The sequence below is a fragment of the Caproiciproducens sp. genome, assembly GCF_053840905.1.
The window spans coordinates 57,672-110,520 of the sequence record NZ_JBNLXQ010000011.1 but is presented as its reverse complement, the minus strand read 5'-3'; the positions used below and the strand labels follow the sequence as shown (position 1 = coordinate 110,520).

The 52,849-nt window shown below is 50.4% G+C and carries 72 protein-coding genes and 2 pseudogenes (1 of these 74 running past the window's edge); 10 read left to right on the top strand and 64 right to left on the bottom strand.

Annotated elements, in window-relative coordinates:
• The 4 genes from ACQGQ5_RS12225 to ACQGQ5_RS12210 form a co-directional block, all read right to left on the bottom strand.
• Window positions 1–452 carry the 5' portion of an O-acetyl-ADP-ribose deacetylase gene (locus tag ACQGQ5_RS12225; RefSeq protein WP_455736780.1) on the bottom strand. Its footprint begins 61 nt before the window's first position, so the window shows 452 of its 513 coding nt (coding positions 1–452); it begins with the start codon at window positions 450–452; its stop codon lies beyond the left edge, outside the window.
• A 196-nt stretch (window positions 453–648) separates the two neighbouring features.
• Window positions 649–2,508 carry an ABC transporter ATP-binding protein gene (locus ACQGQ5_RS12220; RefSeq protein WP_455736779.1) on the bottom strand — a complete coding sequence of 620 codons (1,860 nt, stop codon included), beginning with the start codon at window positions 2,506–2,508 and terminating at the stop codon, window positions 649–651.
• On the bottom strand, window positions 2,508–4,232 hold the full coding sequence (locus tag ACQGQ5_RS12215) for an ABC transporter ATP-binding protein (RefSeq protein WP_455736778.1): 1,725 nt from the start codon (window positions 4,230–4,232) through the stop codon (window positions 2,508–2,510). Before ACQGQ5_RS12215 ends, ACQGQ5_RS12220 begins: the two co-directional genes overlap by 1 nt.
• A gap of 29 nt (window positions 4,233–4,261) precedes the next feature.
• The gene (locus tag ACQGQ5_RS12210; RefSeq protein ID WP_455736777.1) at window positions 4,262–4,690 is read right to left on the bottom strand and encodes a MarR family winged helix-turn-helix transcriptional regulator; all 429 of its coding nucleotides are present in this window, start codon (window positions 4,688–4,690) and stop codon (window positions 4,262–4,264) included.
• Window positions 4,691–4,851: 161 nt separating this feature from the next.
• Here ACQGQ5_RS12210 and ACQGQ5_RS12205 point away from each other — a divergent pair, with 161 nt between their 5' ends.
• The 3 genes and pseudogenes from ACQGQ5_RS12205 to ACQGQ5_RS12195 form a co-directional block, all read left to right on the top strand.
• The gene (locus ACQGQ5_RS12205; RefSeq protein WP_455736776.1) at window positions 4,852–5,061 is read left to right on the top strand and encodes a spore coat associated protein CotJA; all 210 of its coding nucleotides are present in this window, start codon (window positions 4,852–4,854) and stop codon (window positions 5,059–5,061) included.
• Window positions 5,058–5,246, top strand: a pseudogene (locus ACQGQ5_RS12200) (spore coat protein CotJB); the annotation flags it as partial. The gene ACQGQ5_RS12205 and the pseudogene ACQGQ5_RS12200, both read left to right, overlap by 4 nt.
• Before the next feature lie 64 nt (window positions 5,247–5,310).
• A pseudogene (locus ACQGQ5_RS12195) lies at window positions 5,311–5,505 on the top strand (manganese catalase family protein); the annotation flags it as partial.
• 132 nt (window positions 5,506–5,637) lie between these two features.
• Here ACQGQ5_RS12195 and ACQGQ5_RS12190 read toward each other — a convergent pair.
• The 56 genes from ACQGQ5_RS12190 to ACQGQ5_RS11915 form a co-directional block, all read right to left on the bottom strand.
• Window positions 5,638–6,021, bottom strand: coding sequence for a zinc ribbon domain-containing protein (locus tag ACQGQ5_RS12190; RefSeq protein ID WP_455736775.1), 384 nt, complete (start codon window positions 6,019–6,021; stop codon window positions 5,638–5,640).
• A 160-nt stretch (window positions 6,022–6,181) separates the two neighbouring features.
• Window positions 6,182–6,832, bottom strand: coding sequence for a hypothetical protein (locus ACQGQ5_RS12185; protein WP_455736774.1), 651 nt, complete (start codon window positions 6,830–6,832; stop codon window positions 6,182–6,184).
• Between the two features lie 109 nt (window positions 6,833–6,941).
• Window positions 6,942–7,277 carry a hypothetical protein gene (locus ACQGQ5_RS12180; protein ID WP_455736773.1) on the bottom strand — a complete coding sequence of 112 codons (336 nt, stop codon included), beginning with the start codon at window positions 7,275–7,277 and terminating at the stop codon, window positions 6,942–6,944.
• Window positions 7,278–7,315: 38 nt separating this feature from the next.
• Window positions 7,316–7,594 carry a hypothetical protein gene (locus ACQGQ5_RS12175; protein ID WP_455736772.1) on the bottom strand — a complete coding sequence of 93 codons (279 nt, stop codon included), beginning with the start codon at window positions 7,592–7,594 and terminating at the stop codon, window positions 7,316–7,318.
• Between the two features lie 15 nt (window positions 7,595–7,609).
• Window positions 7,610–8,428 (bottom strand): N-acetylmuramoyl-L-alanine amidase, encoded by an 819-nt coding sequence (locus ACQGQ5_RS12170; RefSeq protein WP_455736771.1) that lies wholly within the window; start codon window positions 8,426–8,428, stop codon window positions 7,610–7,612.
• Complete coding sequence (locus ACQGQ5_RS12165) at window positions 8,425–8,571, bottom strand: XkdX family protein (RefSeq protein WP_455736770.1); 147 nt, start codon at window positions 8,569–8,571, stop codon at window positions 8,425–8,427. The genes ACQGQ5_RS12170 and ACQGQ5_RS12165 overlap by 4 nt, the downstream gene beginning before the upstream one ends.
• Window positions 8,572–8,573: 2 nt before the next feature.
• Window positions 8,574–8,993 (bottom strand): hypothetical protein, encoded by a 420-nt coding sequence (locus ACQGQ5_RS12160; RefSeq protein WP_455736769.1) that lies wholly within the window; start codon window positions 8,991–8,993, stop codon window positions 8,574–8,576.
• 16 nt (window positions 8,994–9,009) lie between these two features.
• On the bottom strand, window positions 9,010–9,612 hold the full coding sequence (locus tag ACQGQ5_RS12155) for a hypothetical protein (RefSeq protein ID WP_455736768.1): 603 nt from the start codon (window positions 9,610–9,612) through the stop codon (window positions 9,010–9,012).
• 12 nt (window positions 9,613–9,624) lie between these two features.
• Complete coding sequence (locus ACQGQ5_RS12150) at window positions 9,625–10,053, bottom strand: hypothetical protein (RefSeq protein ID WP_455736767.1); 429 nt, start codon at window positions 10,051–10,053, stop codon at window positions 9,625–9,627.
• Window position 10,054: 1 nt separating this feature from the next.
• Window positions 10,055–10,417, bottom strand: a complete 363-nt coding sequence (locus tag ACQGQ5_RS12145) for a hypothetical protein (RefSeq protein WP_455736766.1) — start codon at window positions 10,415–10,417, stop codon at window positions 10,055–10,057.
• Window positions 10,414–12,261 (bottom strand): hypothetical protein, encoded by a 1,848-nt coding sequence (locus ACQGQ5_RS12140; RefSeq protein ID WP_455736765.1) that lies wholly within the window; start codon window positions 12,259–12,261, stop codon window positions 10,414–10,416. The genes ACQGQ5_RS12145 and ACQGQ5_RS12140 overlap by 4 nt, the downstream gene beginning before the upstream one ends.
• Window positions 12,262–12,276: 15 nt before the next feature.
• Window positions 12,277–12,666, bottom strand: a complete 390-nt coding sequence (locus tag ACQGQ5_RS12135) for a hypothetical protein (RefSeq protein ID WP_455736764.1) — start codon at window positions 12,664–12,666, stop codon at window positions 12,277–12,279.
• Window positions 12,667–12,678: 12 nt separating this feature from the next.
• Entirely contained in the window at window positions 12,679–15,384 is a 2,706-nt protein-coding gene (locus ACQGQ5_RS12130) for a phage tail protein (RefSeq protein WP_455736763.1), read from the bottom strand.
• A gap of 4 nt (window positions 15,385–15,388) precedes the next feature.
• Complete coding sequence (locus ACQGQ5_RS12125) at window positions 15,389–15,703, bottom strand: hypothetical protein (protein WP_455736790.1); 315 nt, start codon at window positions 15,701–15,703, stop codon at window positions 15,389–15,391.
• Between the two features lie 43 nt (window positions 15,704–15,746).
• Entirely contained in the window at window positions 15,747–16,082 is a 336-nt protein-coding gene (locus ACQGQ5_RS12120) for a hypothetical protein (protein ID WP_455736762.1), read from the bottom strand.
• 64 nt (window positions 16,083–16,146) lie between these two features.
• Window positions 16,147–16,599 carry a phage tail tube protein gene (locus tag ACQGQ5_RS12115; RefSeq protein ID WP_455736761.1) on the bottom strand — a complete coding sequence of 151 codons (453 nt, stop codon included), beginning with the start codon at window positions 16,597–16,599 and terminating at the stop codon, window positions 16,147–16,149.
• Between the two features lie 4 nt (window positions 16,600–16,603).
• Window positions 16,604–17,008, bottom strand: coding sequence for a hypothetical protein (locus ACQGQ5_RS12110; RefSeq protein ID WP_455736760.1), 405 nt, complete (start codon window positions 17,006–17,008; stop codon window positions 16,604–16,606).
• On the bottom strand, window positions 17,009–17,389 hold the full coding sequence (locus ACQGQ5_RS12105; RefSeq protein WP_455736759.1) for a hypothetical protein: 381 nt from the start codon (window positions 17,387–17,389) through the stop codon (window positions 17,009–17,011). It abuts the gene before it with no gap.
• Window positions 17,389–17,727 (bottom strand): hypothetical protein, encoded by a 339-nt coding sequence (locus ACQGQ5_RS12100; RefSeq protein WP_455736758.1) that lies wholly within the window; start codon window positions 17,725–17,727, stop codon window positions 17,389–17,391. Before ACQGQ5_RS12100 ends, ACQGQ5_RS12105 begins: the two co-directional genes overlap by 1 nt.
• The gene (locus ACQGQ5_RS12095) at window positions 17,724–18,104 is read right to left on the bottom strand and encodes a hypothetical protein (RefSeq protein WP_455736757.1); all 381 of its coding nucleotides are present in this window, start codon (window positions 18,102–18,104) and stop codon (window positions 17,724–17,726) included. Before ACQGQ5_RS12095 ends, ACQGQ5_RS12100 begins: the two co-directional genes overlap by 4 nt.
• A gap of 30 nt (window positions 18,105–18,134) precedes the next feature.
• Window positions 18,135–18,425: a hypothetical protein gene (locus tag ACQGQ5_RS12090; RefSeq protein ID WP_455736756.1), complete on the bottom strand. Its 291-nt coding sequence runs from the start codon at window positions 18,423–18,425 to the stop codon at window positions 18,135–18,137.
• A gap of 12 nt (window positions 18,426–18,437) precedes the next feature.
• On the bottom strand, window positions 18,438–19,394 hold the full coding sequence (locus ACQGQ5_RS12085) for a major capsid protein (RefSeq protein WP_455736755.1): 957 nt from the start codon (window positions 19,392–19,394) through the stop codon (window positions 18,438–18,440).
• Between the two features lie 14 nt (window positions 19,395–19,408).
• Window positions 19,409–20,071, bottom strand: coding sequence for a hypothetical protein (locus tag ACQGQ5_RS12080; protein WP_455736754.1), 663 nt, complete (start codon window positions 20,069–20,071; stop codon window positions 19,409–19,411).
• Between the two features lie 120 nt (window positions 20,072–20,191).
• Entirely contained in the window at window positions 20,192–21,427 is a 1,236-nt protein-coding gene (locus ACQGQ5_RS12075) for a phage minor capsid protein (protein ID WP_455736753.1), read from the bottom strand.
• Window positions 21,427–22,956, bottom strand: a complete 1,530-nt coding sequence (locus tag ACQGQ5_RS12070) for a capsid protein (protein ID WP_455736752.1) — start codon at window positions 22,954–22,956, stop codon at window positions 21,427–21,429. The genes ACQGQ5_RS12075 and ACQGQ5_RS12070 overlap by 1 nt, the downstream gene beginning before the upstream one ends.
• The gene (locus ACQGQ5_RS12065) at window positions 22,953–24,320 is read right to left on the bottom strand and encodes a terminase (protein WP_455736751.1); all 1,368 of its coding nucleotides are present in this window, start codon (window positions 24,318–24,320) and stop codon (window positions 22,953–22,955) included. The genes ACQGQ5_RS12070 and ACQGQ5_RS12065 overlap by 4 nt, the downstream gene beginning before the upstream one ends.
• On the bottom strand, window positions 24,317–24,868 hold the full coding sequence (locus tag ACQGQ5_RS12060) for a terminase small subunit (RefSeq protein WP_455736750.1): 552 nt from the start codon (window positions 24,866–24,868) through the stop codon (window positions 24,317–24,319). Before ACQGQ5_RS12060 ends, ACQGQ5_RS12065 begins: the two co-directional genes overlap by 4 nt.
• Window positions 24,869–24,928: 60 nt before the next feature.
• Window positions 24,929–25,735, bottom strand: a complete 807-nt coding sequence (locus ACQGQ5_RS12055) for a DUF2971 domain-containing protein (protein WP_455736749.1) — start codon at window positions 25,733–25,735, stop codon at window positions 24,929–24,931.
• A gap of 70 nt (window positions 25,736–25,805) precedes the next feature.
• Window positions 25,806–26,543 (bottom strand): DNA-methyltransferase, encoded by a 738-nt coding sequence (locus ACQGQ5_RS12050; protein WP_455736748.1) that lies wholly within the window; start codon window positions 26,541–26,543, stop codon window positions 25,806–25,808.
• 167 nt (window positions 26,544–26,710) lie between these two features.
• A complete protein-coding gene (locus ACQGQ5_RS12045) occupies window positions 26,711–27,214 on the bottom strand; it encodes a hypothetical protein (RefSeq protein WP_455736747.1) in 504 nt (167 codons plus the stop codon).
• A gap of 27 nt (window positions 27,215–27,241) precedes the next feature.
• Window positions 27,242–27,571, bottom strand: coding sequence for a hypothetical protein (locus ACQGQ5_RS12040; RefSeq protein ID WP_455736746.1), 330 nt, complete (start codon window positions 27,569–27,571; stop codon window positions 27,242–27,244).
• On the bottom strand, window positions 27,558–28,277 hold the full coding sequence (locus tag ACQGQ5_RS12035) for a DUF551 domain-containing protein (protein WP_455736745.1): 720 nt from the start codon (window positions 28,275–28,277) through the stop codon (window positions 27,558–27,560). Before ACQGQ5_RS12035 ends, ACQGQ5_RS12040 begins: the two co-directional genes overlap by 14 nt.
• Window positions 28,277–28,462 carry a hypothetical protein gene (locus ACQGQ5_RS12030; protein ID WP_455736744.1) on the bottom strand — a complete coding sequence of 62 codons (186 nt, stop codon included), beginning with the start codon at window positions 28,460–28,462 and terminating at the stop codon, window positions 28,277–28,279. The genes ACQGQ5_RS12035 and ACQGQ5_RS12030 overlap by 1 nt, the downstream gene beginning before the upstream one ends.
• Window positions 28,455–28,892, bottom strand: a complete 438-nt coding sequence (locus tag ACQGQ5_RS12025) for a hypothetical protein (protein WP_455736743.1) — start codon at window positions 28,890–28,892, stop codon at window positions 28,455–28,457. Before ACQGQ5_RS12025 ends, ACQGQ5_RS12030 begins: the two co-directional genes overlap by 8 nt.
• 2 nt (window positions 28,893–28,894) lie before the next feature.
• On the bottom strand, window positions 28,895–29,143 hold the full coding sequence (locus ACQGQ5_RS12020; RefSeq protein WP_455736742.1) for a DUF3850 domain-containing protein: 249 nt from the start codon (window positions 29,141–29,143) through the stop codon (window positions 28,895–28,897).
• Window positions 29,144–29,152: 9 nt separating this feature from the next.
• On the bottom strand, window positions 29,153–29,533 hold the full coding sequence (locus ACQGQ5_RS12015) for a DUF1064 domain-containing protein (protein ID WP_455736741.1): 381 nt from the start codon (window positions 29,531–29,533) through the stop codon (window positions 29,153–29,155).
• Window positions 29,533–30,036, bottom strand: coding sequence for a J domain-containing protein (locus ACQGQ5_RS12010; RefSeq protein WP_455736740.1), 504 nt, complete (start codon window positions 30,034–30,036; stop codon window positions 29,533–29,535). The genes ACQGQ5_RS12015 and ACQGQ5_RS12010 overlap by 1 nt, the downstream gene beginning before the upstream one ends.
• Window positions 30,033–30,656 carry an ATP-binding protein gene (locus tag ACQGQ5_RS12005; RefSeq protein WP_455736739.1) on the bottom strand — a complete coding sequence of 208 codons (624 nt, stop codon included), beginning with the start codon at window positions 30,654–30,656 and terminating at the stop codon, window positions 30,033–30,035. Before ACQGQ5_RS12005 ends, ACQGQ5_RS12010 begins: the two co-directional genes overlap by 4 nt.
• Before the next feature lie 142 nt (window positions 30,657–30,798).
• Window positions 30,799–31,638: a DUF4373 domain-containing protein gene (locus tag ACQGQ5_RS12000; RefSeq protein ID WP_455736738.1), complete on the bottom strand. Its 840-nt coding sequence runs from the start codon at window positions 31,636–31,638 to the stop codon at window positions 30,799–30,801.
• 15 nt (window positions 31,639–31,653) lie between these two features.
• A complete protein-coding gene (locus ACQGQ5_RS11995) occupies window positions 31,654–32,364 on the bottom strand; it encodes an MBL fold metallo-hydrolase (protein ID WP_455736737.1) in 711 nt (236 codons plus the stop codon).
• A 3-nt stretch (window positions 32,365–32,367) separates the two neighbouring features.
• On the bottom strand, window positions 32,368–33,570 hold the full coding sequence (locus ACQGQ5_RS11990) for a hypothetical protein (RefSeq protein WP_455736736.1): 1,203 nt from the start codon (window positions 33,568–33,570) through the stop codon (window positions 32,368–32,370).
• A 15-nt stretch (window positions 33,571–33,585) separates the two neighbouring features.
• The gene (locus ACQGQ5_RS11985; protein WP_455736735.1) at window positions 33,586–34,098 is read right to left on the bottom strand and encodes a hypothetical protein; all 513 of its coding nucleotides are present in this window, start codon (window positions 34,096–34,098) and stop codon (window positions 33,586–33,588) included.
• Window positions 34,099–34,112: 14 nt separating this feature from the next.
• Window positions 34,113–34,337: a hypothetical protein gene (locus tag ACQGQ5_RS11980; protein ID WP_455736734.1), complete on the bottom strand. Its 225-nt coding sequence runs from the start codon at window positions 34,335–34,337 to the stop codon at window positions 34,113–34,115.
• Window positions 34,334–36,430, bottom strand: coding sequence for a hypothetical protein (locus tag ACQGQ5_RS11975; protein WP_455736733.1), 2,097 nt, complete (start codon window positions 36,428–36,430; stop codon window positions 34,334–34,336). The genes ACQGQ5_RS11980 and ACQGQ5_RS11975 overlap by 4 nt, the downstream gene beginning before the upstream one ends.
• Complete coding sequence (locus tag ACQGQ5_RS11970) at window positions 36,427–36,708, bottom strand: hypothetical protein (protein ID WP_455736732.1); 282 nt, start codon at window positions 36,706–36,708, stop codon at window positions 36,427–36,429. Before ACQGQ5_RS11970 ends, ACQGQ5_RS11975 begins: the two co-directional genes overlap by 4 nt.
• Window positions 36,709–37,067: 359 nt before the next feature.
• Entirely contained in the window at window positions 37,068–38,999 is a 1,932-nt protein-coding gene (locus tag ACQGQ5_RS11965) for an AAA family ATPase (RefSeq protein ID WP_455736731.1), read from the bottom strand.
• Window positions 38,996–39,667: a hypothetical protein gene (locus ACQGQ5_RS11960; protein ID WP_455736730.1), complete on the bottom strand. Its 672-nt coding sequence runs from the start codon at window positions 39,665–39,667 to the stop codon at window positions 38,996–38,998. Before ACQGQ5_RS11960 ends, ACQGQ5_RS11965 begins: the two co-directional genes overlap by 4 nt.
• Window positions 39,661–40,017: a hypothetical protein gene (locus ACQGQ5_RS11955; protein WP_455736729.1), complete on the bottom strand. Its 357-nt coding sequence runs from the start codon at window positions 40,015–40,017 to the stop codon at window positions 39,661–39,663. The genes ACQGQ5_RS11960 and ACQGQ5_RS11955 overlap by 7 nt, the downstream gene beginning before the upstream one ends.
• Window positions 40,014–40,415, bottom strand: a complete 402-nt coding sequence (locus ACQGQ5_RS11950; protein WP_455736728.1) for a hypothetical protein — start codon at window positions 40,413–40,415, stop codon at window positions 40,014–40,016. The genes ACQGQ5_RS11955 and ACQGQ5_RS11950 overlap by 4 nt, the downstream gene beginning before the upstream one ends.
• Window positions 40,408–40,665, bottom strand: a complete 258-nt coding sequence (locus tag ACQGQ5_RS11945) for a helix-turn-helix domain-containing protein (RefSeq protein WP_455736727.1) — start codon at window positions 40,663–40,665, stop codon at window positions 40,408–40,410. The genes ACQGQ5_RS11950 and ACQGQ5_RS11945 overlap by 8 nt, the downstream gene beginning before the upstream one ends.
• Before the next feature lie 25 nt (window positions 40,666–40,690).
• A complete protein-coding gene (locus ACQGQ5_RS11940) occupies window positions 40,691–41,035 on the bottom strand; it encodes a GcrA family cell cycle regulator (RefSeq protein ID WP_455736726.1) in 345 nt (114 codons plus the stop codon).
• Window positions 41,032–41,205 carry a hypothetical protein gene (locus ACQGQ5_RS11935; RefSeq protein WP_455736725.1) on the bottom strand — a complete coding sequence of 58 codons (174 nt, stop codon included), beginning with the start codon at window positions 41,203–41,205 and terminating at the stop codon, window positions 41,032–41,034. Before ACQGQ5_RS11935 ends, ACQGQ5_RS11940 begins: the two co-directional genes overlap by 4 nt.
• Before the next feature lie 193 nt (window positions 41,206–41,398).
• Window positions 41,399–41,875, bottom strand: a complete 477-nt coding sequence (locus ACQGQ5_RS11930) for an XRE family transcriptional regulator (protein WP_455736724.1) — start codon at window positions 41,873–41,875, stop codon at window positions 41,399–41,401.
• Window positions 41,876–41,907: 32 nt separating this feature from the next.
• Window positions 41,908–42,090: a hypothetical protein gene (locus tag ACQGQ5_RS11925; RefSeq protein ID WP_455736723.1), complete on the bottom strand. Its 183-nt coding sequence runs from the start codon at window positions 42,088–42,090 to the stop codon at window positions 41,908–41,910.
• Between the two features lie 40 nt (window positions 42,091–42,130).
• Window positions 42,131–42,844 (bottom strand): phage antirepressor KilAC domain-containing protein, encoded by a 714-nt coding sequence (locus tag ACQGQ5_RS11920; RefSeq protein ID WP_455736722.1) that lies wholly within the window; start codon window positions 42,842–42,844, stop codon window positions 42,131–42,133.
• Window positions 42,845–42,863: 19 nt separating this feature from the next.
• Window positions 42,864–43,061: a helix-turn-helix domain-containing protein gene (locus tag ACQGQ5_RS11915; RefSeq protein WP_455736721.1), complete on the bottom strand. Its 198-nt coding sequence runs from the start codon at window positions 43,059–43,061 to the stop codon at window positions 42,864–42,866.
• 253 nt (window positions 43,062–43,314) lie between these two features.
• On the opposite strand from ACQGQ5_RS11915, the gene ACQGQ5_RS11910 reads away from it, so the two are divergent.
• The 5 genes from ACQGQ5_RS11910 (at window position 43,315) to ACQGQ5_RS11890 (ending at window position 47,397) form a co-directional block, all read left to right on the top strand.
• Window positions 43,315–43,911: a hypothetical protein gene (locus ACQGQ5_RS11910; protein WP_455736720.1), complete on the top strand. Its 597-nt coding sequence runs from the start codon at window positions 43,315–43,317 to the stop codon at window positions 43,909–43,911.
• Between the two features lie 306 nt (window positions 43,912–44,217).
• A complete protein-coding gene (locus ACQGQ5_RS11905; RefSeq protein ID WP_455736719.1) occupies window positions 44,218–44,490 on the top strand; it encodes a hypothetical protein in 273 nt (90 codons plus the stop codon).
• A gap of 120 nt (window positions 44,491–44,610) precedes the next feature.
• Window positions 44,611–45,315, top strand: coding sequence for a DUF4352 domain-containing protein (locus ACQGQ5_RS11900; RefSeq protein WP_455736718.1), 705 nt, complete (start codon window positions 44,611–44,613; stop codon window positions 45,313–45,315).
• A gap of 57 nt (window positions 45,316–45,372) precedes the next feature.
• Window positions 45,373–46,971 carry a recombinase family protein gene (locus tag ACQGQ5_RS11895; protein WP_455736717.1) on the top strand — a complete coding sequence of 533 codons (1,599 nt, stop codon included), beginning with the start codon at window positions 45,373–45,375 and terminating at the stop codon, window positions 46,969–46,971.
• A 27-nt stretch (window positions 46,972–46,998) separates the two neighbouring features.
• Window positions 46,999–47,397: a manganese catalase family protein gene (locus ACQGQ5_RS11890; protein WP_455736789.1), complete on the top strand. Its 399-nt coding sequence runs from the start codon at window positions 46,999–47,001 to the stop codon at window positions 47,395–47,397.
• 367 nt (window positions 47,398–47,764) lie between these two features.
• On the opposite strand, the gene ACQGQ5_RS11885 is transcribed toward ACQGQ5_RS11890, so the two are convergent.
• Genes ACQGQ5_RS11885 through dapA form a run of 4 tightly spaced genes read right to left on the bottom strand, consistent with a single transcriptional unit; the run spans window position 47,765 to window position 50,795 of the window.
• Window positions 47,765–48,169 (bottom strand): RbsD/FucU domain-containing protein, encoded by a 405-nt coding sequence (locus tag ACQGQ5_RS11885; protein WP_455736716.1) that lies wholly within the window; start codon window positions 48,167–48,169, stop codon window positions 47,765–47,767.
• 12 nt (window positions 48,170–48,181) lie between these two features.
• A complete protein-coding gene (locus tag ACQGQ5_RS11880; protein WP_455736715.1) occupies window positions 48,182–48,796 on the bottom strand; it encodes a KpsF/GutQ family sugar-phosphate isomerase in 615 nt (204 codons plus the stop codon).
• 21 nt (window positions 48,797–48,817) lie between these two features.
• The gene (locus ACQGQ5_RS11875; protein ID WP_455736714.1) at window positions 48,818–49,819 is read right to left on the bottom strand and encodes a ribokinase; all 1,002 of its coding nucleotides are present in this window, start codon (window positions 49,817–49,819) and stop codon (window positions 48,818–48,820) included.
• A gap of 40 nt (window positions 49,820–49,859) precedes the next feature.
• Entirely contained in the window at window positions 49,860–50,795 is a 936-nt protein-coding gene (dapA, locus tag ACQGQ5_RS11870) for a 4-hydroxy-tetrahydrodipicolinate synthase (protein ID WP_455736713.1), read from the bottom strand.
• Between the two features lie 219 nt (window positions 50,796–51,014).
• On the opposite strand from dapA, the gene ACQGQ5_RS11865 reads away from it, so the two are divergent.
• Together ACQGQ5_RS11865 and ACQGQ5_RS11860 are read left to right on the top strand one after the other, a co-directional pair.
• A complete protein-coding gene (locus ACQGQ5_RS11865; RefSeq protein WP_455736712.1) occupies window positions 51,015–51,719 on the top strand; it encodes a FadR/GntR family transcriptional regulator in 705 nt (234 codons plus the stop codon).
• Between the two features lie 202 nt (window positions 51,720–51,921).
• A complete protein-coding gene (locus ACQGQ5_RS11860; RefSeq protein ID WP_455736711.1) occupies window positions 51,922–52,809 on the top strand; it encodes a dihydrodipicolinate synthase family protein in 888 nt (295 codons plus the stop codon).
• Window positions 52,810–52,849: the final 40 nt, after the last annotated feature.

The following is a 52,849-nucleotide window of genomic DNA, read 5'->3' as shown; positions in this document are numbered from 1 at the left end:
ACCATGGTGACCGTTTCCACAGCGGTGCTCCGGCCCAGAAATTCCAGAATCGTCCTTACGGCGATTCGGGCGGCAAGCTCCGGCGGAAAACGATAAACGCCCGTGCTGATGGAAGGAAGCGCAACCGTGCGGCACCGGTATTCCTCCGCCAGCGCAAGGCAGGAACGGTAACAGCTTTCCAGCAGCTCCGGTTCGCCGCTTTTTCCATCCCGCCACACCGGGCCGGGCGTATGGATGACGTACTTTGCGGGAAGGCGGTACCCCTTTGTGATTTTCGCCTTTCCGGTCTCACAGCCGCGCAGGGTCCGGCATTCCCTGAGAAGCTCCGGCCCCGCCGCGCGGTGGATGGCCCCGTCCACTCCCCCGCCGCCCAGCAGGGAAGTGTTTGCCGCGTTTACCATAGCATCTGCCGTTTGCTTTGTAATATCTCCCTGAACAATCAAAAATTTCATGGCGTCTCCTTTCCGCGGCCTCAGCCGTTTCTTTTCTTAAATTCTATTCTTTCCGCAAAAATTTTTCAAGAGCCGGAAACACCTGAAAGAGCCCTGCTTTCGTACACTCACGCAAGCAGGGCTCTTTCGCATTTACGCAACGATTCGGAGGATATGCCGGTCTATGAAAACAGCCGAAAGCCTGGAGTTGGAACCCTCAGGACAATTCGAACTGACCGGTGTACAATCGATAATACCGCCCCTTCTGGGCAATCAGCTCCTCGTGGCTGCCCCGCTCCAGAATTTCGCCGTTTTCCAGCACGATGATGGCCTTGGCGTTTCGCACGGTGGAAAGCCGGTGGGCAATGACGAAGACCGTCCGGTTTTCCATCAGGTGGTCCATGCCGGTTTCAATCAGCTTTTCCGTGTGGGCGTCCACGGAGCTGGTCGCCTCGTCCAGAATCAGCACCGGCGGGTCGGAGACCGCGGCGCGCGCGATGGCGAGCAGCTGGCGCTGGCCCTGGCTCAGGTTTCCGCCGTCGCCGGAAAGCATGGTGTCGTAGCCGTCCGGCAGCCTCTGGATAAAGGAATCCGCGTTCGCCAACCGTGCGGCGCCGATCACCTGTTCCCTGTCCGCGTCCGGATTTCCGTAACGGATATTGTCGGCGATCGTGCCCGTAAACAGATGGGTGTCCTGCAAAACGACGGCGAGCGAATGACGCAGGTCGTCTTTTTTGATCTTCCGGACGTCGATCCCGTCGTAGGTGATGCTTCCGGAGGTGACGTCGTAAAAACGGTTGATCAGGTTGGCAACGGTCGTCTTGCCCGCGCCGGTCGAGCCCACGAAGGCAATTTTCTGGCCTGGCTTCGCGTAAAGGTTGATTCCCTTCAAAACGGGGCGGCCGGGAACGTAGCCGAACACCACGTCGTGAAAACGGACGTCGCCCAGAAGCGGCACCAGCCGGGCGGTCCCGTCCGCGTCCGGCACGCGCCAGGCCCACCGGCCCGTACGCTCCGCGCATTCCCTCAGCTCGCCGTTTTCCCCCGCCGCGGCATGCACAAGGGTCACGTTACCATCGTCCGTTTCCGGCGTTTCCTCCATCACTTCAAAAATCCGCTCCGCACCGGACAGGGCGGCCAGAATAAAGTTGAGCTGCTGGGAGAACTGGTTGACGGGCATCGCCGTCTGGCGGACATAAACAAGGTAGGAGGCAAGGCTTCCCAGATCGATTCTGCCCGCAATGGCAAAGAACGCGCCGATACAGGCGGAAAGCGCATAGTTGAAATAGGAAATGCTGACCACCACCGGAATCAGAAGCCCCGAATAAGTCAGCGCGCCCGTGGCGGCGTCCAGCAGCTTGTCGTTGCGGCCGCAGAATTCTTCAAAGTCCCTGTCCTCGTGATTAAAAACCTTGACGACCTTCTGCCCCTCCACCATCTCCTCCATAAAGCCGTTCAGCCTGCCCATAAACTTCTGCTGGCTGGAAAAATATGCGTGGCTTTTCTTTCCGCTGTACCGCAGAAACAGGAACATGCCGAGGAAGGACAGAAGCACAATCGCCGACAGCTCGGCATTCAGGATAATCAGCACCGTAAATGTGCCGACGATGATAATAAAGCTCTGGATCAGCACGGTAAAGCTGTTGTTCATGGCCTCGGCGATGGTATCGATATCGTTTGTAAACCGGCTCATCAGTTCGCCGTGTGTTTTTGCGTCGAAAAAGCTCAGGGGCAGCGTCTGCACTTTACGGAAAAGGTCGTCCCGGATTTCCTGCACGATCTTCTGCGCAATCTTTACCATCAGCTGGGAATATCCGTAGGACGCGGCTACGCCGGCGAAATAGACGGCGGCCATAAAGATCAGGATTTTCATCAGTCCCCGGATGTTCCCGGGAATAATATAGTCGTTGACGGCCGGTTTCAGCAGATAGGTGCCGAAAACGTTCGCCCCGGCGCTGACGGCCACCATGAAGACAATCAGCAGCAGCGCGGTTCTGTGCTTTTTCAGATAGCGCCAGAGGAATTTCAGCGTTTTCCGGATATCCTTGGGCTTTTCATGCAGCCTTGTTCTCGCCATTACACCGCGGCCCCCTTCTGCTGAAATTCATAAATATCGCGATAAATCGGATTGTGCGCCAGCAGGCTTTCATGCGTGCCGGCTTCGTTGATTTTCCCGTCCTCCAGCACCACGATCAGGTCCGCGTTTTCAATGGAGCTGATGCGCTGGGTGATCATGATCTTTGTCGTACCCTTCAGCTCCTCCGCCAGCCTTCCGCGGATTTTCGCCTCGGTGGCGGTGTCCACCGCGCTGGTGGAATCGTCAAAAATCAGCACCCTGGGACGTTTCAGCAGCGCGCGGGCAATGCAGAGCCGCTGCTTCTGCCCGCCGGAAACATTCACGCCGCCCTGCCCGAGGTCGGTGTCGTACCCTTCCGGCATCCGGGACAGGAATTCATCCGCGCAGGCAATCCGGCACGCCCAGTCCAGCTCTTCGTCGGTGGCGTTTTCATTTCCCCATTTCAGGTTTTCGCGGATGGTCCCGCTGAAAAGGGTGTTTTTCTGCAGCACCATTCCCACGGCGTCGCGCAGATGCGCAAGCGGGTACTCCTTAACGTCGCGGCCGTCTATTTTCAGGCTGCCGGAGGTAACGTCGTAAAGCCGGGGAATCAGCTGTACCAGCGAGGATTTCGCGGAGCCCGTTCCGCCGATGATGCCCACCGTCTGACCGGCGCCGATATGCAGGCTGATGTCGGACAGCACGTATTCTCTGGCCGTCTCCTGATATTTGAAGCAGACATGCTCAAAGTCGATGCTTCCGTGCTCCACCGTCCCGCTGCCCGTGCCGCCGGTGATCCCCGCCGGTTCGTCCAGCACTTCCGCAATACGGTAAGCGGAGGTCATCGAGCGGCTGAGCATCAGGAACACGTTGGAAATCATCATCAGCGAGTTCAGGATCTGCAGAACATAGCTCAAAAAGCCGGTCAGCTGCCCCACCTGCATGGTACCCGTGTGGATAAAGTTTCCTCCGAACCATAGAATGCACAGAACGGTGGAATACATGACAAACTGGAAGCAGGGCATATTCAGCGCCGCGTAATGGAAAGCCGTTTCCGAGGAGGACCGGAACGTTTCGTTGACGGCGCCGAATTTCAGGCATTCGCTGTCGCCCTTCACATAGGATTTCACCGTACGGATCGCCGTCAGATTCTCCTGTACAATGGAGTTTACCCGGTCCAGCGCCTTCTGCATCTTTCCGTACATCGGGCGAAGCTTGCGGAGGATCAGAACCAGACAGACGGCCAGCACGGGCATCGCGATCAGGAAAACCACCGCCAGCTTCGCGCTCAGTTTCATCGACATAGCCAGCGCCATCACCATCATGACCGGGCCGCGGACCATCGGCCGGATCCCGTTGCAGATCGCGTTCTGCAAAATGGTGATGTCGCTGGTAAGCCGGGTAATCAGCGACGGGGTGCTGAAATGATCCATATTGGAAAAGGAAAAGCCCTGTATTTTGCGGTATTCCGCTTTCCTCAGCTCCGCGCCGAAGCCCTGGCCCGCTCTGGCCGCCAGGCGCGCGTAAATCATGCCCAGAAGCAGCGAGATCAGCGCACAGGCAACCATGGCAAGGCTTTTCCGCAGGATATAGTCCGTATCGCGGTTGGCGACGCCCACGTCGATGATGTCGGCCATAATCAGTGGAATGACAAGCTCGAACATCGCTTCCAGAGCGACGCAGACGACTCCGCCGGCCAGATGCCTGCGATACTTGTCAAAATAGATAAAAAAACGGTTTAACACGCATTCCCCTCCAAGTGCCGAGACAGGCGTTATTCAATCTCTTTCCCAGTCAGATTCCAGTACATGCGGTAGAGGTAATCCAGAAACTGCTCCTGTTCCTCCCGCGTGAACCCTTTCAGGGAGACCTCCTCGATTTCTTTGCAAAGCCGCTGCCATTTCTCCAGATATTCACGGCCCTTTTCCGTTATGGACACCGACTCCGCCCTTTTTCTTTCCGCGGGGTCGGACCGCCGGATCAGGCCGGCCTGCACCATATTGTTCAGAATCTGCGACACGGTGGCCGGTTCGATGTCCAGCGCCGACGCAATATCCTTCTGCATGCAGTGGTTCTGCCGCGAAAGGTGGTTCAGAATTTTCGGCTGTCCCGTCGAAAGGCCGATTTTCGCCATTCCGGGCCGCGTCACATTTTTTTGCGCGTGAAACACCCGATTGATTGCCATATGCAGCGTAACCGGCATAAAAGCCCCTCCTGTCAATTAGGAACCTAACTGTTAGTAAACTAATATTAATCCCGCATTTTTGAAATGTCAAGTTACGAAATAAGCAATTACACCATTTGAAATCCTAATACATAATATATTGTGAGATAATACCAATGCTCACGAGAGGAGAAAAAAGAATGACAGATAAAATGGCAGATAATATGATGGATATGGACGGACAGGGCTGTGAAATGAGTCCGACTCCCCTTCCGGCGATGCCGGTCGTAGCAATGGCCTATGTTCCATTCCAACAATTCAATTCCACTTACACTCCTGAAAAAGGGCTGGAGATGGGAACCATCTTCCCTGAGCTTGACAAACCGTTTTTGGGAGGCAGGAGGAAATGAGCGAACAGGAGCAGCGGATGCGCAGGATGAACGACTGCCGTTTTGCAACCTGGGAGCTTTCTGTTTTCACCCATCCCGGCGATTGTAAGGCAGCAAAGCAGCAAGAGGAATACCGCAGGATGGCAGGGGAATTAACCGCACAGTACGAAGCGGCCTACGGGCCGATGAATCAGAACAGTTCAGACACCAGCCGCTGGCATGGATCAACGACCCATGGCCGTGGGATGTTAACAAGGGGGGAAACAAATAATGTGGAATTACCAGAAGAACCTGCAGTATCCGATCAATATCAAAAATACCAATCCGAAGCTGGCGCAGATTGTCATCGCCCAGTACGGTGGTCCGGACGGAGAGTTGGCAGCCTCGCTGCGCTATTTGAGCCAGCGCTTCAGCATGCCATATCCGGAGCTGAAAGCAATTTTGACAGATATCGGGACTGAAGAATCAGTACCATAATATTATCAATAATAAAGGCCTTAACAATTGGTATAGAGCAACTGTTAAGGCCTTTTATATTGTCAGTTTATAAATTCAAGTAGTTCTTGAATAAATATCAAAACTACGAAAAAAACAGAATCATTTTGTGTTTTTCTTTTCACCGGTTGCCAAAAGTGCAACTACCACGCCTATCGTTATCATAAGTCCCACCGCAAATGCTGTGTAATTATAATAATAAGTTACATTATTGATCACTCTGTAATCTTGCATAAATGCAACAGCAAAAGGATTTTTGATAATTCGAGAACTAACTTCTTCACTTTGGAATACAATTCCCATAAAATAGCTTGCAGCACATCCCAAAACGGTCGCAATAGCTGCCCACCCTTTGAAACTAACATTTGAGGTTGAATTAGGAATATCCTCCGTTAAGGACGCTTTTATTGGATAGCCACAGTTAGGACATACTTCTGCTCTATCAGAGATTTCCTTTGAGCACTCCGGACAAGTTATCATCGACATCTTTCATCATCCTAATTAATTTTTATCTATTTTAGCATTTTAATTAAATCCAGTCAATATTCCCCTGTCATCCAGAAGGCCAGCGGGGGATACTTCTTTGTTATTCTGTTTTCCCATCCTTTGCCCTCAAAATAGCTGTAGATGCCAATTCTGAAATACATTATCTTCCTATTCCCCATAAAATTTTATCAATTTTACGAGGTGTCCAAAAGTCAGTTTGAAATTGTTGGTTCAATACATGGGCTTTTTCTTTCATAATCCCAATAAGAAGCGCACCAGCTTTCAACGATAAACCTTCAGGGTTAAAACCTTTCAGTGCATCTCTTTCAGTCAAACTCTCTATTTGGTATAAAGCTTTGGCTGTGAACTGGTCGACGGTAGCAAAATATTTTGGGAATAATAATGATAGCAGTCCTGACGCTCCTGCTGTTCCAAGGCCATTAATTTGTGTTACTATTTTTAGCCCTAGTTCTGGGTTCTCTAAATCAAATAAAAAAATTTGGCTTTTAATTTTGCCTAGCCTATCAATATTAATGAGATGTTTTTGCAGATTCATTCGAGTTGTCGCCAGACGATTTGGTGCCGTATATTTCCATACAAAGTATTTGCTATATAGAAAATCATAGAATTCTTCAGCAGATAATTTAGAAACAGCAATAGAATCTAAATGTTCTAATTCCTCCTCCAATTTTCTATTTTGTATTTTTACATGGCTCCAATAATCATCCAATGCCGTCTTCCAGCATTCTTCAGCAGTACAATCCCACAAATAATTAATTGATATAGGCCTTCTTAAAACATATTCTCCCATGATGCTCTGCCCCCTATCGCTTTCCTCTATTTACTATTATATTTCTAATGCAAATAGAAGTAAATGAAAAAAGGGCACCGGAAATTAATCCGATGCCCTTTCGTTAAGTCTATTCTGTTTTCTCGCTCCCGGACAGCGCCGTGTTCTGCTTGACCTCCGCGGCCTGATTCGCACCGGTTTGTGCGGATTCGGCCGGTGCGGGGTCAACCGTACCGATAACCGGAGCGCTGTACTGTGTGATCGTTGCCGCCCCAGCGCTTGCCGCATCTATAAGGCCCTCGCCGATGATGTAGGCTACGACGGTTGCACCGGCCATAATCAATGCAGTGATCTGCGTCGCCTGCGCCTCGGTGCCACCCAGGGCGACGACAAGCAACGCGGCAAACGATACGATTGCCGCCCACAGCTTCCGGGAAGTAAGTTTCCGTTTCCAATCAATTTTCATATGTATCCTTCTTTCCTGCCCCATATCTGGGGCAAATTTTATTTATGAAGCTCTTCCCGCAGTTCATCAATGCGGTGGTGTGCTTGCTTTGCGGATTGTTCGACAGCGACGACGCGCTCAACGATAGTTTCAATTCGGGCGCTATTGGCCGCTTCCTGATCGGTTATGCTTTTAAGTTTTCCATCAACCTGCCGCAATATTTCTGCTGTTTTTCCGTCCTCGCGGGCATCTGACTGCATACCGCGAAGCAGCGTGACCAGCAACGCCAAGGCCGCGACAACGGCACTGATGAGAGTAATCCAGTTTTGCGCCGTCACTGTATCAGGCCCCCCTTACTCTATATTGACTGCGAACAGCTTTTTCCCGTTCGCGAACACGCCCGCGCCGGTACCCGGCTTTCCGACAGCCTTGATCTTTACAAAATAGTCGTTACCGGTTTGCCTGACTAATTCCTGAGTAAGCACCCCCGCAGTACCGATCGTGACGGCCGGTTGAATGATAGAAGTTAGTTTCAGCTGATACGTCGCGCCCTGCTTCATGACCATATCGCAGGTGGTGTCGCTCTTGACCTCAATTTTCCCCAAAATCCCCGCAAGAATGGAATCGTATGGGAAATACGCTCCAGGACAGGATGGTTTGGTCTTTGGCGCGATAAAGCAATGGCCGGTGATGTGTTCCCGGTCGATCGGAATTGTGATACCATAGATGCGCTTAACCTCGGCAATGATGTATTTATGCAATTCGATGGTCGCGGCAAGCTGCGGAGCTGTCAGCACGCCGCCGCCCGCATTGACATGCTCGATGCTGATCGTGTACAGGTTCGCATTAACTTTACGATTGCGGACGATGTCCAATTTTGAGTATTGGCTCCATACCTTACTCGCGAGAGATACCGTTTTGCCGTCCTGCACAGCAGAATAATACTGTGTTTGACTTGTCCCGTTCCCCCACGCGGCTTGTCTGATATCGACGCATTGATATACGGTACCGTCCAGGTCAACCACAAAATGTGCGGAAGCCCGATCATTTACCGTAAATTCATTGATCGCGCTGCTGACCTTATTGCCGCCGGTGATATGGTTTACGATCACATTGGGTGCCCACGGTCCGCGGCTGTTAAAATTCTTGCTGGGTTTCTGGATAATGTTCACGCTTCATACACCTCCCCTGTGATCTGCTGATATTCATTAGTGGATATCCAACCGAGCGTCACGGCGCGCTTTAGGCCGTCCTTGGTGAGCGGCCCCGCGCCGCCGTTATAGAGCCGGTTGAGATTCTGCGCTGCTATACTCATGATTATCCCTCCAATGCTCTTAATGTCAGCAGGTCGATCATAGCCTGCTGCGCCGCCTGTGTGACCTCCAGATAGGTGAGCTGCGCCAGCGTGACGCACAGCCTGTCCTCCGTAACCGCCGGGGCCGAATCGGTGGCGGGCGTGATCTCCACAGTCTTGACGGCCAGCTCCGCGCGGATGCTGTAATTGTCATGGACATACTGCTTGTCGCCGTCGATCAGCGTCAGCTTAGCCGTGTTGGCGCTGTTAGCGGTCAGAGCATCCAGCGCGTCCAGTGTTATTACATCTTTAGCGATCTGGATATAGATTGCCGTCCGAAACGTACCCATAACATCAGGTACGCCCGTATCCATTTGAGTTTTCATCGCAATGGCGGATATAACGGGCAACTCCGTGTCGTTCGCGAATTTAATTGTTTGCATAAAATTTACCTCCTGATTAATTAGATTTTCCTGTGCTATTGAGCAAGAACGAATCCCCATCCAACGGATTGATGGTTACTGCGGCACTACATAGATTCCAGTTTGCTTTACTGATCCTCGTGAAAACACTTACAGTTATACTGGACACTGTGATTGTTGATGGTATGGTATAAGTATAAATGCCGAGCTTTTCCTTGGTCCAGCCAAACATAGATGCCCATACCTGTACCCCATTAAACTGTAACAAGAATTGTACAAGAGATGTATAATTCGCCAAACTTGCAATACCGTTAATGACTACAGTTGACCCGGCAGGAATGGTGATCGGCTCTTTGAGCGTGTACAGCACAGCACACGTATTATCAAGATCGCCCTGAGCGGTGTTATCCACCCCGATATAAGCACTTGCCTCTTCGCCAACTCCATAAGTATATATTTTGCTGATTCCGTTACCCGATACGGATGCCTGGTATGTCCACTCCACTGCCCCGGAATACGATTGCCGCCACACCCCGGCAATATTGTCATAGGTCTTTTTGTCCGGCACCCACACCCCGCCTATATTGCTGTACGACTTGGTTTTATGGTATACGCCACCGATATTATCCCATATTGGCATATTCCCACCGCCTCATGAGTATTGATGCCATACGTCGCCGTCCGAACCGCCAGACGGTCCCGCCGTGGACATGGTAATGTTTCGAAGGGCCGCGCTGCCGGAGCCGACCGCGTGACTGCTATAATGGGCGTAATCTGCTGTGCCTCCGTTGGCGGGAAGGCTGCTGGGAATGACCGGATATGCCGGAAGCTGCAGCGTCGTTCCGCTCTTTGGGACCGGCGTTCCGCCGATAGTGGCGGACTGGACGGCCGTTGATAAATCTGCGACATCCTCCGTCTGAACATAATGCCCCATTGTATCGTCGTTGAACGGCGTTCCTTGTTTGGTGATGTCGGCTGCACGTACCAGGACGGCCGTAAACGGCTCGCTTCCGTCCGTCGGCGTAATCAGATAGCGGTTGAGGTTCTGCCCTTCTTCGTTTACGATTGTAATCTTCGCCAAATTAAACCACTCCTATCGGTATGTAAATATCCTGTCCTGCAACGAACGTGCCGGCACGGCGGATGCTCAGCTGAAGCTCCACAACCTTTTCATGCAGCGCCTGAAGGCAGCTTTCAATATCATTGAGGAGCTGCCAATCAAATTTTGTCTGGAAGGCATATGTCTGGTCCAGCAGAGTGTTGATATTGCTCTCGATCCGGGCGACCTCTGCCGGCGTTGGCCAGCTCGTATGCTGCCAATCCTTATAAGCAAGGGACACGCCGTAAAACTCTGCAATCCAGCGCGTGTTATTCTCAATGCGCTGCCAGTCTGTAATATTGATTTTGTCGCTTTCAGCCCATTCCCTGGGCGCCGTCCAGATCATCCGATCACCTCGCTGTCCCCGGTGAGAGCACCATTGTACACAAAATGCATTTTCTTGATCTGAGATTCCCGCATTTCACCGAAAGCCGTCTCCACCTTGCAAAAGTCGGAGACCTCCACGGAAGGGATCACACACCACGGAAAAGATTGTGTAATCCGATTCTGCAGCTGATCCAGGAGCCAGACAGCAACATACTGCGCCGTGTCGTCTTGGGCGATCAGAGTGACGTCCTTGACGTCGAGGGCGTTCGGCGTCGTGCCGGCGGTCACTGTTGAAAGCTGAGCGGACACAACCTTTTTCAGAGGCTCATACGCCCGGCCAGTAACCGTAATAGTTCCGGATGCACCGATGACCTTACAGGCGCAGGCGTAAATCTCCACGCTTTCATAGGCCCCAGTGACGGAGACTTCGGTTGCGGGATATGCCGAAAACTGAACAGTCGCGTTACCGGTAATGGCCCCTTCATACAGGGTTTCCGTCTCTTCCTTCAGCCGCCAGCCGAATTGCTCCACATTGACCTGGTTGTAATATTTTCCGAGCGTCGTCTTAGGATCCTTGTACATGGACCGGTCGATAACGACCGGATTCGGCAGCGGGACAGCCTTACGCGGAAGGATGATACCTTGTCCGGCCACAAACGTTCCGGCGATCAAGGTACTCTGATAGATGGTGTACTGATCGATCACGATCGCGTTCCGGGTTTCCTCGGTCGCGCGGTAGATCAACAGCTTGCCATACCGATCCACCTTAACCACGGCTCCCAGGGCAAAAGCAATCCGCTGCAGAGCATCTCGGTAGCTCATCGGAGCCAAGTACCCGCTGAGCTGAACATCTTTGATGTTCGGATGGATATAGAAAAGCGGGTTGCCCTGGACATCGTATAGATTCAGATCATCGAACAGTTCCAGGAGGACGGTCTCGGCCCGCTCATGGTCATACAGGCGGGATTTGTAGTAAGTGCCATCCATCAATGCCAGCAGGTCGTTGGCCGTGAATTTGGTTGTGTTCTGCGTGGGGCTCTCCCATTTTGACAAATAAAACCGGCCGAGCGGGATATCCTCATAATCTTCATCCACCAGTAATCCGGCAGTCACTGTCAGCTGCTGGCGCTCCTGCAGAAAGCGTACTTCATTCTGGGGATTGAACATATTGAACCGCTGATCAAGATTGTTCAGGGTGATCGTGGCCGTGTTAGTGCTGATGGTGTTGCCGGTCAGATCGATTTCCTCCAGTACATCGTAGCCGGTAAGCATCGTGTCGTTGTAGATATATTCCACTCCGAAACTGATTTCAAGCAGCTTTGCGTAATGATACGGCTGCACCCGGTGGATCTCAATCACCAGCTTGTCGTAGTTTTCGACAGGAAAGTCCAGGACGGCCAGAGCGGAATTAATGCCCGTGAAGGTCTTGCTTGATAGCACGGTGTCGCCCTGGTACGCAGTGGCGCGAAGGTCCTGCACCGTTTCCGCGAACTGAAGCGTGAGTCCTACGGAGCTGTGAGGCTTCGTGAAGGTGTATGTGACAGCCGGCGGATCCGTAAAGGTTCCGTCAGATCCGGAGACTGCCGTGGACCACCAGCCGAAATTCATGCCGGCCGGCGGATTATCCGGGAATAGGCTCATGCTGCCATTCACCTTGAACTGGTCCTGTTCACAGGTTCCAACCGCCGGAACGCTCACCACCGTGTCCAGAGTCTTTGATACGTCCGAAAACGGCTGCTGATCCGCTGCGGCCGTCGCATCCCCGCGGGCGGTTACATCGAACACGCCGAAGGAAACCCGCCCTCTCCACCTACGGGCAAAAGCACGCGCAGCGGTATAAAACTTGTCAGAAACCCGAATCATACCGCTCTTCCTCCTTTACTGCTCAATAAAATTAACTTTAAGCCCTTTCCATTGTGCGATCTTATGGTTTGTCCTATCGTAATAAAATGTTCTTAACGACGTGCTTAGCGGGTTACCTCGGTATGCAGTAATCTCAAATGCGAGGCTCCCGCCAGGATGTGGAAAAACGAACGGAAAATATTCCGGCAGGTTGTCAAGGATATTGAAGGTCTCCCGAAAGTCATCATCATCCTCAATAACCTGCCAGACACAATTGAGTTTTATTTTTTTGCCAACACGCTGCCGATGCGCCAGACTGTCCGTTGTCCGGAAAGCTTCGAGGTCTAAATCCGATGTTTCAAAATCCAGTGTGGTGGTAGAAGGCACCCAGATACCGTTTACTTTTATTTCGCCTTGGTATTTCATATGGTCCCTCCTCTAAAAGATTGTTCCGCCGACGCGCTTGTCCTCCTCGTCAAAGTAGGGCTTCAGCAGGCGGGCTATCATGGCACCGTCCAGTATGATATTCGGATTCTTCGCAATGATTTCACGCAGGAGCTGGACCATATCCTCGCGGAATTCCTCCAGCTCGTTCAGCAGGGGGACCAACGTTTCCATGAACGTGTCCATCATCAGCGACTGCGGCGTCGCGATTTCCGGATTGCTCCGCGCCCCGGCATACTCACCCATCATGGCCAGCGTCGGCTGCTCCAGCACACCGCCGTTCGCAAGGCGAGGAATAGAGATATGTGCCTTTGGTTCAATGTGAATTCCTACGCCCGCCCATTTCTTAATTGGAAAGTCATCAGGAATGCGAATTTTATTAAGAGTTTCAATAATCCCGTTGACTCCATCAATAAAGGCGTTGGAAAATCCCTCGAGGAGTCCGATAATTGCATTAAGTGGAGTCTTTGCGATATCATACAAGGCACCGAAAACGCCGCTAAAAATTTCCTGTATGCCCTTCCATGCTTTCCCCCAGTCGCCGGTGAAGACACCTACAAGGAAATCGATCACGCCGCCAAGGGCCTTAAAGATGTTGGCCGCTGCGTCAAGTATTGCACCGACGGTATCGCCGATATTTTTAATGACCCATTTGAGGACCTCGGCGATCGGAGGCCCAAGCGTTGTGACAAACCAGTTGACAAGAGGAGCGATAAATCCGTTATAGATTTCCATTGCGCCGTTGACAAGCTTCATCACAAACTCGCCGATCTGCCCGATTAGCGGCAGCAGATGATCTGTCCACAGCTGATCTAACACCGAGAAAATTTGATCAAAGACCGGCTTCAGAAAGCTGTTCCAGACATTCAGGAACGTGTCCCTAACCGAGTTGATCATAGTGCGGATATTTTCAAAAGTCGTTACGCCGTACTGTTCCCATAGGGATTTAAAGGTGTTCAGGATATCTACAATAACCTTGCTGACAAACTGAGCGAATGGATCTATCACGCCATGCCACAGGGTATCAAAGACAGTTTTCACGGCATCAAAGGCCACTACAGTGGTTTTGCTAACTTCCTTAAAAGCGTCTGTTAAAATCGGAAGGCCGTTCCGGATTATCCAGTTTATAGCCGGCTGCAGCGTTGCCCAGACTGTTTCCGCAACCATGGCCAGGCTGTCCATAAATCCGGAAAGCATGGTCGAACCGTCGCTGATTCCCTGCGCCAGCGCGCTTTTGAAATCCGTCTGAAACCAGTTGGACAACGGTGTCATCCATTCCCGGCACTGTTCACCAATACCGGCGAAAAGAGCCTTGAATCTGGCAACAGGAGCATCAAATTTAGAGAGGTTGTCCTGAATCGGTTTTGTGACATAATCGTTGAATCCGGCCGCGATCCCGGCCCAGACGGATTTGAATTTCTCTGCAAGGCTCGTAGCCGCTTCGGTGCCTTTTGTATTCAGGGCATCATAATCAATGGCGTCGGTGCCGGCGGCGCCGCCCTTCTGGCTGATGACCTTCAGCTCGTCAAAACTGGCCAGCTGGCCCTTGTCTTTGGATCCGCTTCCGGATTTTTTCTTCTCCGCATCCGCGGCGTTCTTCTGCATTTGCTTTGTGGCCGCGAGGGATTGCGCGTAGGTCTTTCCGAATAAGGCGGAAATGAAAGCCGCGACTTGCTTTGTGGCGGCAGCCAGCCAGGCCATCAGAGAATTGAGCGCCGGCAGGATTGCCTGATAAATCGGGGTGAACGCGATTTCCAGATTGGCTTTAACCTCATTTAGGGATTTTTTGAACTGATCGCTATTAACAGTGGCCAGCGAAAAAGCCTTCCTCAAGGTAGCAAATGCCGCGGCGGCAAGAGCCAGAGGCGCCGCGACTGACAAAGATCCCGTCAGGCTGCTTGACATCGCGCGGCCCAGCACTCCGACTTTTGCAATACCCTGGGCATTACTCGTAACGGCCGAAATCATTGCGTTGGTCTGCGTGCGTAATGTCCCCATCGTAGCAGATCGCTTTTTACGCTCTGCTGATTCAACAGCCTTGACAGAATCCTGCGCTGACTTGATCGTCTTCGCCGCGGTGCTTTGAGCGCCGGATGTGATATCGGAAAATGTTTTTTTTACCGACTGATTCACAGATGCAAATGCACTCTGTATCCGGGCAGCCATGCGAGTGAAGGCACTGCTGGCAACTTGTGACGTCTGCGCCGCGCCGCTTGCGGATGCAGTCACAGAAGGAGTTTCCTGTACTTTCGGCTTCAGTGTAGCGTCATCCCAGTTGTTCATAAATTCCGTTGGATCCGTTTCAAGCGCGCTGTGTCCATGCAGTTTCGCAGTCGTCGGCAATAACCCTCTGCCATCCGGATTGGTGATACTGTCATGCAGGCGCTTGTTTGCTCTGGCCGCGATTGCTTCAATTTCATCTGCCGTTTGTTCTACCTGATCGGTTACGGCCTTTAACGGAGCTTTCACGGCGGCACTTGCTCTCTCGATAGGAGCGGTGATTGCCTTCTCCATGGTCTTTCCGGCGTTCTCCATGGGCTTAGAAATAGATTCCTGCACTGTTTTGCCGACCTGCTGAAAGCTCTGTTGCGCCGACCTGTTGGCATTGGCGGCAATAGAGTTAAGCTGCTCATTAAGTTTACTGACAATTCGCAGGTCCAGCGTGATAACGCCGACCGACGTGCCTGTACCTTCTGCCACGAGATCACCTCCCCACTTTTGGACTGAATGCGGCCGCAAAAGCAAGCTCCATTTCGGCCATCTGCTTGTACCAATCCGCCTCGTCTGACTTAGTAAATTTCTCGTCCTTAACCCGAGACGCTAGAAAGCGCGGCCACTCATCTCTGACGGCGCGCTGTTCTTTCGTGTAATTTTTAATGATGTCTTTGTTAGTTTCCGACCGGACGCCAACCACACGGCCAAGAGGCGTATCGTCCATCAGACCGCTGACCATTTTCGACCAGTCAGAATATTTCAGATTTTCCTGCTCCGACGGCAGAACGCCATACTGCTTGGCAATGCTCTGCTCAATCAGGATCTTATCGTAATCGACGTCATACCAGCTATTGCTGTTTGGTTGTCTTCTTTTTGGATTCCTGAAATCGGGCCGCGACCTCTTCCGGATCTTCTCCGGTCATTGCAGCGGTAACAAGTTCAAACAACTGTCGGTATGCGGGAAACGGGAGGTTCATCCCGTCGATTTCCTTGGACGACTTTTCACCGAATGCCAGTTTCATAACTTCGTCCATGTTGTCGGAATCAAGTTTATTGTCCGCTGTCATATTCATAAGTTTTTTAACTGTTTTCTGCCTGTCATCAATCGGATAAACTTTATCCCCGATGCGGATCTCCGGGGTTCCGATCAAGAGCTTTTCATCAAGGGTGTAGAGTTTTCCCATATAGTTTTCCTCCTGAAAATTCAGCCCCCTGCCAAATGACAGAGGGCTGTTAATAAAATCTGTTTTATGCGCCGGCCGGCGGCGTGTAAGTCGGCTTTCCATTGCTCATGGCATCGAATTCCAGGCTATCCACGTTCGTGCTGTCACCGCCGCCCGGGCTGGTCACATTGATAACCGCGCCGAAAGACAGCTTGCCACCGCTCGGGAATGTCCATTCAAAAGGCGTATTGCAATCGCGGCCGGACACCCACGAGAGGCTGGCAATATAGTCGTTGCCAACGTCGCCTACAGAACGTTTACCTTTGAGGGAAATCGTAAAGCCTTTGGCGGTCATCAGGCGTTTCATCCAGCCTTCTGTTTCCATCGGCGTCCACTCTTCAGCCTTACCATCCATCTTGACGCTGAAGGTTTCCATCTCTGCAATGGTGACCATATCCGTCGGCTCTACACTGTCCTCGCCTTTGCTGCCAATTTTGAACTGGTTTTTGAATACAGGGAATACTCCCGTATTAGGCATTCAATCAAGTCCTTTCATATAAGATTTTAAGTTGTATAACATATTCGCAGAACCCGTGCACATCCTTTCCCACCGGGATCGGAGCGGGACCGGGATCCGCAGAGATAACCGGCGTCGCTCCCATCATCACATTGGATAGCCCGTAAAGCAGGCTATAGACGGCCTGTGCCTTGGCTTCCGCCGCTACCATGCTATTGGTCCAATGAATCAAGATACGCGCCCACGCGGTGCTATACCGTGTCTGTTCAATTCCACCGACGCAGATGCGCTGCGAGCTTCCGGAAGGCTTTAGAGAATAAACGCCGACATATTTTTCTTTGTTGCCGTCAATCCCGCCGACAGCGATGCAATTTTTAAGATCCGGGTCCTGACTTTTCAGCCAGTCCTTGACCTGCTCCAGTGTCAGCATTTATACCCCTGCTTCCTTTTTATAATTCTCGGCGAAGGTGTCTTTCAGAAAATCCTTTCTTTCGCCGTCGATCCACGGTGTCAGCCATTCGCCGCCGGCGTTTGGATTGTTGACCGTTTGAAAATCATACTCCGGATGATAATAGAGCCGGCGGGCCTGCGGGGAACCAGTGACAAGACGCGACTCAACTTCCCCGCCGTCCTCTTCCGTAACGGTGAAGGTCTGATTATTCTGCATATCGCCCGTGTCAAATGGCATCACCTGTGCGGCAATAACATCAGTTTTCAGCGCCTCGATAGCAATGCCGGCCGCCGTCTTTGCTGCGGCCTCCAGCTTCGCGATAGCAGCGACATCCAGATCGATCTTGATTCCGACACCCATTACATCAGCTCCAGTTGCGTGTAATTCACGGTTCCATCCGGATTCCGTGCGCGACTGCCGCGGTAGATCGTCCGGACGGTGCTCCCGCCGTCCAGGGTGGCCTCTCCCTCCAATTTTTCGCGCCCGGGGAAAATATCGCCGTTAAACAGTGCGGTGGCCTCCAGCGTGATCAGGCGGCGTTCTGCGTCAAGAATCTGCTTCTGCTTTTCGGAGTAGTTACATTTTCCCTCCCAGGTATCAACCACCTTCGGGGAACCGTCCTCATTAATGCCGTCCGTAATGTTGATGATGATCGGCGTATTGCAGACGGCATCCGGCACCAGCTCCGGCCACTTCATATCATCACCCCGCGGTAAGTCAGACCGGTTTGACGTAACAGTGAAACCACTTCATTTGTGGTGAAGGTACTACCCTGCTTTACCAGAACCGATTTATCCCACTGCATGGATACGCCGTTGATTCCGTAGCTACTGAGTGAATTGTTGAGAAGTTCAGCATATTCATGATGAAAATCCGCCTGAAGGCAGGTCGCCCGGCGGATCTTCTCCTGCTGAAATGGCGTAAGCAAAAGTATTCCACTGTTCCCGCCAATTCGGTTAAAAGTCATGGAATCCACGTCATCCGACGCCGCGGCAAGCTGCTGATCCAGTTCAGAATCCGGAATTGCAGCACCTTTATAAGTATTTTTATAATAGTCGCTGTCTGCATAGGCCATCGGATCCGCTTCCTTTCTTCCGGGCGGCTCTTACTGCTGGCCGCCCTTAATCTTTGCGAGTATGTCCTCTTTCTTTGTGCTATCACCAAGGTCGATGTTCTTTTCCTTGGCATAGGCTTTTAGTTCCGCCACCGTCATTTCATCGGGGGATTTCCCCGGCTCTTGGGGCACCTGGAAATTCTCCGTCTCCTCGACCTTATATCCATGGGAACGGAACCAATCCAGCAAAGCGGGGTTATCTGTTTCCCCGACTCCTTTGGAAAAAGCTACAGAAGCGCTCACACCGGTGTATTCCTCATTTGGAGCATAGATTTTTGACATGGTGATTCCTCCTTACTGGACCTTCAGGCCGCGCATGATGCCAGCGGCTTTTGTCGCCTTCAGGGCAACAGCTGCGACCATTTCAACCTCTCCGATCTTTACCGCACCAGGCGTAGTGAAATCCGGCATGTAGGTTTCGATCGGGGCTTTCCCCGCCATGCTGACGCCATGGAATCCGTCGAGCCCGAGCCGTACCGCATAGAGCGGCGTCTCTCCGGTTGTCCCATTGACTCCGACGATCAGGCTGTTACTGCCCGGTTTCTCTCCGAGGTCAATCAGCGGGATCTGGTCATAGGCGGTGATGTTCTGGCCGAAACGGTCCTTTGTCTCGGTGAAGCTCGCGGAACGGCGAGCGGCCGCGCGGAACTTTGCCCACATTTTTTTGTTCATGAGCAACGCAGACGGCCGGCCATCCAGTTGTGCAAGGAAGTTGTCTATTTCGTCGAGAAACACCTTGTAGTTAGTGTCCACCGCAGCGGAGGTGGAAAGGTCAATGGCTGCTCCCGGCGTGTATTCCGTGCTGGAGCCGGTGACCGCCTTCTCCAGACCGTCGAAAGCCTTATCGTCGACGCCACTGTCCCCATTAATCACGGTATCAGAGAACAGTGCCCGAGCTGCTTTGATTTTCTGCTCGGTCTGGAAAGTAACTTCGTTCACGATGCCGCCCATGCCAGCAATAATACGGTCGATCTGGTATGCACCGCCGAACACCTTCAGATCACAGGTAAAACGTTTCTTTTTCGCTTCCTGCGGAGCGTATTCAGAGTTGACCGCACGGAAGGCAGCTGTCGGCTGAGTGATCACACGGGTATAACCATAGGTCAACGTTGCGCCGCCACCCGTCGGGCTAACCGCATCGTCAAAGGTGAGATTGTCGAGCAGCCAGGAAGATTTCTGGAACTCGTCAATAACGCCGAGCTGCAGGGCATCCTGGACATTTACTTTTGCTTCTTCAAGGGTAATAGCCATAATTTTTCCTCCTGTTATTTTTTATAGAATGCGGCAACAGCGTCCTTTAGGCTTCCCTTCTTGTCGCCTCCGGAGCTGTCTCCGTCGCCACCGACTTTAAAGCCGGCGCCTTTTTTCTGCTGTTCCTGTGTTGGCTTCAGCTCGGGAATATCTTTAAGCACCTGCTCCATAGCCTTTTTAACCGCTTCACTGTCGACGCCGAGCTCATCGTCGACATCAATTGCGCTCAGATCTGCCATGCGCACAGCATAGGCCACACGGTCCGCTTTGACGCCCAGCGTAAGGGCAACCGACTTAGCTTCAGCCTGAACCAATTTCTGATTCGCGGCCGCAAGCTTCGCAGCGCTGCCATCATCTGCAGGTTGCTCGTCCTTGTCCTGATCCTTTTTATCCCCTTCACCTTTTTTCTTTGGCGCAGGATGTTCCCGCTCCCACTTGCGGCGCTCACGGGCAAGACGGCTTTCCACAGCCGCATCAACATCGGCCTGAGAATATTTCTTTTCATCGGCGCCGGAATCATCCTTTTTGTCATCGTCCTTATCATCTTTTCCGGAATCATCTTTCTTGTCATCGCCTTTGTCGTCCCCCTCGCCACCTGAACCAGAGCCGCCATCGGCAAAACGCAGCTGATAATAAGGAATGCCGAATGTCCCGCTGAACCATTTTTTTGTACGCATAGTCATTACCTCCGTTTAAGATCCGTCGACCATAATTCCGTTTTCGGCCCGTCGGCCCCGTGCAGTTTAACGCCACCGGCACGTTTTTGGGCAAAAAAAGAAAGCCTATAACGCCAGGCTTCACGGCGAGATATTTGGATCACCTCCCATGGGAATATCATAGGTCTTTTCCCGCCAGTAGTCACGGCGAAGAACATCGCTGTGCTCTGAGATAAATTTCCGAAGTTCTTTCTGGGCCGCAGCCGTTTTGCGCTTGTATTCCTTCACCCGCGCGGGATCCTGTAGACCCTCGGCCATTCGCTTGAATTTCCGGACTCTCTTTTCCATGTTGCGCTGTTGCTGTTCCAATGCGGAATTCTCTCGGATTTTAGCTGTATCCATTGGATCAGGAAGCTTGCTGACTCCTTCAATCCAGGTGGTAAGCGTGTGTCGGCAGTTCGGATGAAACAGGCCAGCCTTCACGGCTACGGAAAGAAGAGGGTACCAATTTCCGTTCACGCTCAGGCCCCGGCCGTTTTTCGTCTGCACATTGAACTCTCCCCATACATCATCGATATATACCCGGCCCTGCCAGGGCAGGCACGTATTGGAACAGGCGCCGTACTGACTGACCAGCACGGTATCAATACCGAGCTCCGCCCGGCGCTTCGCTTCTCCCTGGAGATATGAGCGAGTCGCGGCGGTGCGCAGCGCCATCTGAACATAATCGGCAATATTGACTCGTGCACCGTTACTGTATTCGATACAGTTGATGCCCGCGCGAAGGAAATCTTTGACCGTCATATCAATGGCCTGCGGAAGTGTCGTGGCACCCGCCGCCATCGCTGTGGCGGCCTGTGAAATGGTACGGCGATAAACATCGTCCATCATGCGCAATGCGGCCGTCTGGGCCTTCTGCTCGGCTTCATGCATATCCTGCATAAGGTTTTCAAGGCGGTGATCATTGACGCCGAAAAAGTGATCTTCAGACAGTCCCTCCGGTTTCTGCTCTTTTGGTCTATTCCATGCGAGCTGCGTGACACGGTCCCCGCGCCGGCTCCATGCATCCGGAGAACGCCCGGACCACGCTTCAGCCGCATCTGCCTCTCGGTTAACATATTCTCGCCCTTCCGCATACTGCTCAGCCATCAGCTTACGGGTTTGAAAGTCGACCACATCGCTGTATTTATTCATGATAGACTTGTTTTCCTGGCGGAAGTGTTCAACATGCTTCAGCTTTTCTGTCTGCCAAGCGGGCCAGTTGAATCCCTCTTCACGCTCCCAGGCTTTATGCCCGGCAAGGTTCCGTTTTAAGGACGCGATCAGCTTCAGTTCTATGGACACGAACAGATCAGAAATATCCTTCCATGACAGCATTACGCTTCACCACCGGTATCCAGTTCATCCCCGACACTCGGCTCCTTCATCGGTTCAATACCCAACTCATTTTTTATCCGGGCAACCTCTGCTTCTTTCCACGTTTTATCACGGGTATCGCCCCACATTTCATCCACGCTGGCTTCGATAGACATGGTATTGTTCTGCCGAGCCTTGCCGATCGTTTCCACGACCGCCTCAAAGGATGGATTAGCGTATTCACCCCAAGTAACTGTGCATTCATAGTCCTTTGGGGTGCGCTCATTGTTGAGGTCATCAGCCTTCAGGACGATATCCACCAGCTTTGGCAGCACCTTCTCCAGAACGTCAATACGCTGCGAACGGGTGTACATGGTGGTTTTCTCCTTCTCGCGCTGACTCTCTGCGTTATCCAGTTTCTTCACATCGATGCCGAGTGTAGACGGGGAAAGAACGCCCTGCAGACACAGATCCAGGTCCGTGCTGTACTTCTGCTGAAATGAATCGCTGTTGATCGTGGGTTGCACTACTTGAATTTGAGAAGCAACCCCTTCTTTGCTGTTGGGGCCGGTTGCAATAAACTGATTATCAAAAGGATTCGGAGGAATCGCTCTACCGTTATTCGGATCCCGTGGGATCATATCTTCCGGAATATACCTGGTAATCCGGCCGGCTCGGAAGGCGTCCGTCCACTGGCTGACATCTTCGTCGAATGCATCGTATGAATCGCATTTCCCATCAAAGAGGCTTTTACCGCGACCGGGAAAACGCGGGCTTTCTGCAAACATCACCGGTATGGCCAGCATGAAATCATAGTCCCATGTTATGGGCTTCAGATCGGACAGCTCCTGAAACATATCCATATCTGCGGGCTTTCCGGATTCGTCGTAAAGTTTGTAATGTATGTCTCCGATTCCGTATATTTCTTCCAGTTTATATGTCCGGCCGTTCAGCTGCTGATCAGAGTAGAACATGATCTCCGTGATTCTCCCGCGTTTACGGGTATAGTCCACACGTTCCCCAGAATAAAACTCAATGATTGGAAGCCCCGACACATCAGGATCCAGAGAAATTTTGAAAGCGCCGTCACCGGCAACGTCCGTTTCCGTGCAAGCCTTCCGCACGAGCTTCTTCCAATCGTTTTCTTCCTCAATTTCTTTCCATCGATCAGCGGTATCATCCTGCACGGCCGCGCCATCCGTCGGCTGATCAGCAGCACCAAATTGCACCGGCTCCATATCATCCGATACAATCCCGGCGATCTTATCCACGCACATCTGAGGCAGGCCAGTATGAACCTTTCTGATTTGCAGCCCTTCGGAGGGGACTGCAGCCCAGAAGCGTGCCGCATTGACCGAATCACGGGAGCCTTCCGCGGCCGACTTATAAAACTGTGACAGCTCCGACGGTTCCCCGCGGTACCATATCCGATTTTTCATGACATTACCCGCATAGGTGTACGGCTCATATATGGTGATGGTCCGATCCGTTGCTGGCTGGATCCTCAGCCAATTTACAATGGCGGTTTTGATTTTATCCCCTAAACTCATTTTAGAACCACGCTCCCTATTTTATCTTTGTACGGCAGCCATGAATATTGATCTGCGTTAATCGTGTGATCGTTACCATCCTCTGGTACGTTATCCTTTTCCTCATCCCAACTGTAGGAATTCAGCTCGTCGATCTCCGGCTGGCAATATTCTTGCACCAGCAAAAAATCCCCGTGCGCCATCCAGCCGGCCTGCAGGTTAAGGCGGTCGATGATCTGCATCTTTTTCCATGCCGGCACGAAGTCATACACGCTGCCGTTCAGGCGCTTATACTTCTGACATTCAATAATCGTTGCCTGGTCCGCGGAATCGATGTAGACCGTGCGTGCGAACAGACCCCACAATGCCCGATGCTTTTCGAGGAAAGCAATCAGCAAGGGCGGGATATCCGACGGCGCCAGAGGCGTTGCACGGCCCTGATTGCTGAGGATATGCGCGGCCAGCGTGATCTTTCTGCGGTCCGTGGTAATTCCGCTGAAAGTAAAGGCAAAGGTATCGGCCGACTTCTGCGAATAAGAAGTATCCACGCCGGCCGACGTCTGGATAAACTTCATTTTCCCGTTCTTTATCTGCTCCAGGAGATCCGCGGCATGAATCAGGTTGCTGTCCTGCAGGTTAAACACCAGACCGGTGGAGCGACCACGCAGGCCTTTGATCTTGTTTTTCCATAGCTTCGTACCCGGGGCCACTCCGGCGAGCAGCTGCTCCCGCTTTTCCTGAGTCAGTGACGGGTTGTCATCGAATGTGAAATACCAGTGCACCCACCCGGATGCTGGCGGCTGATCCAGCTGTTTCAGCAGTTCCTTCGGGGTGCCGGATTCCCAACGCGGCAACGGCCGACAACGATTGATATATTCCTTATAGATCGGCAGGCCCGGATCATCCGGGTTCAATGTCATCATCATGTAGTCGTAGCGGATACTAACCTCGCGCACGAAATCCATATCCGCAATGTTGGCTTCATCGATGTACACACAGCCGTATTGACCGCCAAGAGCCTTTTTCCAACGGGCTTTGTTGTCATAGCCGAGGACGTAAATAATCTTATCCCCGCCTGGCGCCTTATACCTCAAATGCGGCATGGTGACGCCGCGGCCGCCGCCCGGGTAGTATGAAAGCAGGCTGCCGAATATATCCAGCAGCCCGCAATCCTTTGTTATTACGTTTTTTTCCAGCGTCCCGAGGTCGTTTCCGGCCATGATATGAGAACGCTGGTGGGATTCCGCAACACGGAACAGGAACTTAACCACGCCTACCGTGGTCTTGCCTGCATAGGTCGTACCCTCTAATACTTCCACCTTCGCGCAGCACTTCATGAAATCGATGTATTTCGGAGAAAGTAGAAATTCAGATGAAACCGTCATCCGGAATCATTGGACGGCGTGTCCTCTCCTTGCCCGGTATCGCCGCCCTGCTGCAATTGGTGAAGGATTGATTCGAGGGCAGGGCTTCCGGTGTCGATCGCGCCCGAGTGCTCCACCTTATCCGTGAACATGCCGAGGTGACGGCCGAGCTGCTCCAGGGCTTTACCTTTGTCGTATAATTTGATTTCTCGCTCTATTCCCTCACCGTCAGCAGTCGGGATTATCTTGACACGAACGGAGGCGACGGCGGCGAGATCATCATCTGAAGCATTTGCTAAAATAGTTGCATCTTCAAAGTTAATTACATTTTTAGGATTCAGCAATGCGATTCTTGCCAGCTCACGCACCACGCGGTCAGCATTGATGCCGGTCCGCTTTGACTGCACGGCGATTGCTTTGTCTATACGCGCGCGAATATCAGGTTTCTGCATGTTCTCACTGCCGATGGAGGCGGCGCTCTCCGGGCTGTACCCGGCCCTAATGGCCGCCTGCGTGGCGTTCAGGTCGACAAGGTATTCCTCGCAGAATCGTTTCTGTTTGTTGGTCATGGCGGTCACCTCCTTAAAAATGACATAAAAAAGCGCCTACCGAAGTAGACGCAAAAGCGACTAACAAATCTGTTCTTGGATAAGATCAAAACTGCCTGGTTTCATTTCCATTTGAAAAAGCCGTATTTTAGATTTGATACAGTGTTCCTTGATAGGAGTAAGCAAATCAATTTCATTTTTGGCTGCTTTACAGCCCAAATAAATTGCCGCAGGCTTTGGTGAAGCGACCTTCGTTCCCATTTGTTCTTCTGCCATTGGAGAATCCAATTTATGTATAAGTCTCCACTCATTCTCATGGCTCCATTCTCCCGACTTTGTCAATATTAATGCTTTTATAATTTGTTCTTGATATACTTTATTATTATCTGAAAACGTATTTAATTGTCTATACAGAGCGTCAAAATTATTATTGTAGCTCATGTGATTTAATGAGCCTATTGAATTAAGGTCATCGTAATTATATCCAATGCAAAATCCTTTATGACAGTTGGCATAATAGCTCCACATAGTTATTGAATTATATTCTGGGAAAAAACACGCTACTCCTTCAAAGCTTATATAATGTCTTAATAACACTTTGAATAATTCATTCGCGGCTTCATGCTGCTTCCATTTTTCCAAATTATCTTCTCTATATTTTTCTGTTAGCATCTTTGCTACGTCAGGGTTGATATTCGATGCATCACTACCTATCATTTTGGCTAAAGTTTCCTTAATTGTGTATTCTGTTCTACCTTCTCCAGTAAACTGAGCCGCACAATCATAAGGATCATTAAAATTAAGTGGATTCCCAAGCCATAACTCTTCGTTCAGAAGGCAGTTAAGATCGTCTAAACTTCCAGTTCTATACCGAAATAAATAGTCCATTCTCAGTTCCCCTTTTTTCCTTTATAATAATTCCAAATATTACAAAAGTCAAAGGAATAATCGCCAAATTTTAGACAGAAATTTCTATTATGCGATTAATAGCGGTTTGATAGTGCTGGGGATCCGTTTCAAATCCTGTAAAGTTTCGCCCGGACCGGATGCAGGCAACAGCCGTCGTGCCGCTCCCTATACAGTTGTCGAGGACCAGCTCCCCCGGGTTAGTGTAGGTCCTGATCATGTATTCAAACAACGCCACCGGCTTTTGTGTCGGGTGCATACCTCTCTCGCATTTGACTTCAAGCAGCTGACGCGGATAATGCACGATGCAAGTTTCGGTATCATGCGAAAGGCTACCGTCCATCCGGTAAACAGAATCACCATGCACCGGCGGTTTTTTACCTCGCTGCATGATCGGTTTGTCCAGGATAATAACACCCTGCGGGTTATATGTCGGCTGATGCTTATAAAATACACAAATTTCTTCTACACAGCGCAGCGGCTGCTTTTTGGCGTTAGCAAAGCCTGTCACCATATTCTTGTACCAGTACCAGCAGTATTTGAACATTTTCGGATTGCTGCTGATCAGCTTCGTGGTGAAGGGCTGGGAGGCAGTCAGAACAATTGCACCATTGTCTTTAATAATTCTACAATACTGACGCCAGAGCTCCGGAAATGGAATAAGGCTATCCCATCGGCAGCCGGTCATTCCGTAAGGCAAATCGCAAAGAATCATATCAATGCTTTTGTCCGGATACATGCTCATGCCGGCAATACAGTCCATATTGAATATTTTGTTGATGTAGTCCATGCGGCTCCTTTCTGTCGGATGCCCGCACGATCTAAGGCAATGAAAAAGGCGTTTAGCATCAGCTGAACGCCTTATCTATTTGCAAAATTCCTTGATTATATTGTACCATAAAGATTCCGCCGGTGGGCGCCGATTCCCGCCGAAAGTCGCCGGAAAACGCCGGAATCTCAGTGCAACATTCCCGGGAATACAAGCTGGTCCGCCTGCATCATCAGCTGAAGCAGGGCAACACGCACTCGCTCCCTGGTCTGGCTCTCGGAATAATCCACCCTGCCGGCAATTTCTTTCCATGGCGGCCGACGGTATGTGCGCCTGCGCTTCCGCGGATCCGGGTCCCCCATATAAGCCAATTCCAATATGTACCGATCAGTCTTGTCCAAACGATCCAGAGCAACCCCCATCCAGTTTTTAGCGTCGCGCAGTTCCTCAATCCGTCTGGAGCATCGCTTAATCTCTTCGTTGTAATAACGTGAAGGATCCGCCAGCGCCATGTTGGCCGTCCGATCTCCAGGCACACCTTTGCCGCCCGGCAGCCCGGAAAGGTTGACGGACGGCAATGCTATTTTATTCATTTCAGTTTCGCAGTTGCGAATGGTGGCGAATTCCTCGGCAATCATCTGCGGAATATCATAGTAGATTTTAAGCAAATTCTTTACTTCATCGGCCGTCAACTCTCCCCACCCTTTCATGCATTCAAGCTATATTTGTTCCTCGCCAGGTGCAGATATCCTTTCAATGGTTTCAAGGGAATCATCGAACCCGATCTGTTGCAGGCGGCGCTGAAGCTGTATCGTACCGGTTTCCCGATCGGCGTAAAATTCAGAAGTCAGTTGGTTCAAGCGCTTGGCAAACCTCTGAATCCGAACTGGCCCCAGGTGCTCCGTATCATTGAGCGCGACGCAGGCCAGCATCAGGGCAGTGATCGCGGCGTCATCCCTCTGCTGGGCGATTGTCTGGTACCGCTGCATTTGCATACGTTGGGCGTAATTCAGGCCTTGCGGTTGCGGTAGTCGATTAGTCTTTTTCATGATGGGCCTCCTGTTCCGGCTTGCGGGAGTCCGGCGGCGCCGGCAGTGGCATCCAGTGAGTAACCGTTCCGACCCCATCGCCCAAGTCAGTCACCCATTTTCCAAACACAATCCAACCTACAGTTGTACCTATTACGTCGCACCGAACAAGTACCCGCTGCTGCGCTTCTGGTAGCCTTTCATTCACCGGGATCCATGTCAGCAGCTTGTTCTCGTGAGTTCTCAATGGACATACGCGAGGGCTATTATGGCCGAAATGTGATTGACCAACGTCACGCCCACTTAGATCACAGTAATAAGTAAAACCGTCAGCCTTTTGAGACGGAGCATGTAAACAATGTCCGCATCTATCACACCGAGGTGTTTCAGTTGCCTTGTTTTCCGGGAAAATACAATTTCCCTCGATGTATTCTGCAAGGGATTTTGCATGACGGGCCGCGACAGAGGGATAATTTTGAGCGATTGCCCATTCATAGGCTTGACGCTGTTCATCCGTCATAGGTACTTTGCTTTCCGGGGCTTGGCGGAAAAGAATTAGATTATCTCCGGCATCGATTAAAGCCTGTATATCCGCTTCCAGCCTATCTACGCAATCAATACACCCTTCATCTCCATAAGCACAGGCATGATTATCCGTTGTGCATGTTAGTGCATTTCCGCAGAAATCCATACACTTTAAAATTTCCGATGGCTTCAGTTTTTTCATCAGCATTTTGCCTCCTTTTTCTCGGCCCAGTACAGCGCCTGTGCGCAACGGCCCGCGGCGTTTTGGACTTCCTGTTCCATCACGAAATAGGCGTTCAGCTCGGCCACACTGTTGCCCTCGGCATCCGCTGCCGCTTCCAGCGCGGAAAGCAGCTGCTTCAGGGCGGTTTTTACTTTTTCATCCATCGTTTTTACCTCCCAGCATTTTTGAAAAGCATCTGCTGCACAGATCGTCACCAACCCAAGAGCACCCGCCCGGGCAAGCGTGATTCCAGTCACAGCCGCAGACACGGCATTTACGTTTGAAGAAATCCGGATCCATTTGCTCGATTACACTTCGGAGCTGAGCGTTTTCGGTTTTTACCCGCTGCAGCTTCTCCAACATAATTTTGCACTGGCTTTTCTCAAAATCATTGATGCGGCTTATGTACGCGATCGCATCCTGAGCCAAGCGTTTACTGCACACAGTTCCATCAGGCATACAATCGTCATCAGAACCCCTGAGCGGATACAGGTAACAATCTTCACAAGGGTAATGATCGGCCGGCTCATTGTCTAAGCAGCATAGCAGCGCCTGCTCCAGCATTTCCTGTGTAATTTCAATTTCTTTGCTCATCGTTATTCTCCCTCCGCCATTAAAGATAAAATGCACCAGTCAGGATCCAAGCCAATCTCCGGTCCATACAGCACATACGGAACATACCGCCTAAGCTCTCGACCGGTGTATCCTCTGTCGGCCTCCCACTCCTGCAGCACCAACGTATCGCAGGGATGATAGTTCCGATCGTTACGCCGCAGCTCGAAGGTTTTAACACCGCATCGTACAGCCGAGAAATGCTCTGGAAGGATTTTAAGATAATGAGTCATGTGTATCCCTCATTTCAAAATTCGCAGCGGCAGACCGGGATATGATTCATTCCACAGTTTCCGCTTCAGCTTAAATTCCTTTGTTTCCATACCCTTAACGTCTTCTATCCAAATTCGACCATCGGCTCCCCGTATCATAAAATCCGCACGGTACCGGATGCCTCCTGGAAGAACAAAACTTGGCTGCGGCCAGAACCACTGAATCTTCCCAGCAGCTTTGAGAATCTTCAGTTCGCAGTACCTTCGAGCTTCAGCCTTACTATCAAAGGTGATATTATCCACTTTGGTTTTCTGATTATGGTACTTATTTTCTTTTGCCGACCGTGAAGGGGCTTTCACTTGACCGGCTCCGGCCGGCGGGATGAATCCCGGTATAAATCTCGTTGCCATCAGTGCGCCTCCTCAAAGTATTTGACGGCCTGCTCGTAAGCCGCATTGAGTGTTACAAACTGCTCCTCGGATCCGCCGGCATCCGGATGCGCACTTTTCGCTAAACGCTTATATCGCCGGCCGATATCCTCCACGTTCTCCGGGAGCCGATCGTATCCAAGAACTCGGAAACAATCCGGGATGTCCGCCGCGGGCGGAAGGTATTTCATGCCGGCCACCCATGTACTAAGATCATATATTCCGCGCTCTACCATGCGGGCCAGATCTTCTAAGGAAAGGACCACCTGGGCGAAAACGTCGCTGCCATATCGTACCGTCTGTCCGTGAGTCTTGGCATTATCAATACTGTGGCTAAAACGGTAGAGCTGACCCTTATATGAAAATTCCACCCAGCAGCTGAAGCGGTCCCAATTGTAATTGTATTTTTCGATGCCCAGGCGATTCATAACCTTCTCGAGCTTTGCCTCATAGTTCGCGGCCGGGGCGTATTGTTTTGTGCTCATGCCTTTTTCCTCCTGAGCCTGTAATTTTTCTCATCACCTGATGCAATGGAAAGGCAATAGCTTTCTGTTGCCATTTGGAAAATGCGCCCGGCGGTCGCCGGCTCCACTCGCTGCAGCTCCTCAATGGTCCATTCACTGGAAATGATCGTCGTGAGATTACCGGCAATATACCGGGAATTGATTATCTCGAAAGCGAGGGACGTATCTCCGGGGCTCGGCTGCTTCCGGGCGCCGCGGTCATCCAGGACAGGTTTAAAAAGATCGTCTATGTAAAGCACTGGTACAGTTTTAAGCGGATTAATCATCCGTTCGTACTTGCTTTCGTCAGTAATGACCGCTTTCAGTTTTGTGGATTCATCTTTCCACAGCATATACCGGACCGATTGCCCGCGGCGGAGCAGTTCCCCCGCGATCGCTGTACAGATGTGAGATTTTCCGGCGCCGGTTTGTCCACCAATGAATAACCATTTATTTCGAGGATCTTTTAGAAATGCTTCCGCTGTTGATTTCATATGTTTCTGCAAAAGTGTATCTGTTTTCCACCGCTCCAGGGTGTATATTTCCATCAGGTTCTGAAGCCCACTGTTCCGGATGCGAGCTGTGCTTTCACGCATGGCCATACAACTGCACATTTTAGAGCGGATTTCCCCGTCCGAGCTGACAAAATAGACCACACCTTTATTTTTGCAAATCGGACAATTATAGTCTCTCAGGTCCCCGGTAGAGGAATTCAATGCATCACACTGGTGTCTCGTATGCTCCTCATAAGACGGTACCGAGTGAGTTCCCTCCCTTCGGAGCCGGCGGAACATTTCCGCCACACTTGTCATTTCCTGCATAGTATTTCCCTCCTTTATCCTGTTCACCGGAAAGCCAGTTGTTGATAAATTTCCGGATTCCTCTCTGTGTTTTCCTACGTGTAGGATTGGCGTCACACCATCCCTTCATTTTGCGCAACTCCTGTGGAACATCCACTGAGGGGTAAAGCTCTGACCAACTGTCCACCTGATCCTGATATACCGGATACTCTGATTTATCGTTCAACAAGAGAGAAATGAAAAGCTGCTGGTCCGGGGCCGCATTTGCGGGCTCGGGCATAATATCCTTTTCTTTACTCTTATTTCCTTTACTCTTGTTTCCTTTACTTTGTGGATTATCGTTTTCATTTTCGGGGTTAATGTTAACATTTATCCAGTTAATGTTTGCAATTGGCAAAATCTTGGTAGCATCTATTAAGAGGTATGTCTGATTGACATTAACACATTTACGGCGGGAGACTGCCTCGAAATACCGTCCTTGAATCCCTTTTGAGGTAAGGATCTGATATCGTTCAAACATGCTTTTGTCAAAAATACCTCTTTTGACCGCGGCGTTTACTATTTCTGAAACGACATTGCCACCCAGCCCTACACCTTTGCCAAACAACAATGCAACCTCATTTGTCCATTCACAGTAGTAACCTCGCGCATACACTCTCTGGTACAGCTTAACGACTACCGCAAATCCTGTCAGCCCAAATTCCGCCTCGATCAGATCAAACTTCTCGTCCATTGAAACATCAAGTGGAAAATAATCAACCCCGTCCTTCAGCGGACGAGCCAATCACATCACCGCCCCTTAAAATACTGTTACCGGTTTCCCGGCTACGCGCTGGATCTCTTTTTTAAACGTTTCCGGATTGCTGTTGTTCCCGGATAGGTGGATCAAGTAAATACGCCGCACTGTGCTCATGTCATTGGCCTTCAGACAGTCTTTTACATTTTCAAGGCCGAAATGGGAGCGCAGCAGCCGCGGTTTCAATGATTCCGGTATCCGGCCTTCGGCTATGCTTTCGTTCAGGATCGGCAGACTATAGTTACATTCCACCATAATGACATTCAGTGCCCTGAAAGTATTCGGAATGTAGAATGTGTCCGTCGCAAAGAGCAATCTTTCCCGGGCCGCGTGAGAATAAATCAGATAACCGCAGGGCTCGTTGCAATCGTGCTTCGTTTCAAATGGTAGCACCGTCCAGCTCACCAGATTGAATTGCTCCCCGATACGGACAACGTGTTTCCGATACGGCCGGTCAATATCCGAGATTCCCTCAAACGTGCCGGCAGTTGCATACAGATCAATACCTTTGGCCGCGATCCCCGCGGCCCCCTTGGCGTGATCCTGATGCTCATGAGTAATAAGAGCACCGGCCACGCGCGGAAACAGGTCCAGATATCCGGATAGAATCTTTTTAGCGGGAATGCCCGCCTCCAGAAGCAGGACACTCTCACCGTCATCTATGGCGTAAGAATTGCCCGAGCTTCCGGAAGCAAGGCACTTAACATCAATCATGGTTTAAAACGGGGCCTTGTGGGCCGCGCTGGGTTTATTTGTGGGGTGGGAAGTAGTTTGCCGAGGTTCCTCTTTCGACGGCTCCTGCGGTGAGTCAGGGATAGAGTCACCATCTGATTCAGGCTCTTTCTCAGAAGTGGGCTGATCGGGTTCAATAACTTCCCCAGTCTCCTCGTCCACCTGAATATCAATAGGGTTGCTGTTGGCAAGCTGCTTGATCTCCTGTGCGGTGGAGCGGTACACCTCATCTGTGGTTTCCTCAAACATGGTTTCCAGCATACCGTTTCCGAAATCCTTCGGGATCTTTTTAATGGCGTTGTTGCGCATTTTACGCTCGATCATAGCTTCCCTGCTATGAAATTCCGTCCATGCGGGGCTGATCCACGGCTGCAGCTCCTCATCATCCAGTGCGGCGTCCAGACCGAGATCGCGGGCCTTGGTAAGAAGCTCACGCTTGCGGGCTTCAATTTTTACTTTCTGGTCAGCCGTAGCTTTGTATTTGCTTTCGGCAAGTCCGAAGGTCTCCTGCATCATGTTGCTGTTCATATGAGCCAGGAGATTATGAATGACATCCTCACGCTCGGAAAAGTAAAAATCCGTATAGGAATTCCCATCGTGGCCCTGCATGATGATGGGATACACAATTTTGACGATTCGGCCGCCGCCCTTAGGTGTCCACTGAGGAGGCGTCATATTCAGGCCGTCAAAGGTGGGGTATTTAAAATCATCATTCTCGCGGATCTTCCAGATCTGACAGACGCGCTGCACTCCGCGCCCGAACCGGGAAAGAATGGAATCGTTGCCGTCTCCCTCGATCCCCATTTCAATTTTCTTTTTCCATATGTCTGTGGAGCGTCCGGTTTCCGGATCGATCCCCTTGCTTTTATCATTGCGGAGTTGAAAATAGACCTCCCGTGGGGAAGCAGCAGCGTTCAGCTGAAAACTGGAAATTTTAATCAAAATATCGCTGATGGTACTCTTATCAAGCTGAGGGTCATTCCAGCTGATACCGGCCTTGTCCAAAACTGCGTTGATAGCGGAAATGGAGTGCAGCACGCATTCTTTAGCATACGGGCTCATCTGCAGGTGATTTTTTTGCATTTGCGACGTGATCAGCGGCATAAACATGTCATTGATCTTCGTCAGCGCGGTACCGAATTCTTTCTTCTCTGCAGCCGGAGCTCCCGGCGTTTTATTTTTACTCATGATAAAAAGTCCTCCTTAATCGCACCACGGTTTGCAAACCGTGAATTTATAGCCTGCATCTGTCTTTTCCAGTGTGTAGTACCCGGCAAAATAGTAATTCGCATTGCCGTCTTTTTCTCCACCAACGCGAATATTTGAGTGCCATTCGCCACTTTCGGGGACCCTACGTTTGCAAAGCTCACCAAAACAGTATTCAAGAACTTTGGCCTTCTCCTTACAATCCGTTTCAATGCTCCACACCCGGAAAAAATCGCCGTAGGGTTTATATTGACCGCAATGCGTTTGCTTGGATGTGAATTGGGGCTTATCTTTCTTGACCTTACCGATGATGGTCTTTGCCCGGTCCCGGAAGGGAGCGATCTCCTCTTCCGGAACATTGACGGCGGTAACGACACCCTGAGAAATCCCCTGCTTGCCGTCGATTTCCACCAGGTCACCGACGGCCACCGGCTCAGGGGTGAAGTATGTATAATCGCGGCCGGCCGGTTGGCCGTACCGCAGAAACTTTAATTTGATAATATTTGTCATGATAAAAATCCTCCTTAAAGCGATTCAAATTTCGATTTTAATTTATCTAATCGATCGATCAGCGCCTGCTTTATTACGTCGTATGTCTGGCTGTCGTCGATTGCACATACCTGATAAAGATCAGTTGTTGAATAACCGGTTCCGCCAACATAGAATGTAGGATAGCATTTTATGAGTTTTTCAAGAGCGTTGATTTCATTAAGGAGATTCCGAGCCTCTTCCAGTTTCTCTCTGGTCATGATGCGTAATCCTCCTTGCTATTTTCCTTCATCTCAAATGGCAGGTCATCCAGTTCAGTTAGGATATTCGGATCGTCCGGATCACCGGGCTCACTGCGATCTTGATCAGGTTCATTGCGGCGGTAAGCGGTAAGCACTTCCTGGCGCTGGCAGCCATGCATATGGACTGCTTCCCACACGTCGCCGGCAAAGTTGGAAGAGTCAGGATCCTCGATGTCAAAACAGCAACCGCAATCATCACCGTCACCCATGGCAAAAAACGGGCAATCATAGCTGTCACAGGACGGAAGCTGTTGGAAGAACGGATCCCTATCTTCCTCCAGATCAGCGGCGACAACAGCGTCTGTAATATCATCCCCAATGGGAGGATCTTCCGGCTCCTCTTCCGACTCCTCTTCATCCTCCTGGTAATCCTCTACAATACCGGTATTACCGTCCACCGTGGCGGTACCTGAAGGCGGGATCTCTCTGCCGGGCTGCAGCTCGTCGAAATTGAGTTGATGCTGGCGGTCGTATGGAATGATCGGGTTGCCGTTTTCGTCTAACCGAATCGGAATCTCGTCGTACAGTTCGCCTTTGTCTTTGACCTTAATCGGGTCAAAATTAAAGCCTGTCTCATGCTTAATGCCGAAGGCTCCGCCGCGGCGCTCAAATGTAATTTTGGCGGTGAAGGAAAAGCTGGTCTGACGCAGTTCAAACATTGTACGCAGCGCCTGGTTGATCTTACTATCGCAAATATCGATAAGCGTGGAAAAAGCATCATCCCGCAGACTAACCAGCTCTCCGGCAGGAATATTGTTCTGCGGAGCCTCAGAGTCCTCTTCATCTTCATCGGCTCCGGAAGCGTTCTGCCAGTCGCAGGGCGGCGGCTCTGCATCATCGGCCTCAGGGTTGTCCGCAGGCACCGTATCCGGCCGGGTGAGTTCCTGATATTCGGCCAGTTCCTCCATGCCGTCCGGACCGATGTCAATCTCGTCCTGCTCCAGCTGCGCGGCGGCCTCGTCTTGGGGCTCGCCGGCAGCTTCGGCAGGCGCATCATCGGAGGACAAATCCGATTCAATGGGCGTTTCCGCCCTGTTAGTGGGCTCATCTGTAAAACCTCGCTTGATGGCATATCCATCAAGAGCATTCTGAGCCTGTTCATATGTATCAAAATCCGGGATGGTTGCACATGGGGTTACCGTTTCCGGCCCCGGGTGCTGATGATCGTCCATAAATACGGTGTACTTGCCGTTATCCTCGCGGTGATCTACGAAGTAAACCAAGTTGAAGTTGTAGTATTTCCTACCGACGGGTGCCGGCTCCGATGCCATAGCTTCCTCCAGCGTGATCGGCGTATCTTCCGGAATCACTTTCTTGCGGCTGCACGTACACATAATGCGGGGACCGTGTTCATCTGTTTCAGGCTCGTGCAGCCCATGCGGGCAGGTAAAGCAGCCGGCAGTGGTTCCCGTGACCTCGACGGATATTTCAGCGGCGCCGCCGGCGGAACGGCTGAATTTATGGCCACAGGGCGCATAATAGGAATTCATGGCTTTTGCCTCCTCTTTGGCTTTTTCAATTTTGTCGTAAAGGCTGTACTGTTCGGCACAGCCGGAAACATCTTTACGAGCGTACATTTTGTTGTAGCTGCTGCCTGTGTCGACCGCCTCGAAGAACTGTTCAATCAATTTCTGTTTTGCTGCTTCCCCTTTGAGATTCTGAGGAAAGTTAAAGGAAAACGGTAACCTTCCATGTGATTCATCCATACCCGGTTGCGGAGGATGCACCATTGGATCTACGCCTTCCAGTGCGCTGTAGAAGTCCGCCATGGCCTGAATAAAATCAAAGTCCAATGAGAGAACGTGGAGCGTAGATGCCTTAGAGTCCACACAGGTTGCGGTGGTACCGTAAAATAGTTTTTCTTTGCATCCCCGGCATTCGGCTATCTTGGAATCGGTATTCTTAAAAGGATCCCTGACATCAACCATCTTTACGAACGGGCAGCCGTAACACTCATGCTCCGGCCCATAGTCGGGCATACGGAAGCCGGTTGTCCCGGCTTCCGTGTTTTTCTGAAATGTTCTCCCGCATTTGCAGGTGTAGGTAGTCATTTCTGACCACCGCCTTTGATTGGTACTACGAAGCAAGCAGAGGCGGTTTTACTCATCAAATATTGCGCTGCTTTCTCCACCTCCGGAAATTGCCGTGTAATAGCAATTGAATAGGCATTCAGCGACGCAATGATAAACGGCGCAGAAGAGCGATCAATCGGATTAACAGTCATTGCGATTTTCTGAGAGTAGTCTTCAAATATCTCGTTTATAAGGCTATCCGGAATATTCATTGTCTTTGCCGCGTCGAGAAGTCCCTTTTCAAGTTCTGCTTTCATTTACATTTCCCTCCACATCCATAAAATTTATCCGTTGGAGCCCAGCTATCCATAACCAGCGCCGGCGGCATTTCCTGCGTACAAACGGCGTCACCCTCTCCGATGTAGCAAAAGTGATCACAATGCTCATCACAGGTCTTAGGGCAAGGATGCTTATATTTCTTGCTCATTGCGCACCCCGCTTCTAAGAGGGCACCACCGCGGCGCTGACCTGGTTGGTATCTCGCTCTCCCGGCTTCTCGAGATGATGCGATGGGGCAAGCACTCGGTTTTAGATTCCGGATGCATACAGTAAAAAATATTTCTCCCGCACTTTATAAATTCAGCGTTCATATACTTGCACTCACGACATATTTGCATCATCCCCGCACCTCCGATCTGAGCTGCTTGTCCTTGGCGGAAACGTGCAGCCGGATGATCTGTGCGTCGATCGGAAGGAAGCTGGTCACCGACTCCGCATTATCGATCCAGATCGGCACCGACTTCCCGGACGCCCGCCCGAGGGTGTTGATGATATCCAGCCCGGCGTTTAACTTTGCGGCGCTGTTCAGGTTGGTATTGTATTCAATGCCTTTGACAGTGGCTTCACAACAAGCTTTGATCCCACCGTTTTCTTGTTTTTTGAATAGCTGCCATCGAACAAGACGGAAAGCGCCGTTGACCTTTTCTTCAATATCTTTTGCCTTAGTCTGCACGAATTTCTCGGCCAACAGAAGGCCGTTATCATAAGTGGCCAGCATTTGAGCATATTCTTTTTCCTGACTTTTCAGCTCGGTGATGCGCTTGTCCTGCTGTTCAATAATGCCCTTTGTCGCCATACGCGCCTTTATGGCGTCGATATGGATATTGATATCATCAAGCTGGGCGGTAAGCTTCTCCACCTGCTTTGCGGCCACAGAGTCAACAGTGGAAAGATCATGCTGTGCGGCGGAAATCTGTTCCTGCAGGCGGCTGTATTCCGCCGTATCTTCAAACGGCGGCGGATCGGTAAACTGTTCGGTAACTTCTGTCAGGCGTTCTTCCGACAGCTTCAGGCTTTGCTGATCAGCAGCGATCTGCTGGCGGTATTCATCGGCATCAACCAGTAGATCATCCCTGGTCTTTGAAAGCTCCTTACCCTTGTTTTCCAGATTTTCCAGCTGAGTTGCGCGGTTCTGGTTGAACTGTTCCACCATTTCGTCCAGTTGATCCGGAGGATATTCACGGCCGCAGGTTGGGCAAATTCCTGTAGATTGATCGAATTCCTGGGCAGCAACCTCACTCCACTTTTCCCGGAGTTTTACAATTTCACTTTCAAGGCTGTCCGCCATGTGCTCAAATTTACTAGTGTCCGTCTGTTTTGTAGAAATTGCACTGCGCAGCTGACTAATTTTACTGCGAAGAGCGGACGCTTCTGTTTCCAGTGCGGTGTTGCCGACAGACGACTTCCGGATATGGGCCGCGCGGGCGGTGGAGAGATCCGCCTGCAGATCAGCAACCTTTTTACGTAGTGCGGCCGCGCTCTCGCCGTTGCGTACTTTCTGCAATGTGCTTTCAAGTTGCAGCTTAGTTTTGGAGAGCCGGAGCAGCTCAGGCCCATCATGTTCAGTAGGAAGATTATCAAATGGCTTGGCCTTTTCGGCCTCGTCGATCCGGCCGGGGATGTCATTAAGCTGCTTGTTGATTTTCTGTCGCTCAGCCTTGGTAATCTCGGCATAATCATCAACTGATTTCATCCCGATGTAATGCAGCAGCAGCTTCAGTTCCTCGTGGGCATTGATAATTTCCCGATCATCCACATCCGGGGCAAACTGCCGGATCAGCGTGTCCCGACGCTCGTCCCACTTCATTTTTCCAGGGAACATATCCGGATCCGTAAGTATCATGAAAAGTCTCTCATCGCAAAGGCCGGCTACAAAGGCGGTATAGTCCTTTTTGGGTTTTGGTACACCGTTAATAAAGAAATCTGTAGTATTGCCGCCGGATTCCTTTTCTGCCTCGCCGTTTTTCCGACTGAATTTTTCTTTATAAATTCGTTGCAAGGTGAAAGGCTTGTCATCATCTCCAAGGAAAGTTCCCTGAACAGAATAGTCCAGACCGGATGTCTTGTCGGTTTTGACACTAAATCCACTGGGGCCACTGTCGCTCTTGCCACCGGAATCTTTTCCGAACAAAAGCCAGAAATATGCATCCGCCAGCGTGGTCTTCCCAGTGGCGTTATCTCCGTATATGTCCATGCTGGACCCTTTCGGATCCAGCTCGTAATGCTTGATACCCTTGAAATTATCAAGGATGAGATTTAAAAGCTTCATTTTGCCACCCCCAGTGTGAGATCATATTGGGTGCCGTCCACCGTGAAAGAACATTCTGCCCGCCCTTCGGCGTTATTTGCGTAAGCAAGACCGACATCCTCGCTCATCTGATCGTTGACCAGTTTGATCATTAGGAGCATGGCCCATGTCATATCAACAGGCCCACAGGCTATGGACTGCTCCTGCAGGATATCGGATCCGGATTTTTCTGAAACCGGGGTTTCAGGCTCCAGCGATTCCGACGGCTCCGGGGTCTCTGGCTCCCGATCAGGCGGATCATGAGCCTTTATTGCGGGCGATGCTTTGGGGACAATCTTCTGCCCGGAAGGTAGACGCTGCATTTTATTTATAACCTGTTTGACTTCCAGCCCCATTACCTTGGCGATTTGTGGGGCCGTGTTGCCTAGCTTGTTCAGCTCGTTAAGCTGCTGAATCATGCCATCGGTCCAAAAAATGCGGCCCTTCTTTGAACCCTGAGGCTTTGGGGTGGGGGCAGGTTTGGGATGATCAGTCGCGGCCGGAGCGCCTCCCGAAACGCCCTCCCAATATGTACGGATTTCTGATTCAGGGACCTTAAAACCGACTGACAGCTTTTTGATTTCTGCATTTTTGTCAGCCGCTTTCCCAACGGCTACGCGGATTGTCATCTTCTGAATGTCATTCAGCATCCCGGTTCACCGCCCCTCTTGACGGAAATGTGAAGAACGGATATACTGGGGGTGTGTGATAGACCACTGTCCTTAACGGGACAACCCTCTTTGGGTAGGCCGCTTTCGGTGCTGATAACGCCGGGAGCGGCTTTTTCTGTCCTCTGTTGTACTGCGTCAACTGCAACATTGAGTAAATTAGTCATTGCCCCGTACTGGCTGATGTTGATGATTCCGAGCCCATGGATGCCAACAAGATATCCCCTTGCCAGCTGAGCTGTCTCTTTCGCCTGTGCAATCGATTTTGAGCCTGTAATGCTTTCGATCGTGTTGTAGAAAAGTTTGATTGCGGGATCCTTCAGATCGTTCATGCTGTTAATACCTCCTTTTTATTCTTTTGGGATAAAGGGTCCGCCTGGACGATGGAAAAAGTCTCAAGTGATATACGATTCTGGTTAACCGTCTCGGTGATCAGCTCCGCAAGAAACCGCTTGTCGGATCCGGCAAACTCAATCCGGCCATGCTCGCCCAGGTGATATTTGCGGATCGTATATCTCAGCGCCTGGTTATATTCAGCAAGCGGAAGATCTCCCTCAACATTTTTTAAGACCATCCTGTAGACCTGGACAGCAGCGGTACGCTCGCGCTTGATTGCCAGATATGTACGCCGGTCCTGCCAGACAATCAATCGGTAGAAACCCGCGGCAATCATAATTCCCACGGCCAGAACACTGCCGACAAGAATAATCGTGATAAATCCTTCAAGCATCTCTTTCCTCCCGGCCTAACAGCCTGTCCACTGAGACATCAAGGATGTCGGCCAGGGCGGCCAACTCAATATCGGTAGCGTTCCGAAGCTGACCTTCCAGTTTTGACAGACCGGATGAATTCATATCCAGACCGTATGCCTGAAGCTGTGCCAGCAGTTCCTTCTGCCTGAGTCCCTTCTCCTTTCGGGCCTGTTCCACTCGGGGACCGACAATATTGCGGGTGCCAAGGGCCTGCTTTCTTAATCTCATTTTTTAATTCCCTCCTATTTATTACTTACGTTTTGGAGCCTAAAACTTCAACAAATAAAGCAGAAATTTTTTCAAACGTGTTTGAAAGAGATTGGAATTGAATTTGAAGATCGCGGGCTATTTCTTCTGTCGACCGTTTCAGAGTACCTATCCGTTTCATGTTAACTGGAGTTGATAGCACCTTTTCAGAATTCGGATTTACGATGGTTGCCTTCGCCGCCTTGACCTTGTCGATCGTGATGCCGAGCTGACTGCGCTTCGCATAGACATCTGAGATACCGGCATTGAGCTGCCGTGCGATTTCCGAGTTGGTTGCGCCGGCGAAGGCAAGCGACTTGAGCAATTTCACTTTTTCTTCTGACCATTTCATCTTTTGACATCTCCTTCTATACTGACAATGACTCCGTTTTCCGGGTTAATGCCATCTTTGTCAACCATGTCTTTTTTCAGATATATGGTAAGGAGCTGACCATTTTCCTTGTTTTCAAAACGGTAACAGGTCTTGGTTGTGCTTTTAAGTCCAAATTTCAGTTTTATCATCGTTTTCTATCCTTTCTTTTACCACCGTTTGTGCCGATGGCGATCATGAATTTTTCGGTTTATAGAATCAGATACATAGCTGTTCAGACTGTTTTCCACATTCTTAGCAGCAGATGCTTTGAATTTCCTGCACACCGGGCTGCAATATGTAAATTTGGCCTTGTTAGGGCAACGCTGGCAACAGGCTGGGATCTCAATACTCCGCGCTTTCGGCAATCAAAATCAGCTCCTCGATAGATTTTTTGACCGCCCGCAGCTTCTCAAGACTCGTGTCGAACACAGGACGCTCCTCCGGAGTGATCTTCCCATCCTCAGCAATGTCCGAAATTCGCTGGGTGATTTCGTCGATGTCCCGGGTGACACGCTCAATTTTCATGGCGGCGCTCTCCAGATTACGAGGCTGGAGCCTGTCCACCCTACCGCAGCCCAATGGACACTGTTGAGAACAAAAATAATTCGGTAGCTCGGGTGCATTATAAGCGTTTTCCATCAGGTTGACTTCTTCAGGATGAGGAGTTATGTTGCCGAGCTCAATGTTTGCCAGGCGTGTCCGATCGATACAAACGACCTCCGCGGCACCTTCGCGGCTGTTCAACAGGTCATTATATGTCGCGGCTCTCATTCGTGCGGTATAATACGCATTCCCGGCCGCTTTCGTCGCTTTCTGCATATTGAAGAATCACCTCCATGTGATATGATTACTTACAGATGATCAGACTGATTATGCAAGATAATATTCAGTGACGCCCGCGCAGCTTGATCAAGGACACGCTGGTCATCTTCAGGCGTATTGTTGATATAGGCGGCATCAGAAATCAGGATGTGCGTATTGCCTATGTAATAGTCTTTGACTATGTTCCCCTCGATCGGAATCTTCGCAAGCATATTAATCACCCCTTGTATTGTATTCGTGCCGCGGATTGTCCTATGCGGTTTCTTTACGGTCGGAGAGAAACTTATCGATGAAGTACTGCTGACCTTTACCTGTTACCTTGGTTGTTCGATTCACTGTAACATGGCCGTCCGCGTGGGTAATGCTGGTTTCCTTAACCTTGAAAAGACTAAGCTCCATAGCTTTTTGTGTCGGAGCATTGTAATCGCTACCAGAGCGCCGAATCAAGTATCCACGCTTGCGAAGCCATTCGAACAGCCGGCGCTCTCCAATCTCAACGCCATTCTGCTTGAGAATTTTAGCAAGCTCACCAATCAGCACCGTAGAACCAGAAGCTGCGACCGAATCCGCAAAAAGGACTTTAGACTTGTCCCGTTCGATTTTTGCTTCAAGGCTATGCAAATTGTTATGGGCGATTTCCAAAGCCCGTGCCATAATTTTCTCGGGGCTGTTCCAGTCCCTTTCGATCTGTATGAAGTACTGTCGGGCCTGTTTACCACGCTCTGTGCGCTGGATCATGCAAAGTTCCTTTGCCATGTCGATGGTGAGCTGTGCATCCTGCGCTGGGCGGCCTCCATTACTTTCGGTCAAAAATGTCCGAAAGTCCGTTTCTTCTGTAAAGCCATATTCCGTCATGCGGTCGAACCAATGGCGAAAATCGGTTTTGACCTCCAGAAATTGATGCAGTTCTCTGGCGGAAACCGTGGGTTTGTCCGATTCATAATTAATGGGAATCAAATTGTTCATACATATTTCCTTTCTTAATTTATTGCTGACCAACCAACTCATCAATGGAACAACCGAGTGTCTTCGAAAGGCTAATGGTTACCGCCAAACTGGGAACTTTTGTGCCGGATTCAATATAAGAAATCATTGCCGCGTTAACTCCAACAGCCTCTGCCAATTGCTGTTGGGAAAGGTTCATCTGCTCTCGGAGCCGCTTTACATTGTCTTTTAAAGCCATATTTTCACCTTCTTTCTTGGCGTAGCTTGAAATATTAACTAACGTTATTGACTGATGGATTTAAAAAAGGTATCATTGAAAGAGAAATAAAACACAGATGACTTTGTGGCGGGAGGGATTCTCCATTCATCTATTTTTCTGCCCCTCTCGACTAACTGTGGTTATATAATATCTCATAATTATGAGATTATCAATAGCTAAATTTCATTATTATGAGATATAGCATTTTATACAAATGCTTTGAGGTGATTTTATGTTTTTTGATAGATTTAAATTTTTATGTAACGTTGAATCGACTACGCCAAATGGAGTTGGGAAAATCCTCAATATTTCCTCCGGAAGTATTACCGCATGGAAAAAAAATAAAATCACACCTAAAACAAGTACTATTCAAAAAATTGCTGCTTTTTTTAAAGTTCCTCAATCATTTCTTTTAGAAGAAAAGCCCTTTACTCAGTGGGACAAGCTAAAAGAAAACAAAGATAATGTGTTAGGAGCACTTTCCAGTTGGATTAACAATGAAGAATATACACAAAAGGTTCTTAATAATATTAATAACGATATAGATTTTATAAATATCGTGGATACATGGATAGCTGATATTACTTTCACTAACAACGGTGAAATCCATATGAACCCACGGATATCACAAGAAGCGATTCAAGAGAATGCCGATAAACTAATACCCGTGATACCTGAAAAAGTACAAAAAAATAAGCCCGTCACCGAAGGTGACAGGCTCAGGGAAGAAAATAATGAACTTTTTGATCAGCTGCCTACAAACAAAAAACAAGAGGCACTGAACTATTTACGGTTTCTTGTCGAACACCAAGACCAAGGGAAAGAATAAACTCCTTTTCGCGCACAAGCGACTGCTTGCTTGCAAGCGCAACCAGTCTTTTGAATTCATTCTTCATTTCAGCATCATTCATTCGATCACCCTCATATTCACCGCAGTTGCCGTACTATAAATTCGAACGCTTGTTCGGTAGCGATATTTGAATAATACATCAACTAATCCACGGTTGCAATATAAAATATCGACAAATTATAAGCATAAACTCCGATGTCCCAAGTTTGGTGCTACGAAATTGATGCCCATTGACATTTTGCTGCATATAAATCAAAATAGGAAAGTAGCGAAGGAGTTGAGATTATGAACGATAATGAATTATTACAGGCAATTAGCGAGATGATGGATAAAAAACTTGAACCCATTCAGCAGGATATAACCAAAATCAAAGTTTTCCTTGAAAATGATATTGATAAGAAACTTTCCGCTCTGTTTGAAGGTCATCAGTTGAACACCGAAAAACTCAATGATATTGGTGAAACCGTAGATGATATTGATGCCGCTATGATTGCAGTCGATATCGTTACCAAAGCAAACATAAAGGAAATCAATAAGCTAAAAACAAAAATAGGATAAAAAATAGGCCACCCACTGGTGCAAACAGTGGACGGCCAAAGGGATATGGATATGTACTTCTCTGAAATAATTATAAACTATTGTCAGATTATGTCAATAGTGAAAAAAGGAGAGGTTAATATGAAATGCTCAAAGTGCGGCACAGAATTTGACGCCAAATTTTGCCCGGAATGCGGAACTCCGGCCAATGCACAGGAAGGACAGCCAACACCATCAGTTCAGCCAATTTCAGCTGACCATGCCCCGAAGAAGAAAAAGAGAGGCGGACTTAAGGGAATCTTAATTATTGTGGGTGTTATCGTAGTTATCGGAATCATCGGTTCGGCACTGGGGGGAAAAGATAAACCCGCAGAAGCTGTTCCGGCCAGCTCACCGACATCCGGAGCCGCTTCTGAAATTGCATCCGCTCCAGCCAGTTCCGCATCAGAACAGACTGTCTTCGGAGTTAACCAGCCCGTAAAGAAAGACAACATTGAACTGACTGTAACAAAAGTTGAAAAATCGAACGGAAGCGAATATGACAAACCTAAAAGCGGAATGGAATTTGTCATCGTAACTGTCAAATACAAAAACGCCAGTTCATCCGATAAGCTTTCGTACAATCCATTTGATTTCAAAATGAAGAACAGTAAGGGACAGATCACAAGTGAAACTTTCACAACAGTGAATCAGGATAGCGCGCTCTCCAGTGGAGATCTGGCTCCCGGCGGAGAAATTGAAGGAACGATAGCTTTTGAGCAACCGAAAGACGACAAAGCCTTGGTTTTACAATATACAGGAAATCTCTTTAAGAGCGATTCTGACATTGATTTTAAGTTAAACTAATCAACTATTCCCCACGCCGTCATGACGTGGGGATAAATCTATCCGGAGGAAATCAAAATGGCCTATTGCGAATATTTACGTAAATCCCGTGCCGATCTGGAAGCCGAGGCCCGCGGCGAAGGGGAAACCCTTGCCCGGCATGAAAAGGCCCTGCTGGAGCTCGGCAAGCGGCTGAAACTGAATATCACTCAAATACACCGTGAGAAGATTATCTCCGGAGAAACCATTGCGGCCCGGCCGGTTATGCAGCAGCTGCTGTCCGAAGTGGAACAAGGAATGTGGGAAGGCGTCCTCGTCATGGAAGTGGAACGTCTGGCCCGCGGCGATACGATCGACCAGGGCATCGTCGCGCAGACTTTCAAATTCAGCGGTACCAAAATAATAACCCCGATGAAAACCTATGATCCAAACAACGAATATGACGAGGAATATTTTGAGTTTGGCCTCTTTATGTCAAGGCGCGAATACAAAACCATTAACCGGCGTCTACAGCGCGGTCGTGTCGCCTCTGTAAAAGAAGGCAAATATGTCGGAAATATACCGCCTTACGGATATGTCCGCAAAAAGCTGGAACATGATAAAGGATACACGCTGGAGCCGGATCCAGATCAGGCGCCCATCGTAAAAATGATATTTGATCTTTACGTAAACGGCGAGCGGCAGGAAGACGGCACCTTTGGGGATATGGGAACCTCAAAGATCGCGCGCAAGCTGAACGAGCTGAGGATCCCGACAGTCAAAGGGGATGCCTGGGTAAATGGTACATTGCAGGATATTCTGCGTAACCCGGTGTACATCGGAAAAATCCGGTGGAGCGCCCGGCCGCAGAAGAAAAAAATGGTAGACGGCCAACTTGTAAAAGAGCGTCCCAGGGCCAAAGAGGATGAAGTGGTTTTAGTGGACGGACTTCATGAGCCGTTAATCGATCTGAAGATCTGGGAAACCGCCCAGCAGAAGCTCCACGAGAATCCCACTCATCCATGCCCCAAGAACAGCACCATCGCAAACCCTCTCGCCGGCTTGGTTGTCTGTGGAATGTGCGGCCGCAGGATGGTACGACGCCCTTACACCAATCGTAGCTATCCGGACACGCTGATGTGCCCCGTCGCTTCCTGTGACAACATCAGCTCCGCGCTGGAGCTTGTGGAAGATCATATCCTTCAGGCGCTTCAGGAATGGCTTAACCAATATAAGCTGGCTTACGGGAAGCAGCCGGTTTCGGCATCACAAACGGACCTGAAGAAAAGGGCTCTGAAGAAAGCGCAAAGTGAGCTGAAGGACCTTGAAAAGCAGCGTGATAATATTTACGATCTGCTGGAAAAAGGGATATACACTACTGACATATTCCTCTCGCGTTCCCAGGGCATCAGTGAGAAAATAACAGAAACACAGAACCGGATCCAGCAAATAAACGCTGACATAGAGCGTGAAATCAGAACCGTGCAAAATCAAAAAATCATCATCCCACGAGCTGAGCGAGTATTGTCCCGATATCCGAAAGCAAAAACGCCGGCGGAAAAGAACGAGCTGCTGAAATCTGTAATTGAAAAGGTCGTCTATACCAAGACTATTAACGGACGCTGGCACGGAAAGCCGGACGATTTTGAACTGGTTCTGTTCCCCAAAATCACGGAAAATAATACTGAACACCGATAACCTTTTGGAACCTAAGAGCTTGCTCATCTGGAAATGGTCGGAACCATTGTCCACCAGCTTACCAGAAATCTGACGGAAGAGCAGATCAAAGAAGGGGGATTCGACGCATATTTCGTAAATCATACAACCGGGGTTTACCCCGCCGATTCCAGCGGATCTCCGTTCACCGCTGCTTATTTGCAGGTAAAAGGCGACCCGATCACCGATATTCACGAGGACCTTGCAGCAGAGCAGAAAGCGCGCAGCACCTATGACAATATCCTGCGCTTTACCGACGACCCGGACGTCCGTGACCCGATTAAATTTCTGCGCCAGCGGGAAGTGGTCCATTACCAACGCTTTGGCGAAGGTCTGCGTATCATTACCGATCAGCTTGATTCGAAGAATTTCTATGCTTTCAATCCGGCATTTGATACAAGAAAGTAAATTCAGGTATGATAATAGCCCTCCCAGCAGTCAGAATGCCGGGAGGGCTATTTTATCAAACGGAGTCTCTATTCCATTATCATTTTTGGAAACATAGCGATGAACGGGAAAGGAGGCACCTCTCAGGATAAACGATTCGTTCTGCCGGACAAAATCATTCATCATTGGCCGCCTGCACAGCTTTTCTGTTCATCTCCTGCAAGGATGGTCCCCTCCATTCTTATCATTTAAAATGGATCATTTTGTCGTACAAAAGGGCTTTTCTATATTTATCGCATGAAGTTTGGGATTGCAACGCAGTTCCGGAATAGAAAGCAAAATGCCCGCCGCGGGAGCAGCCGCGGCAGGCATCCTTTTTCTTTAAGATTTAAGCAACATTAATCGTAAGAAGAATATTGGCAAACGTTCGTTTTTCTCCCGTGAATATGGCAAGGCGGACGTCGGACTGGCAGCAGGCGTTATAAAACGCGTGCCGCTCCAGACCGCTTAGTTCCATTCCGCCGAGAAGTTCTTTGAATTCCCCGAAAATCGGCGGCTGTTCCCCCTCGGGGGTCATGACTTCCGCTTTTTCAAAATTGACGACTTCCCCCAGCACCTTCAGCACCTGAGTTACCTCCGGCATCCCGCTGGTAAGGCCCAGATAAACCTTGGCCGCACTTCCGCTTTTTGAATCGAGCGGATAGTTGCCGTCGGCAATCAGGATCTTGTCGCCGTGACCGCACAGAGAAAGAAGACGCATAATTTCCGGATGAATACAGGCTGTTTTTAACATGGCTGTTCCCCCTTATTTCTCGTTTTCTCTCAGGCTGCCCAGAGTTCCGCCCGGGTGCCACTTCACATAATCCTTAGGCGTGATTCCGCGGTTGACTTGGAGCACCACGCTCAGGCCCTGAAGGGCGACCATTTCCGCAAGGACGGAAAGGCGCGGCGCACGGTTCAGCGGGCCGCCCTCCTGTCCGACTCCGGCAAGCAGGCAGGCGTCTCCCTTTTCAGCGAGCCAGGACTCCGGATTTCCCGTTACGGAAATCACCTTGCAGCCGTTATTTTTGATGGCTGTGACCGTGGATTTCAGTTCCGCGGTTTCGCCGCTGTTGGAAATACAGATTACCACATCCCCGGCAACCAGCTGGCCGCAGGAGCCGTGCACGGCTTCGGTGCCGTGAAGGAAATAGGTCGGCGTACCGGTGGACGACAGCAGGGAAGCCATATACGCCGCGACATGGGACGGCTTGCCGATCCCCGTGATATGTACGCGGTTCCCGTTTTTCTCCGCATCCAGAATCAATTCCACCGCTTTTTCATATCCATCGCTTGTAATCGTCCCGGCAAACCCGTCAAATTCCTCTTTCGCCGCACTGACAAAAGCCTGCAAAGCCTCCCGGCTTTCTTTTTTAATCATAGGTATCTTGCTCCTTTGGGTTTATTTAAGGACTTCCAGCAGGGAAAAATCAAAATCCGTCCGATCTTCCTGCTTCATCAGTTCAACAACCTCCGAAAGGTGCGGCAGGGAAGGCTGAGCACCCATTCTGGAAACGGTCAGCGCCGCGGTATAGTTCGCGAAATGAAGCGCCTGCCAATGCTTCAGCCCCGCGCAGACGCCGGTGATAAAGGCACTGACAAAGGAGTCCCCCGCGGCGGTCGGGTCCTTTACTTCCACCACGTCGGCACACGGTTCATAGATAAATTCGTTCTGATTGGCAACCACGGCTCCCGCGCTGCCGAGCGTGATCACCACGTTTTTCACGCCCCTGGAAAGCAGGGAACCGACCGCCGCCTTCAGATCGTCCTGATTCACCCGGCTGCCTTCCCTGCGGATCTGAATGCCCGTAAGGTCGGCCGCCTCGTGTTCGTTCGGGGAGATATACGCCAGACGGGAAAGCAGTTTTTCAGAAAGCGGAGCGGACGGAGCCGAATTCAGCATCACGGGGACGCCCTTTTCAAAGGCATATTTCGCCACCAGCTCATTGATGCTCATCGGAATTTCCAGCTGCAGGACGACCATGTCGTACTGGCCGACCGCTTCCCTGAGGAAGCCGACTTCCCCGGGGACAATGGTCATATTGGCACCCGGGACAACAATAATCCTGTTTTTTGCCGCCCGGCCGTCACCGACTTCCAGCAGCACGTTTCCAACCGCGGAGGATACTTCCGGGTCGGTCGCCACAAATCCGGTATGAATGCCGGACTCTTCACAGGAGCCGATCAGCCGCTTTCCGAAATCGTCGTTCCCCACCTTGCCCACCATAGTGACCTCGGCGCCCAGCCGGGCCGCCTGCACCGCCTGGTTCGCGCCCTTTCCGCCGGGAGCGGTGCGAAAGCTTTTTCCCAGAACCGTCTCCCCGGAATTCGGGAATTTTTCCGTGCTGACAATCAGGTCCATGACGAAACTGCCAACCACCAAAATTTTGGGTTTCCTTTTCATATTTTTCCTCCCTACAGCTAAACGGCCGTTGCGGAACCGACTATGCTTTCACTTTTACACCGATGGAAGTAAGCGTGTCGATAAGAACCTTCTTCTCCTCTTCCGTGATGGGAGCGAGCGGTTTTCTGGCCGGGCCGACCTTGATGCCGGTAACCAGCTCGATGGCGGGACGCATAATGGAGTTGGGGAGGATTCTTCCGTTCTGGCCGCAGGATTTACAGAATTTATAAAGGGGCACGAACAGGTCCTTGGCCTTTTCATGATCGCCCGCTTCAAACGCTTTGATAATGGTTCTGATTTCGTGGCCGAAAATATGCGCGCCGCCGCTGACGACGCCCATGGCGCCCTGTACGATGGTGGGGAGCAGCATGATGTCGTCGCCGTTGAAGATAACAAAATTGGGATCGACCTTCTCGGTAGCGATAAAGTAGTCCGTGATCTGGGTGGGGTTGATGCCGGCCTCGTCCTTGATGCCGATGATGTTTTCGAATTCTGCCAGCCTTGCGACGGTTTCCGCTTCGATGTTAACCCCTACGAAAATCGGGATATTGTAGAGCAGGATATTGGCCGTTGTGCTTTCCGCCACTGCCTTGTAATGGTTGTAGAGGCCTTCCTGTGTGGGTTTGTTATAGAAGGGAGCGACCACCATGCACAGGTCGATGCCGCACTCAACCGCCTTTTTTGTCAGAGCAATCGTTTCCTTGGTGGAAGCGCAGCCGGTGCCGGCGATGACGGGCTTTCTTCCGGCGACGGTCTTCACCGCCGTCTCCATCAGCCTGACGCGCTCGTCAAAGGTCAGAAGGGAGGCCTCTCCGGTGGTGCCGGTTACAATAAAGGAATCGCAGAGGTCGTTGGCGATGAGGTATTCAATCAGCTCGGCATATCTGCCATAGTTGACTTCTTCGTTCTCATCATAAGGGGTCACCAGGGGAAGAAGAATCTGGCCATATTTCGCTGTAAACTCTTTTCTTGTCATTTTGAATAACTCCTTCTTTGTTTTATTGAACAGTCTTCCGGCATGGAGACCGTTTCGATAAATCATCAGCTTGTAAGATTGTCTGACGTCATAATTTCAGTATATACAAGAAAACAAAAATGTCAATCATTATTTCAAAAAAATAATTAGCTTGACAGATTTTTGAGCAATTTGTATACTGGTTGCATATTCGAAGCTAATGATACGGAGATGCAGCAAATGGAGCAAATCAAAAGAATTTCACTAACGGACACCGTTGTGGACACCATCAAAGAACAGATTATCATGGGAACTTTCAAAGCGGGCGAAAAATTCGCGCCCGAAGCAGTGCTGTGCAAGGAGCTGGACGTCAGCCGCCCGACCCTGCGCGAAGCGTTCAAAGTGCTGGAAGCCATGGGCTACGTGGAGCTGAAATCCGGCAAGGGTTCCTTTGTCGCCGACTGGAAAAAGAAGATCGAAAACAGCAAGCCGCTGTTTGTCGCCAACCGCGCCACCTTTCAGGAATATATCCAGGTCCGTCAGGGCATTGAGCCGATTGCCATGCGCCTTGCGGTAGAAAAGCTGACGGATGAGAAGTACCGGGAGCTGGAAGCGATTCACTCCGCGTTCGTCAGGGCCGTCGACAAAAAGGACGCGGCTCAGCTATTGCTGCTGGACGAGGCTTTCCACGAAGAGATCATGAAGCTGTCGGGCAACAAACTGCTCATCAATATCAGCAAGAGCCTGGTCAACCTGTTCCGCCAGTTCCGCGCTTACACCTTCTCCGACGGCGGAGTCTACAGCAACGCCCTCCCCTACCACACCGAAATTCTCAGGCAGATGAAGGAAAGAAATGTCGAGGGAAGCGTCAACACCCTGATCAGCCACCTGAATACGATCGAATCCGACATGCACGCGCTTTTGGGAACGATGATGTCGGAATAGGCTGCGGCCCGCGGAAAATTATTTCAGCGGCGGTCGATTTTCTCTATTGACAGACTTTGCATAGTAAAGTATAATAACCACAAGATTAATTGTCAGACAATATTACAATCATATTGTTATGCTTGTTGGCTGCCGCTTTCGGCATAAAGCGGGCCAGATCCGTCCGATGTCATGTGATTATGATATTTAGGAGGAAGTTCCAGTGGCAGAGAAGAAGCTCTACGGCATTATCGCTCCGCTCATCACTCCCTTTACAAAAGACGGCGAGCTGGATGAGGCACTTGTTGAAAAGGAAATCAAATTTTTACTGAAAGCGGGCGTTCACGGAATCAGCCCCGGCGGCAGCACCGGCGAAGGAGCCGCTGTGACCGACGAGGAACTGGTCCGCATGATCAAACTGATCCGCTCGATCGACAGGGACATTCCGATTGTGGCCGGAATTATCCGCAACAGCACCAGGGCGGCCGTCCAAGGCGCACTGGCCGCGAAGGCCGCGGGCGCGGACGCGCTGATGGTTACCCCGGTTTCCTATAATGTGCTTGTCCCGGACGACGAAGGCAACTACAGCTTTTACGAGGCTGTTTCCAAGGCGGCGGATTTACCGATCGTCATTTACAACGTCGTCCCTCAGAACACCATTTCCGCCCGCCTGTTCAGCCGTCTGCTCAACATTGAGAATGTGATCGGCATTAAGCAGAGCTGCGGCGGCATAATGGCATTTTACGAAATGAAGATGGTAAACGGCAGCCGCGGCAAAATATTCAGCGCGACGGACGACATGCTGTATTCCACCTTTGAGCTCGGCGCGGACGGCGCTATTTCCGCTATTCTGACCGTATTCCCCCAGATCTGTGTGGAAATGTGGAACGACGTGCAGAACAAAAACAACGCCCATGCTCTGGAGCTGCAGAACAGGATGTACGCCACCTGGCAGGCGATTGCCGGAAACCAGTTCCCCATCCGGATTAAGCACGCCCTCCGTCTGCTGGGCAGGAACCCCGGATATCCCCGTTCCCCGATCACCCATATTGCGGAGCAGGATCAGAAAAAAATTGAAACCTCTCTCAGAGAAGCCGGTTTTATCCAGTGATCCCACTCCCGGCGCAGTCCTTGCAAAATCTCCCCGTTCC

Bases quoted from the DNA above. Each gene is read 5' to 3' on its own strand.
- ACQGQ5_RS12055 (WP_455736749.1), bottom strand. From the start codon at position 25,735: ATGGACTATTTATTTCGGTATAGAACTGGAAGTTTAGACGATCTTAAC.
- ACQGQ5_RS12015 (WP_455736741.1), bottom strand. From the start codon at position 29,533: ATGGCAACGAGATTTATACCGGGATTCATCCCGCCGGCCGGAGCCGGT.
- ACQGQ5_RS12010 (WP_455736740.1), bottom strand. From the start codon at position 30,036: ATGAGCACAAAACAATACGCCCCGGCCGCGAACTATGAGGCAAAGCTC.
- ACQGQ5_RS11910 (WP_455736720.1), top strand. From the start codon at position 43,315: ATGTTTTTTGATAGATTTAAATTTTTATGTAACGTTGAATCGACTACG.
- ACQGQ5_RS12025 (WP_455736743.1), bottom strand. From the start codon at position 28,892: ATGAGCAAAGAAATTGAAATTACACAGGAAATGCTGGAGCAGGCGCTG.
- ACQGQ5_RS12090 (WP_455736756.1), bottom strand. From the start codon at position 18,425: ATGTCAAAAATCTATGCTCCAAATGAGGAATACACCGGTGTGAGCGCT.
- ACQGQ5_RS12145 (WP_455736766.1), bottom strand. From the start codon at position 10,417: ATGATCTGGACGGCGCCCAGGGAATGGGCTGAAAGCGACAAAATCAAT.
- ACQGQ5_RS11875 (WP_455736714.1), bottom strand. From the start codon at position 49,819: ATGAAAAGGAAACCCAAAATTTTGGTGGTTGGCAGTTTCGTCATGGAC.
- ACQGQ5_RS12140 (WP_455736765.1), bottom strand. From the start codon at position 12,261: ATGATTCGGGTTTCTGACAAGTTTTATACCGCTGCGCGTGCTTTTGCC.
- ACQGQ5_RS11865 (WP_455736712.1), top strand. From the start codon at position 51,015: ATGGAGCAAATCAAAAGAATTTCACTAACGGACACCGTTGTGGACACC.
- ACQGQ5_RS11990 (WP_455736736.1), bottom strand. From the start codon at position 33,570: ATGAGTAAAAATAAAACGCCGGGAGCTCCGGCTGCAGAGAAGAAAGAA.
- ACQGQ5_RS12120 (WP_455736762.1), bottom strand. From the start codon at position 16,082: ATGGGAAAACTCTACACCCTTGATGAAAAGCTCTTGATCGGAACCCCG.
- ACQGQ5_RS12095 (WP_455736757.1), bottom strand. From the start codon at position 18,104: ATGGCCTATGCAGACAGCGACTATTATAAAAATACTTATAAAGGTGCT.
- ACQGQ5_RS12100 (WP_455736758.1), bottom strand. From the start codon at position 17,727: ATGAAGTGGCCGGAGCTGGTGCCGGATGCCGTCTGCAATACGCCGATC.
- ACQGQ5_RS12110 (WP_455736760.1), bottom strand. From the start codon at position 17,008: ATGCTGACACTGGAGCAGGTCAAGGACTGGCTGAAAAGTCAGGACCCG.
- ACQGQ5_RS12180 (WP_455736773.1), bottom strand. From the start codon at position 7,277: ATGAAAATTGATTGGAAACGGAAACTTACTTCCCGGAAGCTGTGGGCG.
- ACQGQ5_RS12190 (WP_455736775.1), bottom strand. From the start codon at position 6,021: ATGTCGATGATAACTTGTCCGGAGTGCTCAAAGGAAATCTCTGATAGA.
- ACQGQ5_RS11965 (WP_455736731.1), bottom strand. From the start codon at position 38,999: ATGAAGCTTTTAAATCTCATCCTTGATAATTTCAAGGGTATCAAGCAT.
- ACQGQ5_RS11880 (WP_455736715.1), bottom strand. From the start codon at position 48,796: ATGATTAAAAAAGAAAGCCGGGAGGCTTTGCAGGCTTTTGTCAGTGCG.
- ACQGQ5_RS11960 (WP_455736730.1), bottom strand. From the start codon at position 39,667: ATGCTGAATGACATTCAGAAGATGACAATCCGCGTAGCCGTTGGGAAA.
- ACQGQ5_RS12040 (WP_455736746.1), bottom strand. From the start codon at position 27,571: ATGAAAAAGACTAATCGACTACCGCAACCGCAAGGCCTGAATTACGCC.
- ACQGQ5_RS12005 (WP_455736739.1), bottom strand. From the start codon at position 30,656: ATGGCCATGCGTGAAAGCACAGCTCGCATCCGGAACAGTGGGCTTCAG.
- ACQGQ5_RS11915 (WP_455736721.1), bottom strand. From the start codon at position 43,061: ATGGCTTTAAAAGACAATGTAAAGCGGCTCCGAGAGCAGATGAACCTT.
- ACQGQ5_RS11895 (WP_455736717.1), top strand. From the start codon at position 45,373: ATGGCCTATTGCGAATATTTACGTAAATCCCGTGCCGATCTGGAAGCC.
- ACQGQ5_RS12220 (WP_455736779.1), bottom strand. From the start codon at position 2,508: ATGGCGAGAACAAGGCTGCATGAAAAGCCCAAGGATATCCGGAAAACG.
- ACQGQ5_RS11900 (WP_455736718.1), top strand. From the start codon at position 44,611: ATGAAATGCTCAAAGTGCGGCACAGAATTTGACGCCAAATTTTGCCCG.
- ACQGQ5_RS12075 (WP_455736753.1), bottom strand. From the start codon at position 21,427: ATGCTGTCATGGAAGGATATTTCTGATCTGTTCGTGTCCATAGAACTG.
- ACQGQ5_RS12160 (WP_455736769.1), bottom strand. From the start codon at position 8,993: ATGCAAACAATTAAATTCGCGAACGACACGGAGTTGCCCGTTATATCC.
- ACQGQ5_RS11905 (WP_455736719.1), top strand. From the start codon at position 44,218: ATGAACGATAATGAATTATTACAGGCAATTAGCGAGATGATGGATAAA.
- ACQGQ5_RS11920 (WP_455736722.1), bottom strand. From the start codon at position 42,844: ATGAACAATTTGATTCCCATTAATTATGAATCGGACAAACCCACGGTT.
- ACQGQ5_RS12105 (WP_455736759.1), bottom strand. From the start codon at position 17,389: ATGGGTGTCGGAATCAAGATCGATCTGGATGTCGCTGCTATCGCGAAG.
- ACQGQ5_RS12135 (WP_455736764.1), bottom strand. From the start codon at position 12,666: ATGAAATACCAAGGCGAAATAAAAGTAAACGGTATCTGGGTGCCTTCT.
- ACQGQ5_RS12080 (WP_455736754.1), bottom strand. From the start codon at position 20,071: ATGCGTACAAAAAAATGGTTCAGCGGGACATTCGGCATTCCTTATTAT.
- ACQGQ5_RS12210 (WP_455736777.1), bottom strand. From the start codon at position 4,690: ATGCCGGTTACGCTGCATATGGCAATCAATCGGGTGTTTCACGCGCAA.
- ACQGQ5_RS12115 (WP_455736761.1), bottom strand. From the start codon at position 16,599: ATGCCTAATACGGGAGTATTCCCTGTATTCAAAAACCAGTTCAAAATT.
- ACQGQ5_RS12155 (WP_455736768.1), bottom strand. From the start codon at position 9,612: ATGCCAATATGGGATAATATCGGTGGCGTATACCATAAAACCAAGTCG.
- ACQGQ5_RS12050 (WP_455736748.1), bottom strand. From the start codon at position 26,543: ATGGACTACATCAACAAAATATTCAATATGGACTGTATTGCCGGCATG.
- ACQGQ5_RS12020 (WP_455736742.1), bottom strand. From the start codon at position 29,143: ATGACTCATTATCTTAAAATCCTTCCAGAGCATTTCTCGGCTGTACGA.
- ACQGQ5_RS11975 (WP_455736733.1), bottom strand. From the start codon at position 36,430: ATGACTACCTACACCTGCAAATGCGGGAGAACATTTCAGAAAAACACG.
- ACQGQ5_RS11925 (WP_455736723.1), bottom strand. From the start codon at position 42,090: ATGCTTGCGAAGATTCCGATCGAGGGGAACATAGTCAAAGACTATTAC.
- ACQGQ5_RS11885 (WP_455736716.1), bottom strand. From the start codon at position 48,169: ATGTTAAAAACAGCCTGTATTCATCCGGAAATTATGCGTCTTCTTTCT.
- ACQGQ5_RS12165 (WP_455736770.1), bottom strand. From the start codon at position 8,571: ATGAGTATAGCAGCGCAGAATCTCAACCGGCTCTATAACGGCGGCGCG.
- dapA (WP_455736713.1), bottom strand. From the start codon at position 50,795: ATGACAAGAAAAGAGTTTACAGCGAAATATGGCCAGATTCTTCTTCCC.
- ACQGQ5_RS12205 (WP_455736776.1), top strand. From the start codon at position 4,852: ATGACAGATAAAATGGCAGATAATATGATGGATATGGACGGACAGGGC.
- ACQGQ5_RS12030 (WP_455736744.1), bottom strand. From the start codon at position 28,462: ATGGATGAAAAAGTAAAAACCGCCCTGAAGCAGCTGCTTTCCGCGCTG.
- ACQGQ5_RS11930 (WP_455736724.1), bottom strand. From the start codon at position 41,875: ATGCAGAAAGCGACGAAAGCGGCCGGGAATGCGTATTATACCGCACGA.
- ACQGQ5_RS11935 (WP_455736725.1), bottom strand. From the start codon at position 41,205: ATGATAAAACTGAAATTTGGACTTAAAAGCACAACCAAGACCTGTTAC.
- ACQGQ5_RS12185 (WP_455736774.1), bottom strand. From the start codon at position 6,832: ATGGGAGAATATGTTTTAAGAAGGCCTATATCAATTAATTATTTGTGG.
- ACQGQ5_RS11970 (WP_455736732.1), bottom strand. From the start codon at position 36,708: ATGAAAGCAGAACTTGAAAAGGGACTTCTCGACGCGGCAAAGACAATG.
- ACQGQ5_RS12035 (WP_455736745.1), bottom strand. From the start codon at position 28,277: ATGAAAAAACTGAAGCCATCGGAAATTTTAAAGTGTATGGATTTCTGC.
- ACQGQ5_RS11940 (WP_455736726.1), bottom strand. From the start codon at position 41,035: ATGAAATGGTCAGAAGAAAAAGTGAAATTGCTCAAGTCGCTTGCCTTC.
- ACQGQ5_RS11985 (WP_455736735.1), bottom strand. From the start codon at position 34,098: ATGACAAATATTATCAAATTAAAGTTTCTGCGGTACGGCCAACCGGCC.
- ACQGQ5_RS11945 (WP_455736727.1), bottom strand. From the start codon at position 40,665: ATGAGATTAAGAAAGCAGGCCCTTGGCACCCGCAATATTGTCGGTCCC.
- ACQGQ5_RS11955 (WP_455736729.1), bottom strand. From the start codon at position 40,017: ATGAACGATCTGAAGGATCCCGCAATCAAACTTTTCTACAACACGATC.
- ACQGQ5_RS12085 (WP_455736755.1), bottom strand. From the start codon at position 19,394: ATGGCTATTACCCTTGAAGAAGCAAAAGTAAATGTCCAGGATGCCCTG.
- ACQGQ5_RS11950 (WP_455736728.1), bottom strand. From the start codon at position 40,415: ATGCTTGAAGGATTTATCACGATTATTCTTGTCGGCAGTGTTCTGGCC.
- ACQGQ5_RS11980 (WP_455736734.1), bottom strand. From the start codon at position 34,337: ATGACCAGAGAGAAACTGGAAGAGGCTCGGAATCTCCTTAATGAAATC.
- ACQGQ5_RS11995 (WP_455736737.1), bottom strand. From the start codon at position 32,364: ATGATTGATGTTAAGTGCCTTGCTTCCGGAAGCTCGGGCAATTCTTAC.
- ACQGQ5_RS12060 (WP_455736750.1), bottom strand. From the start codon at position 24,868: ATGACCAACAAACAGAAACGATTCTGCGAGGAATACCTTGTCGACCTG.
- ACQGQ5_RS12070 (WP_455736752.1), bottom strand. From the start codon at position 22,956: ATGAGTTTAGGGGATAAAATCAAAACCGCCATTGTAAATTGGCTGAGG.
- ACQGQ5_RS12065 (WP_455736751.1), bottom strand. From the start codon at position 24,320: ATGACGGTTTCATCTGAATTTCTACTTTCTCCGAAATACATCGATTTC.